This window comes from Microcoleus sp. (assembly GCF_041354475.1).
In the GTDB taxonomy this organism is placed as follows: domain Bacteria; phylum Cyanobacteriota; class Cyanobacteriia; order Cyanobacteriales; family Microcoleaceae; genus Microcoleus.
Genome location: NZ_JBGJZU010000046.1, coordinates 9,827 through 51,949, shown reverse-complemented (window position 1 = coordinate 51,949; position 42,123 = coordinate 9,827). Strand labels below are relative to the sequence as shown.

The following is a 42,123-nucleotide window of genomic DNA, read 5'->3' as shown; positions in this document are numbered from 1 at the left end:
ACAAACGTTGGTTACACTTCTTCATGTTGTTCGTACCTGTCACAGGCTTGTGGATGAGCTCTTTGGGTATCGTCGGTTTAGCATTAAACCTGCGGGCCTATGACTTTGTATCCCAAGAACTTCGTGCTGCAGAAGATCCTGAGTTTGAAACGTTCTACACTAAGAATATTCTGTTGAACGAAGGTATTCGTGCTTGGATGGCTCCAACTGACCAACCACACGAAAACTTCATCTTCCCAGAAGAAGTTCTGCCTCGTGGTAATGCTCTGTAAGCATCGCAACAGCTAGAAACAAATCAGCTATTTTAACAAGCTGCAAAAGCTCCTGTCTGCTGGCAGGAGCTTTTTGTGTGAAGGAATTAAAGTACGATCGAAAATATTGCCCTTAGCTGCAAAATTTTTCACTGAATCGGTTCACTTCTGATTCGTTGTGTTATCGTATTAATTGTGCATACCGGAATGACACTCAGAACGCAGGTTCTTCTAGTATTGCTACCAATGGGTAGCACACAAATCCTCATACTTAATCTCAGATTAAGATGAGGTGCGTTCACATAGTAAGCAATTTAGCTAAACTTGGAGGTGATGCCCATGATAGAAAGTAGTAAACGCATGGGTCATCAGATTGGAAACTACCGGCTGTGCGCCGGGGCCGCTCACTAGCAGTCAGCCGTCGTTCCCCCCAGGAAGCGACTTCCATCGGGAACCAGGCTTAGTTAGGGAATCTCCCGGCAGTCAGGTTCTAATCTGAAGACCCGCTAGACCGCTCTCACCCCAAATAGTGTTAAAGTTTAAGTGTCAAAACTTGGGCTTAAATACTACTGGTGAGAGCGGATAGCTTTTGGTAAAATTTTCCACAGGCGAGCAGCATCCCAAGGTAAAAAAAATGAATTCACTACTGAAAGATACTGAAATTCAAGCCCGCGCCAGTCAATTGTCAGGTTGGACAGTTGAAGGTGATAAACTCCGTTGTACCCGGAAATTTCAAGATTTTATAGCAGCGATCGATTTTGTGAATAAGTTGGTCGCACCCTCAGAAGCCGCAGCACATCATCCAGATATAGAAATTTCCTATAATAAAGTCACAGTTAACTTGACAACTCACGATGCAGGAGGCTTAACTGAGAAAGACTTTGCACTAGCTAAAGAGATTTCTTCACTAAAATAAAAGCTTTACCGCTCACCACAAAGGAGCCACAGCATCTAGTGATGGTCTCAAAAGCCGAAATTTCACCAATAAAACATCGACTCTGGGCTAGAATCAGAGGTGAGAAAGTCGAGATGCAAAAAGTCCCATGTATTCAAGGCTATTCGCCATCCTCCGACCATGATCGTATTTGAAAAGCCAGAGTTATTGAACGAATCTGCTGAAAGAACTGAGCTGATAGAACAACTTTTGGATATTGGTGCAGCTCTTTCGAGTGCCCAAGATTTAGGGGGTTTATTAAACTTAATTTTATCCAAAAGTAGGGAAATTACCTACAGTGATGCGGGCAGCGTTTACTTAGTAGATCACAGTGATGAAACATCTAAATTGCTGTTCAAGGTAGCTCAAAACGCTTCTAAACCGAGACTGTCGTTTAAGGAGTTTGCGCTCCCACTAACAGACAAAAGCTTGGCGGGCTACGTGGCAATTACAGGCGAAAGTTTGAACCTGTCTGATGCCTATGACTTGCCGGCGGGTGTGCCCTATCAGCTAGATACGAGTTTTGACAGGGATATTAACTATCGTACTTGCTCTGTGATGGTGCTGCCGATGCAAAACCGACAGGGGGAGACTATAGGTGTACTGCAACTGATCAACCGCAAAACCAAAGCAGAGACGGTACTGACAGCCGAAAATGCCTGGGAATCGACCCAGCGTTATTCGGAGTGGGAAGAAAGGATAGTTCGATCGCTCGCTTCTCAAGCAGCCATCTCGATCGAGCGCAACCAACTACAAGAAAGCATAGAACACTTGTTTGAGGGTTTCGTCAAGGCCTCGGTGCAAGTAATAGAAGCCAGAGACCCCTGTACCTACGGCCACTCAGAGCGAGTAGCAGCCCTGACGGTGCGCCTTTCAGAAGAAGTAAACAGCACTAGCAGAGGATGGCTGCGTCCTATTTACTTTAACCATCGCCAAATTCAAGAAATTCGCTACGCAGCCCTGCTGCACGACTTTGGCAAAATCGGAGTTCCAGAAGCAGTTTTAACCAAGCAGAAAAAGCTTTACCCCTCACAGCTAGAAATCATTCGCCACCGTTTTGCCTTAGCTCAGCGGACCATGGAAATGGAATGCGTGCAATCCAAGTATAAATACTTACTATCCCATTCAGCCTACCGCAAACATCCTAGTGAAGAACCAGGATGTCTTCAATGCCAAGAAATAGAACAGCTAGATACGAAGCTAGCAGAGGCAAAAACTAGATTGGCAGAATACTGGGAAGTGCTGCTAGAAGCTAACGAGCCTCACATTCTGGCCGCCGAACCTCTAGCTCAACTGCGAGAACTTGCTCGACAAACTTACAGAGATATAGACGGTGAAATTAAACCCCTGCTAGACCAAGATGAAATCTTACAATTGATGGTGTCCAGGGGCAACCTGACGGTGGTAGAACGAGCAGCCATAGAATCTCACGTAACTCACACCTATGAGTTTCTGAAACAAATTCCTTGGACAAAAGATTTAAAAAATGTTCCCGAAATTGCCTACGGACATCATGAAAAACTCGACGGTACAGGGTATCCTCTAGGTCTCAAACAGTCGGAAATTCCAATTCAAGCTCAACTGATGACGATCGCCGATATTTACGATGCCCTGACAGCCGGGGATCGCCCCTACAAGCGGGCGCTACGTACAGAAGCAGCCCTCAAAATTTTGCGACAAGAAGCAACTCACAATAAAATCAATAGCGATTTGTTACAACTGTTCGAGCACCGACAAGTATTCAGCGTCCTCGGACACAATTTGGATGTCGATCGCGTCGAATCACTCTAGACGATAGTGCCAAGGAGTGCTAAAAAGTAAATATACTAGCTGTTGCTTGCTCAACAGTTAATCGGATTTGAAATCTGAGATTTGAGATTGGAGATTGCACCAGTCCTGAGTCTGCGAAGGCATGAATCAGGCGCAAACATACCAAATCGTTTTCGGTCATTCCGAAAAAAATTAACAGAAAAAATCAAAATTTTGGTCTCGTTTTAAAGTATGCTATGGGGGCAACTACTGACCACATAGAACACTAGACAAGATTCCAAGATTCTTTGTAATCGGTGTGAGGAGGAGAGTAAATATGTCGAAATTTTTGTGGAGTTATCTACTGATCAGTCCAGCAGTCTTAGGAGCTACCCTAGTAGTTTCTTCGAGCGCGATCGCAGCAGACGCTCAACCCGCTGCTGACGCAACTGTGGCTCAAACTGCAAAAACTGCCATCGCTGAAATCTCCGAAGCCAAGCTCAATGCTTTAGCCGCCGTTCCTCAAGGAACAGCTATTGAGACAATTGAAGCAATTTCCCAAGTTCCTGGCGACGAAATTGAGTCCCCAAAGGTAGCCACTGATGCTCAGGCTGCTACTGACAATGCGATCGCAGCCAACACAGCCACAGAAACCGCAAACCCCAAAGCAGCATCAGAAGCGGTAAGTGCATCTTTAGCAGCAGTTGAACCCACAGTTGTTGAGCAACTAGCAACTTCGGCTGTAGAAGCAGCTCAACCAGAACAAATCAGCGCCACTCAACCAAAAACAACCATTCCCTCAGTGGTAGAGTCGGCACAACCCAGTTTGCCAAAACCCGCTGAAGCTGTAGCTCAAACCGCAGCACCAGCAACTTCAAACCCCAACGCTACACTAGAACAGCTCAGCCAATACAGCACCGAAGGTGCAGCAGAATCTGAAACTCAAGGTCAAGTGACCTCAGTCTCTCAGCTTTCCGACGTGCGCCCCACAGACTGGGCATTCCAAGCACTCCAATCCCTAGTCGAGCGCTACGGCTGTATCGCCGGCTACCCTGATGGCACTTTCCGTGGCAACCGGGCCATGACCCGCTACGAATTTGCCGCCGGTTTAAACGCTTGCTTAGATAAAGTTAACGAACTAATCCGAGCAGGTACGACCAACTTAGCAACCAAACAAGACTTGGCAGCCCTCCAACGGCTCCAAGAAGAATTTGCAGCGGAACTAGCAACCCTGCGCGGCCGAGTAGATGCCTTGGAAGCTCGGACATCCGAACTCGAAGCCAACCAATTCTCCACCACTACCAAACTGACTGGGGAAGCAATCTTCGCCCTCAGCGACGACTTTGGTGGTAGTGCAGGCTTTTTTGGCAGAGACCGCAAAAGAATCGGCAGCAACAACAACGAAGCTGTATTCCAACAACGGGTACGTCTCAATTTAAACACGAGCTTCACTGGCAGAGACTTGTTGCTGACCAGGCTGCAAGTCGGCAACGGTCGAAACTTTAACTTTGGGGCTACCAGCGAAGGGACTCAAACTTGGAACGTAGTCGGCGGAACCAGCAACGTTTTTGCCCTCGACAGCTTGCTGTACAAGTTTCCCGTCGGCGATCGTTTGAACGTTACCCTCTCAGCCAACGCAGGCGTTTGGGACGACATCATGCCCACTGTCAACCCATACTTTGAAGACTTTGACGGTGGTAACGGGGCATTAAGCGCCTTTGGACAACGGAACCCGATTTATCGCCTCGGTGGCGGTGCCGGTATCGGCTTTGATTATGCCTTCGGCGGCCGGGGATTGCTCGGTGGCGTGTTCGGCCCGACTTCTCTTTCTTTCGGCTACTTGGCATCCAATGCCGCCAATCCTAGCAAAGGTGCGGGTTTGTTCAACGGCGACTACGCAGCCATGGGGCAGTTGACTTTTACCCCCGGACGCAATTTGCAAGTTGCTCTCAACTATAACCACGGTTACTTTAGCAGAGGTAACTTTGGGTTTGACAATGGTTTGAGCAATGGCTCCGGTAATCTCGGCGGTTTCACCGGCACCGGTGTGGCTAACTCCCTGAACGGCTTGAGTGACGGTTTTACAGGCTTCCGCAGTCGCAAAGTTGTCAGCAACTCCTACGGCGCTCAGGCTTCGTTCCGACTCAGCCCCAGGTTTATCGTTGGGGGCTGGGGTGGTTTAACTAATGCTCGCATTCTCGGTATCGGTGATGCGAAAATTTGGAACTACGCTGTCACTTTGGCTTTCCCCGATTTAGGGAAAGAAGGCAACTTGCTGGGCTTTGTGCTTGGTCGCGAGCCTTATTTGGATAAACTTGAGGCTGCATCTAGTTTGCGGAACTTCAGAAATGATACTTCGTGGCACATTGAAGGCTTCTACAAGTACCAGCTTACAGATAATATTTCTGTGACTCCTGGGGTAGTTTGGATTACTAACCCTAATCAAGATAAGGGTAATGATGACATCATCATTGGTACTCTCAGAACTACTTTCACTTTCTAGGAACAGCTTCTAGAAGGCTGGATGGGTGATGCTCTTTCGCCCCAGAGGTCTCAAATTTTAAGTTAGCCCTGCCTGTGGCAGGGCTTCTTGTTGGGAGGAATCAGGAAGTCAATAAACTCTAGTGGAGAACCGGAGTATAATCAATAGTGGGAAGTTAGAATTTTGAACTCAAAATCAATACTTGCGATCGCTTCTGATACCAAATCCTCTCTTCATCGTCCTGTATTAAACTCTCTCTTCTCTTCCTTCGCGTCCTTCGCGCCTTCGCGGTTAAATCATTCCGATACAACCGGAATTGATATGACTTCGGAGTTGCAAATTATGGTATTTTAAAGTGAAATTATGGTGGAACTATCCTGTAAAAGCGAATATGCGATCTTGGCTTTGCTGGAGTTGGCCGATTGCTACGAGGAAGGTGAACCGCTGCAAATTCGCCAGATAGCGACTCAGCAAAATATCCCCGATCGATATTTAGAACAGTTACTCGCTACGATGAGACGCTGTGGTTTAATCCGCAGCCAGCGAGGCGCTAAGGGAGGTTATATTTTGGCAAGGGAACCCTGGAAAATTACCCTCCTAGAAATTGTCAACTGCCTCGAAGGTTCGGATTTTGAGCGATCGGAAAAAGACTCCCCTGCTCAAACCGTAGAAAGTGCCGTAATTTGGGAAGTTTGGCAAGAAGCTCGCTCCATTGCTAACTCCGTTTTACAAAAATATACCCTGCAAGACCTGTGCGAAAAACGCAATGGCAGACGACAGCTCAATATCATGTACTACATCTAATTACTAATAGTTGATAAAAGTTAATAGGGATTAACAATAATTATAAGTTAAGTAGGTAGCTCTAATTAAAGGTAAAATGCTCTGGTGTTAGAGTCCCAACTTATTAAACAAGTCTAGACTCTGGGTATTATGTTTTTTTAGGTGGGTTTACCTCAGAATTTACCATTAACCACAAACTGACAAAGATTATGCGTATTGCTCGTGACATTACAGAATTGGTCGGCCGCACACCTTTGGTGCAACTCAACCGCATTCCCCAAGCCGAAGGGTGCTTAGCTCGGATTGTGGTCAAACTCGAAGGCATGAATCCTGCTGCCTCTGTCAAGGACCGTATTGGCGTGAATATGGTGAATGCAGCCGAAGCAGAAGGGCTGATTACTCCAGGGACAACGGTGTTAGTGGAACCGACTTCTGGCAATACTGGCATTGCTTTGGCCATGGTGGCGGCGGCTAAGGGTTATAAGTTGATTTTGACAATGCCTGATACGATGAGCTCGGAACGTCGATCGATGTTACGAGCTTACGGGGCCCAATTAGAATTGACTCCAGGAATTGAGGGCATGAGTGGCTGCATCCGTCGCGCTCAAGACATTGTGGACAAAACACCGAATGCTTATATGTTGCAGCAGTTTCGGAATCCCGCTAACCCCCAGATTCACCGGGAAACCACAGCGGAGGAAGTTTGGGAAGATACTGATGGCGAGGTGGATTTCTTGATTTCTGGGGTGGGCACCGGCGGTACGATTACAGGTATTTCGGAGGTGATTAAGTCCCGAAAACCTGAATTTAAGACGATCGCCGTTGAGCCGGCTAACAGTCAGGTACTTTCCGGTGGTAAGCCTGGACCTCACAAAATTCAAGGTATCGGTGCTGGTTTTGTGCCACCGGTCTTGAATGTGGATACGATCGACGAGATTGTAGTTGTCAGCGATGACGAGGCGATCGCCTACGGGCGTCGCTTAGCCAGAGAAGAAGGACTGTTGTCTGGTATTTCTAGCGGTGCAGCCTTGTGTGCGGCCTTGAAAATTGGCAAGCGTCCTGAAAATGCAGGCAAATTGATCGTGATGATTCAGCCTAGCTTTGGCGAACGCTATCTGAGCACTCCTTTGTTTCAAGATCCAGAACTTAATCTGGCGGTGGCTGTCAACTAGAGCTATCCGCTAATCACTGGACAAAAGTGGACAAAGTAGCCAGTCTAAGCCTTTAACTAGGCTACGTTAGCAGGGTCACGACACCTACGGGTGCTTTGGAGCCTGGAGCTACTGTCGCCGGAGATTAAACATCTTTATTTAGCTAAGGAAGTGTCTCCGGCACGACAAGCCTCGCTAACATTGACGAGGAAAACATAACCTGAGTAATCAGAGGACTTTTATGTCTAACTTTGTGTTCGTTCTAGATACCAACAAACAACCGCTTGATCCGATCGCGCCTTAGAATCGCCACAACCAAGAGCAGGGATGAGTGCATCTCAAGGAGTGCAAATATATTCGTATGATGCTCTAGCATGACCGCTGTAAATCTCTGGTTATCACTAATAAATTGTCTGCGGTCATGCTTCGCCTATGCAAAGTCGGGATGCTCCCGCAGGGCATACTATAGGCTTCCTGCTTGCCAACTATAGCAGTCGCCTTAACCATTAGGGCGATTGCTATATCAATCGGCTCAAACTACAAATAAAAAACGTCCAAATGAAACGTAGCATCAGGATGGTAAAACTTGCCTTGTTCTGACGCAGAAAAATCATACTCAGATTTCATAATTTTCTATCTTGATAAGATTGTGTTTCAGTGAAAGTAGCTTTCCGAGCGGAAATAATCCGAATGATGCAGGAGGAGCTATCAGTTTGTTCAAAAGTATGAACAACAAGCCTGACAATGCCTGTTTCATCTAATCCTTATGAATTAATTTTTAACTTCCTGAAAAATTTTATAATATTCGCAAATTATTTCAATAAAAATATCCCCTTCTAACCGAAAATGACTCAAAGAAGATAAATCTAAATTAGCCGGGAAATTGAAAGGATAGGACAGGGAAGATAAGAAAGTTTCGGCATTTTCTTCAAGTTTTCTGAGTTTGACTTCTCCTACCCAAAAACAGTAATTTTCATCATCGGAATTGATGGGGCGAGAAATCACTAGGTGAAGAATGCGATCGAACTCGATCGCAACATCTCCGACTTCGGGGCCAAAGGTGAAGTCTAAACGCAAGCCAAGATTTTGAGGGCGAAGTGAAACCCCTACTAAATCGGCACTTTTTAAGTCTTCTAAAAAGGTTTTGAGGTTGAGTGCGATCGCGGTTGTCATAGAATCACTTTTTCTCCGGTATTATGTGTCTTAGCCCCTGGTTCAAATTTTATTTGAGTTCCATCTCGATTGTATCTACGACGGTAAATTTTGCCATCCGTCGCGCGTATTTTTGGCCCTGTACGGACTATTTCACCATTTGGTCTAATATTAATTATACTGCCATCTGGGTGTTCAAAGCTTTGATAGCCACCTTTTGTGCTGGTTTGAAATAGGAAGCCGTAACTCTCCAGTATGGCGATCGCTTCTGATAAGGTTTGTCCTGTCAAATCGGGAAGTTGTTGTGCGGCTGGATTCATTGGTTGTGAATGGGAAAGATTTTGAGCGATCGCCATGATTGATTATAAAACGGGCGATCGCCCTTCTGAATTATTAGAAAGGGCGATCGCTCTTTTTTTACCGCAGATGGACGCTGATGAACGCGGATGTAGGAAGGGATCTCGCTCGTTTGAATTATCTTGAGAAAGAGCGATCGTTCAAGGATTAATAGAAACCACATCCCCAGCATCATTAATCCGAACTGCGGAACCTGCTGGCAGCGACGATATCATAGTGCTAACTTGTCTCATTAAAGGTACAAGATGGTCGGGTCTCGTACTGCTAGAATCTAACACCAAAATTGTAATAGCACGACTTGCTAGATTTTGTTGATAGGGAAGATTTTTATCAGCGGTGATAAAAACATCAAAAGGATGATTCTCCGATCGATCCAGAATTTCCCTGTCTTTTAGCCCTCTCCACCCCATGTCATAAACATTGCTGACGGAATGACCCTCGTCTAAGAAAGGCTGCTTCAGTTTTTGACTCAAGAGATTTTCATCAAGCAATATAAGCATTGGAATCACTTTCTAGCGATAGCATCATCTTAGTTAGATTTTCTAGCACTTTAATTGCCTGACTTTCTAGGTAAGGAAAATCATTGATAAATTCTGCGAAACCGCTTTCACCTTCCAGGTAGTCGAAAAAAGTCTTTAATGGGACGCGGGTATCGACAAATATGGGGACACCGCTCATAATTTCTGGGTCGCGGTGAATAATTCCTTTTCTTTGCAATAATTCTTCTATTTTCACGGGCTTTACTCCTTTATATCAAAAGAAGTGGGCAAGTCTAGCTGTAACTGATGAGTAATTATATCATAAATTTAGCCGAAGCGAGATCCTTTCTGAATCGGGCTGAGAAAGGGCGATCGCTCTTCCCAATTTCTGATTACAAAATTACAGGTTGTGTGAGACTTGACAAAAAATGGCAAAATCTGCCATAATTAAGATAACGAGTTAACTGAGGTAAGTAATACCCGTGACAAGCATGAATATTTCTCTACCTGACTCAATGCGAACTTATATAGAAGCACAGGTAGCTCAAGGTGGTTATAGTACAGCTAGCGAGTATTTCCGCGAGTTAATTCGCCAAGACCAAAAACGCAAAGCTTCAGAACGTTTGGAAGCGATGTTATTAGAAGGTTTGGAATCAGGAAATCCAACCGCGATGACTGAGGAAAATTGGATGGAGATTCGTCAAGCTGTGCGATCGCGTATTTCCCAGAATCAGGGGTTGCAGGGAGAAAAATGACCTCGCTCCAAAAACGTCCGCAAGTTATCGGTGATTTAATTGAATTAGCAACTTACGTTAAAGTAAGTGCTATGTAGTCATTAAAAAAGTGAAAAATAATATGAGTATCGCCCAAAACCCTGAAACAAAGCTGATGGAAAAAATCCGTAGTTTACCGCCAGATAAAATCACGGTATTAGAAGATTTTATCGACTTTCTATTAACCAGAAGTGAAGATCGTCTTCTCGTTTATACTGCGACTAAACTCTCAGAAGCAGCTTTTGCTAAAATTTGGGATAACCCAGAGGACGCGGAGTATGACGAGTTATAATTTTGGTGATGTGGTTTTAGTTCCGTTTCCTTTTACCGATCAAACTACAAATAAAAAACGTCCAGCAGTTGTGATTAGTTCTGACGTTTATAATGCAGAATATCCCGATCGCATTCTTATGGCTATAACGAGTCAAGTTGGCAGTAGCCCGAAAGTTGGTGATATCATCATCGCAGATTGGCGATCGGCTGGGCTTTTAAAAGCTTCTCTGATTAAGCCTGTTATTACGACAGTTGAGAAACAACTGATCCTCAAAAAATTGGGAAGGCTTCAAGATGTAGATATCCAGTCTCTGAAAGAGGGATTGATTGGAATTATAGGTAATTGTTGAGCGATCGCCTTTCTGGATTATTAGAAAGGGCGATCGATCTTCCCCATTTTCTGAAGAATAGGGGTCATGCTGCTTCCAATTGTAACCGACGTTCTACTCGTTCGTATTCATCTTCTAACAGCCAGAGTTTAGCTTCTTGATAATCTGAACTGGAAAATACAATCTGATAATTTTGAGCAGGATCGTAGACACAGCTATTACCTGAACTGTCACCGAGTAAAATTAGGACGTAAGGTGGTGAGGCTGTCGGATCTACCCATAATTCTGTGAATTCCCAGTTATCGGCTAGGTTTAGTTCTGGGGATGACATGATAACTACTGACTGTTGAGATGTATTTGTAACCGTTTTTGTTTAACTTGTCGATGCTCTTCGTCTAATTTGGCAATAACTTCTTCTAATTTACAACCTAGTTCTTCCATTTCCAAACGACTGCGACGTAAGTTTGCAAGGAGTCGTAAATCGACATCTGGAGGTGGCATATATCCTGGTTCGTTCATCATAATCTCCACTCAATCTTAATTTCTTCAATGCTGCGTTCCCATGCTGGAAGTCTGGCTTGGGTATAAGTAATTACTTCTGTCATCAAGCTTAGCATATCAGAACTTGCTGTGGGTTGTGCATTAGCCAAGCGTCGTTGCAAAGCGTGAAAATTGGGAAAACCGCTCATCTGCTTGCTGTGCTACATTTTTTAGCTGATCTAAATAGTCAATTGTTCTGTCGGTTTCTCCAAATTGCTCAAAGAGAGTGTATTCAGCTTTTGTAGCATCATCGATAATATCCAATAATTGCCGTTTTAAGCGATCGATGGTTTCGGCAATTTCGATGGGCAGTTTTGCCATGTCTACTTGTGTGAGATGTACGCTATAGATTTTAGACTAATAGCGTACCAGAAATGACTAATATAGGTTGGATTTTGCGTATTTCTGTTTTTTGTTAGTTGAATGCAAAAATAAGAGCGATCGCCCTTCTGAATTATTAGAAAGGGCGATCGTTCTTTTTTAACCGCAGATGGACGCGGATTAACGCGGATGCAAGAAGGGCGATCGCTCGTTTGGTGAATTATGGGCGATCCGACCCTATTTGCTTTTGGAGAATTCTACCAATTTTGATTCCTGAAGACGTTGCGATAATAGGCAATCTTCAAAGCTGAAAGCTTCTGAGTCTAAAAAACTCGCAATCGCCATTTCGATCGCAGCTTCGAGAGAGCATTCTAGTTGCGTAGCTTTTTCTATCAGGGCGACTTTCACATAGTCCGGCAAATGGGTCATCAGCGAATGAATAGCGGATGGTGGCAAGTGTTGGATGTTGAGGGTATGATTCATTGTTCTCTGGGAATTTTAACGTTGTAGGGAGGATTTGTAGCTTGCAGGATGAGGGTTTCTAATTCATATAATAACCCTGGTTTTTGCCATTGGTTGAGGGTAACGAAGGCGATCCTCACATCATCAGGATCGTAGCGATCGAGCCAGCCCCAGAGAAAGGCTTTGTGACCACCTCGGAGTCGATCGCGGAGGTTTTTGTTTTTGGCTTTGCCGATGTAGAGTAATCCTTGAATGCGATGTCGAAAGGCGTATAAACCTACTCTAGCAGGAATTGTGTCGAAGTCGTGGCTGAGGGGATGGCACCGATCGAAGGGGGTAAAGGTGAGAGTGCCCTTGAATTTGGCGGGCTTCTTGCTGGATGGGGTTGGTCATGAAAATTGGGAGATGGAAGCGGTTATTCCATCCTACAAGTAGAAGCGATCGCCCTTTTGATGAACTCCAGAAAATGGCGATCGCGACTGCATTTCAAATCGAGGGAGATCGCTCTTTTCGGTACTTATTAACTGAGCGCTAAGGGTTGTCTGACCAATTGTTCGACAACTAGCGATCGACAAACAGCTTCAATTTTGTTGTTTCCCCCAATCTCAAATAACAAATGCAGCCACTCATGGGAAGAAAGAGATAGATTTTCTAACCAAGGAGAGGGAGCAATTTGCCCCCAGCCGACAATTGTACCGAGGTTCGCAGGCTTTTGATTTAACTCATTAGGATTTGGGTTGAGTTGTACGTCAAGTCGAATGCAGGTTTTGAGAATAATGTTTAAAAATTGGTCATTGGTAGCAACTTCAGAAGTAGAATTAGTGGGATTTAGTTGCCAATAGTAGTTGAGATTGAGGACATAATCATAGGGAAATTGCCACCCCATCGATAGCAATTCTGATTCGGTAAAATCGTATTGTTGCCAAATTTCTTCAAAGTTCATAATCTGACGAATAAATAGGTTTAAGGGAGCAGAATAAAGTGGGTGTCTCCACGACTTCCGGGTTTTCCTGATGCGTTTAGGGGTTGTTCTGCGGGTGCGCCGCCTCCTGGGCCATTGTAAACACGAGCATAGGATAAACCATCAGGTTGAGTCATAATTCTGACACTATATTGAGTGTTTGGGCTTGTCCAAATTGTACCCGCACCGCTTTTTGAGCCTCCTCTAGCTGGAGTGGATATCTAACCCGAAGTAGTAAGTTCTGTTTCAAGGGTGATTTTATCGATTCCACTGACAAGGAAATTGAGAACATCTGTGACAGCTAGGATGTTACCTGATGACATAGTTCAGGGAAGTTGGGTTTTGGATGGGGGTGTATGAGCATTGGTAGAGCGATCGCCATGATTGATGAATTATGGGCGAGATCCTTTCTGAATCTGAGAGAGAAAGGGCGATCGATCTTTATTTCTTGAAAGTTCATAGTTTCTCAAAGCAACCGAGTTTCTAACCTACTCAATACTTTGAATTAATTTAATGTTATTCCTCAGCCATTCATTGACCAAAACTTGAACATCAATATTTTTATGTTCAGCAATTTTAGTCACAAACTGCTCGACATCAGCTTCGAGATAAATCGGATAATGAAACGTAGCATCAGGATGGTAAAACTTGCCTTGTTCTGACGCAGAAAAATCATACTCTGATTTCATAATTTTCTCTCTTGATAAGTTTGTGTTTCAGTGAAAGTAGCTTTCCGAGCGGAAATAATCCGAATGATGCAGGAGGAGCTATCAGTTTGTTCAAAGGTATGAACAACAAGCCTGACAATGCCTGTTTCATCTAAACCTATGGTAATCCATCTGTCTTCATCTTGACTGTGTTCTTCATCATAGATTGTTAATTGATAAGAATCGCGGAAAATAGTTGAAGCCAAACGAAAACTTAATTGATGCTTGCGAATATTTTGCTTTTCTTTGGCTATATTCCAATCAAAGTTATAATCCAAGGGTATCGATCGTGAAATTAATGTATAAGCAAATTATAGCCTGACTTATGAGTTGATGCAATTCGGATAGTTGAAAAAGGGCGATCGCTATTCAAAAACAAAGGGCGATCGCTCTTCTGATTATAAAACGGGCGATCGCCCTTCTGAATTGTTAGAAAGGGCGATCGCTCTTTTTTTACCGCAGATGGACGCAGATTAACGCAGATGCAAGAAGGGCGATCGATGTTGTTGGGTAACGGATCTCGCTCTTTTACTTACTGAGCATTTTCTTGCTCTAAAAGTCGATCCAGTTTGTTTTCAATTGTGGTTAGCTTTCTCAGAACAGTTGGACGATCTTCATCTAGAGAAGTAAGTAAGTTAGCAATTCCTGACTGAATGTTAATCAATTGCACGACAGCATTTTGTAGTTGTACCATTCCTTCTCGAAGTTCCTGTCGTTCGAGTCTTGATTCTGCCATGTTATCTAACATAGCTTGAGTTGCCCTAGCGTTGCTTTCTATTAGTTGCTTCAGTTCTTCATCGCTCATGTCGATCGCTGTTTGTAAATCAGATACTACTTGAGATTGTAGCAGATGAAAAGGGCGATCGCTCTTCTGATTATAAAACGGGCGATCGCCCTTCTGAATTATTAGAAAGGGCGATCGCTCTTTTTTTACCGCAGATGGACGCAGATTAACGCAGATGTAGGAAGGGCGATCGCACTTTTGATGAATTATGGGCGATCGGCTTCCCGATCCTCTAAAACTGGTATCCTATAGCTTAGCATTCGGGTTAGATCGAATATTTTGCTGTTGCTGCATCTGCCTCTCTGATACATCTGTCACCCAAAAAAATCTTTGTTTTTCAAAATTATAAACTACCGGAATAGCAACAACTAATGCGAGCAAGAACCCGGCAGTGTGCAGAATTCGGTCATATTGTTCTTTGGTCATATTTTTTACCTATGAAATGATTATTCTAAGGCTATCGACATTGACTCAAACTATGCTACTACCTATAACAATCGGGGTGATGTTTACTATGACCAGGGGGAATACACTAAAGCTTTGAATGATTATTCTAAGGCGATCGAGCTGAATCCCAACTATGCTTCTGCTTACTACAATCGGGGATTTGTATACCGTGACCAGGGGGAAAAAACGAAGGCTATTAATGATTATTCTAAGGCGATTGACCTGAATCCAAACTATGCTACTGCCTACTACGGTCGGGCTAGTGTCTACTATAAGCATGGAGACAATACGAAGGCTATTAATGATTATTCTAAGGCGATTAACCTGAATCCCAATTATTCCAATGCCTACTACTATCGGGGTGTAATCTACCATCAACAACTGGGCGAAAAAATGAAGGCTTTGAATGACTATTCTAAGGCGATAGAGCTGAATCCCAACGCTAATGCCTACGCCGGTCGGGGTGATATCTACCGTGATCAGGGGGAAAAAATGAAGGCTATTAATGATTATTCTAAGGCGATCGATATTAGTCCTAACTATGCTGCTGTCTACGTCAGTCGGGGTAGTGTCTACTATGACAAAGGGGAAAAAACGAATGCTTTTAATGATTATTCTAAGGCGATCGATATTAATCCTAACTATGCTGATGCCTACTACAACCGGGGTGGTGTCAAATCTGCTATTGACGACAAACAAAGTGCAATCGAAGATTACCAAAAAGCCGCTGATTTGTATAAGCAACAAGGAAAGACAAGTGATGAGCAAAATGCTATTTACTACGTGAAAAAATTATCTGAACAGTAGCAACCAACTGAGAATAATCATACCTTCAGATGACTCACCAACTGCTGAAAAGTATCAATCGGAATCGCCCAACTCAAAGCCTCCATCTGCCGAAAAACAGCCTGAGAAGGCACACTCCCATCCGCCAACTTAAACACATCAATTCCCCCCAAAGGATATTTCGATTTGCCATTAATCCCCACCAACTTGCCAGAAATATCCAATACAGGCCCGCCACTCATCCCCTCGGCAATATCATTAGTGTAACCAAGTTGGTATCCACTCTCCAGGGATTGATCCGGCAACATTCCCACTTTCCCACTCGTTAACTTAAAAGCTTTTAGCCCCCAATTCCGAGTCTTCTCTATAGACTCTGAATTAATCCAATGCCAATTCGGAAAACCCGCAGCATAAACCCCATCTCCCACCGATAGCTTATTTGAATTTCCGATTTCCGCAACTCGATAGGATTGAGAAGTGGTAAACTGCACCAAAGCTAAATCTACTTTACCAAACTGAGTTGAACGCAGCCATTTAGCAATATGCGTCCGTCCGTCGGCTGTCAATACTTGATAAGTTTTGTCCTTATTATCAGCTACCACATGATTGTTAGTCAAAACAGTATAAGTTTGGCCTTGATGTTGAATAATTACGCCGGAACCGGAGACAGAATCAGATAAAATTCTGACAGTGACAAGATTTGCAATTTCTGAAACTTGCTGGTTAATTGGTTCGGAGATAGCAGGAGGTGTGGTTGACAAATGTTCGGGTGTTTCTCGCGCTAAACCGTTCAATATGCCGGTTAGTAGCAGTGAGATTGCTAATATTTGCCACAGCCCGTAGGGACACGGCAATGCCGTTTCCCTACATCCCCTAGGAGACGGCAATGCCGTTTCCCTACATCCCCTAGGAGACGGCAATGCCGTTTCCCTACACTTCGTAGGACACGGCAATGCCGTTTCCCTACATTTCATAAACCTGGAATAGGCTGTATCTTTGATTTTTCCAGTAAAGTGTGAAAATAGGCTCATAATTATACCTCATTCGCTGATACTAACAGTTTCATATACTGATATAATTATTACATTAAATGCTTCTACACCAACTACTCATCACCTTTAGCCAAAGTTGAACAATCTAGAAAAAGCCATCAAATTAGTAGAGGACAAAATCTCCGGGTGCGAAGAAATCATCCTCGACTTATTTGGCGGTTTAACTTCCCAAGTGACCGACGCTATCAATTATGATATAGGCGCAGAAGAAGGTATCCGGGGCGATGTTTCTCAACTCCTAGAATTTTTTCCACCCAACAGCGTCAGCGAGATTATCGCTAGCGGCCCTCAAGCCTTCTTTCTGGAACAAGCTGCTATAATATTAAAATCAGGTGGACGAATTTATATCAACGCTAACAGAAGCAATCCCTTTGCAAGATTGCCTGATGCAGATACTTTAACTCGCCTTCGCCTGCGCGTCATCCTAGAAAATGGCAATCTTGAACCTCGGTTTGCCAACCAACAATTTTTTCGACAAATACCTAGGCCTGATGGCAGTTATAATATCCCGCTACCGACTATCCGCACAACTATTTTGGAGAAGGAAGCATGACAATTATTCAAAATAATTTCGATCAACTTTATACGATCGCCACCGATTACGATCCGCCGATCGCCCTTGATGATAAAATGGTAATTCCGACACGCAATCTCGGCATTATTCCAGGACATCCGCTGAATTCCTCGCCACAGGAAACTATCTTTATCCCCAAATGCTGCTTAGTCTTCGAGGGAGTCAAAAAATCCGTTCGCGAACTCTGGCATTATGTTGCCGAACCCCCTGAATCCGGTCACTTCAAAGCTGTGGAACCTTCAATTTTGATTGTCGATGGCCCGTTTCCCGATATCACCGAACCAGTAGAGTCTTTTTTCATAGAAGGAGTAATGCTGGTTCCCCATGCTTGGGTGAGTTGGGAGATTGAAAGTGTGTCGTTTTATCTGGAATTGGATAGTACAAATTCAGATAATTTAATTGAAAAAGAGTTGATTCAGGTGAATTAGATTCAAGTTAAATTTTAGTGGTAAATTCCACATAAGATCCGACTCATTTCACTTCTTGCTTTTGCAACAACAATGCAGGCAGAGGTTCGCTATCAAAATCAAGCAACTCACCAGCCACAGGCAGCGATTCATCATTTAGTTCTTGGCAAGAAACGGCTATTACCCTATCAAAACTATCGTCGCAGGGGAGGATGACTTCATAAACAAAACCATCCTCAGCAGTCAAAAAAGCATCTCGCAGATCAATACTTCCAGACCGAACCCGTTTAAACCGACCTATAGACATGGGAACATAAAGCCATTTTCCCATTTCTTTTGTTTGGCTTGCCCAAACGGCAAGAAATATCTGTTCTGACGCATTTCGGCAAGCAAATAGGCACGGTACATCGTAATATTCGTACACTTCGATAATTTCCAATTTGCCTAGATGAGTAGACTCTGGAAGCAGGCTCATAGCTATACCTGGATCGCTCACGTTAACAGATGATATCGTTTCCGGCTGCATCGGAATGATTTAACCGCAGAGAACACAGAGGACACAGAGGGAGAGAATAGAGATCTGAATCATTCAGATGCTACCGGATTTGATATGACTCGGCGGTTGAAACCGCGTCTACAAAAACAAAGTCCGCCTGCGCGGACTAATAAATAAGTAATTTTGCCTAGTTGAGTAGAATTCCTACTTCCCCTTACCCTTCCCCAAAAACTCCCGCAGCCGCAACAAACTAGCCGTTTGTCCCAAATTCAGCGGCAGCAGCGACACTCCCTCCAACCGAGACTGCACCCAACCTTCGCCCCAATACCACTCGTGAAATCCGTCAATTCCCTGACTCAATAACAGGCGCAGACAATTCGGCTCAGCAATATCAACATGGTGCTCAACGGCCACCGGGCCCAGCCAACTTGTAAATGTCAAACCTTGAGTAAATTCTTCTGGTAAGCCTTTAGATAACTGTTGCGGCCACAGCCACTGCTGCAATTGAGCTGGACGCAGTAAGCTATCCCGAATCGCTGTTTCCGAAGCTTCAAGCTCAATCCGCAGGTTGCTTTGCTGAAAATTACCTAGCATAAGAAAAATTTTAGATATAAGTGCAAGTAATTTAAATGTAACTGATTGCATTGGTTCTCAGTTCCACCATTCGTGTGAAGTAGGGGCGGGTTTTACCAACCATCTCTAACTCTCACCAACAATTAAAATAAACCCGCCCCACCCCACTAAAAATCCCCAATTGACATTATTGGTGCAACATCTCAGCCGGGGCGGGTTTATGAGATTGTTAGTTTGAGGCGCTGATGGTTGGTAAAACCCGCCCCTACGACTTTTTGACAATAGCTCGATCGCACATCACAGTCCATTCCTCTTCCAAATCACTGAAAAATTTAATAAATTACCTCAAATATATCCCCCAAAACTTGATTTTCGTATCGAACTGTTAAGCTCTGTTGCATTTCGTTTAAATCTACCCTCCGTAACCCCACCGCATCGAAAGTCCGTGATACCATCACACATGAATAATGCCTATAGAAAAAAACTGGGGAGAAAAACTTTGACACTAAGGGTTGCAGTAGTAGGTTCAGGCCCTGCGGGTTCTTCCGCCGCCGAAACACTCGTAAAAGCAGGAATCGAAACATACCTATTCGAGCGCAAATTAGACTACGCCAAACCCTGTGGTGGGGCAATTCCCCTGTGCATGGTGCAGGAATTTGACTTGCCGCAAAGCATTATAGACCGTCAAGTCAGAAAAATGAAGATGATTTCCCCCTCCAATGTTGAGGTGGATATCAATATTGAAAACGCCCACGAATACATCGGTATGTGCCGCCGGGAAGTGCTCGATGGCTTCCTGCGCGATCGCGCCGCTTCCTTGGGTGCCAAACTGATTAATGGCACTGTTCATAAATTAGAGATTCCCGCCAACAATACAGACCCCTACACACTCCACTATGCCGACCACTCCAACGGCAGTGCCATGGGAGTTCAGAAAACTCTGAAGGTGGATTTGGTGATTGGGGCTGACGGTGCTAACTCCCGCGTAGCCAAGGCGATCGATGCTGGTGATTACAATTATGCGATCGCCTTCCAAGAACGCATCCGCCTGCCGGAAGATAAAATGGCTTACTACCACGACTTAGCCGAAATGTACGTTGGCGATGACGTCTCTACCGACTTCTACGCTTGGGTATTCCCCAAATACGACCACGTAGCCGTCGGTACCGGCACGATGAAAGTCAATCAAGCCAGCATCAAAAAGCTGCAAGCAGGAGTTCGCGCCCGCGCTGCCAAAAGACTCATGGGCGGTGAGATTATTAAAGTGGAAGCTCACCCCATCCCCGAACATCCGCGTCCCCGCCGGGTTGTCGGCCGAGTTGCTCTCGTCGGCGATGCCGCCGGTTATGTTACCAAATCTTCGGGTGAAGGTATCTATTTTGCTGCGAAGTCTGGCCGGATGTGCGCTGAAACTATTGTGGAAATTTCCAATAAAGGCGCGCGTATTCCTACGGAACAGGAAATCAAGCTTTATTTGAAGCGGTGGGATAAAGCTTACGGGATTACTTACAAGGTGCTTGACATTTTGCAACGGGTGTTCTACCGTTCTGATGCTACTCGCGAAGCTTTTGTGGAAATGTGTGCCGATCGCGATGTGCAGAAACTCACATTCGATAGCTACTTGTATAAGACTGTAGTGCCGGCAAATCCTTTCATCCAAATGAAGATTACTGCGAAAACTATTGGTAGTTTGTTGCGCGGTAATGCTTTGGCGCCTTAACTAATCTAACTCACTTTGTATAAAAAAGCGGGCAGTCACCAGGCTGTTCGCTTTTTTTTAGAGCGAAGATTAACGAACCGCGAAGGCGCGTTCGGCGAAGCCGTTCCCGTAGGGTAGGGCGCGAAGGAAGAGGAGTCGATCGTTACGTTAAGTAAGTCCACCTAATTAAATGCAAGATCCAAATCGCTCAAAAGCTTACTGGCTTGCTATTCTTCCTTCTTCATTCCCCCCTTGGGGGGGGCAGGGGGGGGTTCTTCTTCCTTCTTTCTTCTACTTAATATAGGCGAGTGTTTCAAGGGGGTCTAGCGGTATTGGCAGATTTTGCAAATTAGGAAAAATTTTTTACCAATTCTATTGAGAATTATTAGCATTTGCGTTATGCTCTAAAAAGACGCAGCTCAGAGTCCCGACTTCTGGGTGAGAGCGCCGATCCGCTACTGAATCAATCAGATTCCGTAGTCCGAAAACTGCCCTAAATGCTTCCTGAAAGAGCCGGAAATCTCCAGAAGGCAGAAAGAAAGCGGCTATGCTGACAGCGAAGTTTTTCAGGAAGGGCTTTGGACAATTCTTAATTTTTTGCTAAATCTAGCTTTTAACTTCTGTCTGATGTCACTCAGGGACGATGCTTAATGCAAAAAATTAGTGTTGTCTAAATTTAGGAATAGAGTTAACCATTGAGGAATAATCATGTATACGTCTTACAAGCAAGTTTCAGAGTTTAGCTTAGAGGGAGAAATACTGAATCTGATTATTGAAGATGGTGACAAATTAAAGTATTTGCGAATTGGTAGCGATCGCGGAGTAGAATTTCTGGTGAAACTTTGCAAGGAATTGCGGGCTTCTGTATCTATGGTTTTAAAGCCCGGATTGAGAGTTGAAGTGGCTGGACAGAAACAGCAAAACTTGAAAAATGGCAAAGTTAAGCTCAAAGCTTATAGCCTGAAACTTTCAGACAGCAAGCATCATCCCTCGCAGCCAGAGGTAGACACCAAGCATACATCTGTTGGGATTCTGATACCCGATCGCGCGATCGACTCTCCCACATCCTCTCCAACCACGCCAACTCCGGCAAAAATCTCAGGCAAAATATTAGTATGTCAAAAATCTGACTGCCAGAAGCGCGGCAGTGGTGCAGTATGTAAAGCTCTGGAAAATGCTTTGAATTGTAGCGGTTTAGCCGGAGAAGTTATTGTGCAAAAAACCGGATGTCTCAAACAGTGCAAAGCCGGACCGAATATAGTTGTGATGCCAGACAAAACTCGCTACAGTCGCATCAAACCTGCGGAAATTCCAGCCATCCTTGATAAACATTTTGCAGTTGTTAAAGATTAGAGCGATCGCAGATCGCAACAGGTGCATCTGTGTTTTGCAAATATATTCGTATGGGCTATAGCATCACCGCAGACAACTTATTAGTAATAACCAGAGATTTACAGCGGTCATGCGAAAGCCTATGCAAAATCGGGATGCTCCCCAGAGAATCTATTAAGGTTAACACTCCCCCACTTAAAGGTACGGGGATTCTTGAATCTACGACGTACCTTGATAAACTAGATGTGAGACTCTGTGAATATTGGGATAAAGCCATGTCAGAAGCTGATCTTCGAGCCAATCAGCAACAACCGCATTCTGCTGTCCAATCCGATGCCGAACCCTTAGAGCTAGATTCTTTAGCTGTGTGGGGTTTAGAGCCGATCGACCCCACTCCAAAAGATCCTGGGGCTGTAGTTGTAGACACGCCAGAAACAGACTGGGAAACAGTCGATTTTCCCAACGCCATCAGTGTAGATGCAATTCCCACAACATCTGAAGCCAAAAATTTGCCATCTCAGACAGAAGTTCCCTTGACTGATATACCTCCGATTTCCGATCATCTCAAAAATCTGCTGGCCAATAGCGAACATAAGGGCAAAGGATCGACTCCTGTCACCTTGATGCAAGCCCTGCATGAATGTAACCGCGATCTCTTAGGGCGAATCTCCCAGCTAGAAACAGCCCTCCAAGAGTCCCAAACAAAGTTGCAGGATCGCGAAGCCTTGCTCGAAAAGCAGAATGCCGAACTCCAAAACACTCAAGCACAATTGACCAGGCTGTTTGCTAAATTGGAAGTTTCTAATCAAACTTTGCAAAGTCAAGAAATTTTAGTCGAAAACTTAACTAACCAATTAGCAACTAGCCAAACTAGGCTAGCCACAGTGGAGCGAGAATCTGCTGCGACAGTGATGCGCTACAACGAACAACTTCACCAGCTAGTAACTACAGAAAATGTTTGCAAGGAATTGCGATCGCGCTTGCACCGTCAGCAGCGCCACACCCTGCAATTCAAAGCAGCTTTAGAAAAAAGTTTGGAGATGCCACACCCTAAGTCGATCGCCCCTACCGAGCCGGTGGAAAATCCACAGGATACAGCTAGCGCCCAATTGGAATCCTTACTCGCCGCCGTCAAAAGCCAAAACGTCCCGGTGCCACCCATATTTAACACTTCCCCTGTTCAACCTTGGTCCGATCCATGGGAAGCCCAGCCAGAGGTAGGGACTTCTGAAGCGCCCATCGGCCCGGAATCTACGGTAAGTCAGGAATCCAACACATTAGCCTCCGCATCCGGCATTGAGTTACACGAGAACGAAAACTTCTCGCAACCAGATGCAGCAACAGAGTCCAGCCCAAGCATTGTCGAGGCTCCAAAGTCGGTTGCTCAAACGGAAACAGAAAATGGTACTGCCAAATATAGCAGCCCGGAATTGGTGCGGGCTGCTAAAATTTTGAACTCTGTGGAAACCTTTGGCATTCAAGAAGTGCGATCGAGCGCAGCCCAACCTATAGCTGTTGCAGAACCCCACTGGTTGACTTCGATTACCAGTCCGCTGGGCCCTGCTAAAAAGCGTCGATCGCTGGCTGACATTGAATTACCCAGTTTTCGATAGTTTAACTAAAAACAGAGAATCCCTAGAGTCCCGACTCCTTGGAAAAGTTAGGACTCTCACTGGCTTCTGGCTTCTTGCTTTCTCCCTTTTCCCATACCGTAGGTGAGATCGTAGCTAGTAACCAACAGCCACAACCAAACAGCGGGATACCGTGGTTCCAGCCAAGGCTGTATCCTGCGGGCGAATTGGGGGAGCCATCCAAACAGCCAACTCGCCACAGCCAGCAAAGTGAAGTTGAAGTAGCTCCCCAGCCAACGCCAAATATCCCCGACACTGACAAAATCCAAAATCCACAGCAGCAGAGAAGGGTTTTTTCGAGCAGCTTTCAGGGCCAAACGATTGAAAGTTAACCAATCCGTCCGGTCTTTAATAAAAGTTTCGGCTACGGTGAGTTCTTCTTCGGTTAAAATACCGAAAAAGGTATTGAGAATGGAATTAATTCTTTGGGGTGGCAAACTGCGACCCGTGGGAACCATCATCCCTTTAGAAAACAGCCAAGTCACTGACACATTGCTCTGATAAGCACGAATTTGGTTTAAGTGCTTGGCACTCAATAAATTGTGTTTTAAAGCTGTATCTAATAGGTCTGTTAAGCGGAAAAGATTGCGAACCAGAGAGCCGAAACCAGTGAAAACCAGGGGAGATTGCAGGGAAGCTGCATCGCCGATCGAGATTAGTCGATCGAAGGCCACGGCGCGATCGCTACTGTTGGTACTAAAATGCCCAGGAATATAACCAAAAGTCGGTTTTTTCCACACCAATCGATCGAGATCGCAGCGACGATACTCAGGCAAAATTGTAAAAAAATCCTCGTACAATTCCAGCAAAGAACCTGGATTTTGTGGATTGACTTGGTGGTAGTGAAACAGATAAACAGTCAGTTCTCCGCCAGCACCGGGAAACAACTCCCAAATGAGCTGGCGGCCGCGGGAAATATCCCCGTGAGTGTAGAGCACATCCCCGTATTCGGAATCCCAAACGGCCTGGTCAAATCCTCCATCGATGGCTGCTCCCACCGTGGGACAAACACTGTCAAAAGCCCGCCCTTCGTTCAATTGCCAAGCTATGGGAGAAGCCGAACCCATCGCATCCACCAGTAGCCTTCCTTCGGCGGTGCGATCGGACTTTGTGGGCAAGTGGCAGCCCTGAACTACTACTTTTTCTCCTTCAACATCGGCTCTGATAAACTCAGTTTCGTCCCAGATTTCCCCGCCAGCTTCGGTCAATTTAACTCCTGCTAAATACAGCAATTTTTCGCCATCTAAAGCTACATTTAGTACCTTGGGAGTATGTAAAACTGGTGCTTGAGCAAAGGTCGGATTGTTAGCATCAAAAAACTTGTTATAGCCATCCTTATATTCTCTGGAAATCAAGGTTTCCACTTCCGCAGCAGTAAATAAACCCAAGTCAATTAAACTTTGAATTTCGTCCCGCGAAATATTCCACTCGCGATTCATCCGCCCAAAAGGCATTCGTTCCACCAACAGTACCCGGTAGCCCAATCTAGCCATGACGGCGGCGTGAATCACTCCCAAGGCCCCGCCGATATAAATTAAGTCATAAACAGAAGACTCAGAATCCTGCACTGGAATTGTCTCTTGTCCATTCTCCCCTGTTTTTACCCTGACCGAAGTAGAAGAGCCTTCTTCCTTCAAAAACACTACTTGTTTTGGCTGTTGAGGATTGCGAGTGCCTTCCCGCCAGCGCTGCTCCCACCAGTAGACGCGCTGGAGGTCGTATTCGCCTTTGGGCATTTTTTGGAAGTATTTAACGGTGAGGGGGTAATAGGGGGCAAGAGCTTCAAAAATTGACTGTTTGGAGAGGTCTATGACTGGGGGTTCTGGGTATAGATCGGGAAACTTTTTTCTCAAGCCCAAATTCAGCGATTCCAGGAATTTTTTTTCCCCAGGGGGTGCATCTTCCAAACGAAACACTTTTAAATAAGTGGTGCGTTGAACTGACCACACAAAGGTGGAAAGTTCTGTGGATTGATGATTTTGGCTGAGTGTTTTGGTGGTGGCAACGGTGGATTTTGGATTGGCAATTTGGGGGATGGAGTCTTTGGCCGCGGTGGCTGTTGAGGTCCAAAGCAGGCGAAAACCGTCAGGAGTAATCACTTTTTGTCCGATGCCGGGATCGAATTCCTGTTGCAACCAAGTGCATACGGCCGCCGTATCCGGTGTCGGGACTTCTAGATAAAGAATTTCTTGCATTTTCCGATCTCTATAAATTCATAAAGCAGGGGGAGTTGACAAGGGAGCAAAGTGCGCTATACTCCCGAATACTTATTTAGTTTTAAATAAGTTTACAGTGTTCTCAGATTTTTAGGTTTTCGATCGCTCTCGGTGTGGCCTGGGCATCGAATCAACTACTCCCTTCGGTATGCAATCTCATGAATTATCCCATTCCTACGAATCCTCAAGAAATGATTGCTTTGCGACAGCAGCCGCTGAATGAAGAATTAGTGGCAACGGCGATCGCGGGTGTGGTAAAAATAGCTCGATCGCGCTCTCAGTCTCTCGATGAGTTAAAGGCTGAGTTGTTGGCGGACGACCATCTCCTCGATTTGCCTCAAAGGCTATGGCTGAGCGATATTGTGGCTCAAGCTTGGGAAAATTTGCCTTAAACCAGATAAATCCACCTAATTCAACTTAACGCAATTCGACTTCTCGCTTCACTTGCGTTAAAACTCGATCGCCCCGCATTAAGCGATATTCACCCCGCCAAACTCCGGGAGTCAGAGGAGAATTAGGACTGTTTCTTTTGCCGACAAAACCCAACCAAGTGCGACTGGGGGCTTTGATTTCGTTGGTGGTGTTGACAATGGTTTGGCCATTGGGAGCAAATAATTGGTATTGTTCGCGATCGCCTTTTAGCACTCCATAACTATGCACCCAAAATAACAAAGCAGAGCTATTTAGAGGTAGTTTGGTTTCGGAAAATTGTCCTTGCCAAAGAGCGTTCTGGTCCGGTGGTTTGCCCGCAAAACCGGCGCGAATTAAACCTGTAGGAGTATAGTCCACAGCCCGATCCCAAATTGGATTTCTGGCAATATTGCAGCCCAATTTAGCATCGGGACCCACAAACGGATCTACAGCTTTACCTTGATAGCGAAAAGTGATGTGTACGTGGGGAAAAGACGCCATCCCAGAGTTTCCCACCATCCCCAGCACAGCGCCTTTGGCAACTTGCGCCCCTGGTTTGACGGCGACACTACCTTGGCGGAGATGGCAATATTGCGCTTCCCAACCGCCACCGTGATCGATTACCATGCCGTTGCCACATTCACTACCTGCAACGTTGGTTTTGTCTGTATCGTTCTCTAAACGTTTATCTACCACACCGTCTCGCACCCGCAAAACTTTGCCGGCGGCGGAGGCGATAACTGGGACTGATGTCTTTAATGTCAGGAAAAGTCTATGAAACTGCCGTTTAGTATCATCTCCTTTTGCCATTGCTTTGGCGTCGGGAATGCCGAAGTCCGTACCATCGTGGCCGTTGTAGGTTTGGCGTCCGCACCCAAAATCAACGGCGGCTGGGCTCGGATCGCGATCGAAATACTGCAAAATAAAGCAATCTTTGCCCAGGGTACAGTCGATGGGTTGACCAAATTGTGGGATGTTGGGCTTTTGGGCCACTGCCGTCGAGACTAGATTTTGGGCTATGCTGTTGGCTGTGACTAGGGATGTATTGACTGGGTTTTGAGAACCACAGCTAGAGATAGTTGTCAACCCCAAAGCCAGGAAAATTGCCGAAATCTGTTTGTTTGAGAGTAAAGTCATTGGTCAATGGTTGCTAAAAGCTGAGGTGGGTAGTCCCAAAAAATCAATTAATTTTTCAAAATATAGTGAATTGGGAATATAGACTGTAATATAGACGGTCGATCGGGTATTTTCGTTTCCTAGATTTGTTGTATTATTGTCTGTCTGGGATTAGTGATTTTTAATTAATTAAATGAATGCGCTCTAGAATTCGATCGCTCATTTCAATCATTCGGTTGGCCGGACTTGCTATCGCCACTTTGGCGCTGTGGGGATTTGCCACCCTCGCCAAGGAAGTTCTGGAAAAAGAAACTTATGCTTTCGATACCTCTATTTTACTCACTCTGAAGGAATTGCACACTCCACTGCGCGATCGAATAATGATCGGCTTTACATTTTTGGGGGAACCGAATTTGTTACTAGCGCTGTGTGTGAGTTTGGTGATTATTTTGTGGACTCAGAAACATCGCTCCGAAGCCACAACTATTGCGCTGGCTGGTGTGGGAGCGGTGGGTTTAAACCTAGTGTTAAAAAAAGTTTTTGCTCGCGCTCGGCCTCAACTTTGGGAGCGCGCAGTTGACGTTAGGTTTTACAGTTTTCCTAGCGGACACGCGATGGTTTCAATGGTTATTTATGGTTTGCTAGGATATTTTTTGGGTTCCCGCTTTCCGAAACAGCGCTGGTGGATTTACATTTTAACAATTTTATTAGTTGCGGTTATTGGTTTGAGTCGGCTTTATCTAGGAGTTCACTGGCCCACGGATATTATTGCGGGGTATACGGCTGGTTTGGTGTGGCTGATAGCCTGCATTATGAGTCTGGAAGTATGGAAACAATCTCGCTCATCATTTCCTGAGTCTCAAGAAGAATTTTTATCCCCCAATGCTTCTCCAGAAATGACCGATGAGCAATCACCTATAACTCATAACAAATAACTAATAACCAACCATTTGCTTTTGAGTTAAATACATCGCAATCCCTTTTTCATAGTAAGCAGCTTCGTTAATAAACACTGGATATACCGTCGATTTACCTTCGTATAAAATCTCATCGCCGTCAAAGGTCAAAAACATCGGCTCGCCTGGATGCAGCGGTTGATAATCTCTGAATTGCAGTCGAGGATGAATCATTGCCTGAATTTCTCCCAACTCATTTCTGGGATAGTCGATAGTCTGAATTTTTTGATAAAGGGCGAGGGGTTTTTTGGCGGGAGGGATTTTTCCCTGATTATATAGTTCTACATAGTCTAAAATTGTGCCAATAATCTCCTCAGTTTGCTGAAATAAACTGCCATCCAATATCCCTTGAGCCACCGGACCAACTTCCAGGGTAAATCCTAACGGGGAAATCGATCGCAACACAGAGCTATCTTGATTGTGCTTTCCCGAAACCAGTACCTTAATGTTGGGAGCAACAGATGTTAAATGAGCAGTTAACTCCAGATTAAATGGATGCTGGCTATCCAAAATAAATGTGATACCCATGTTGGCGGTGGTATTGTGCAAATCGATAATTAAATCAGGATTATCCGTATTGTTTGAGCCCAACATTTGGTAGATTTCTTTGGCTCGTAGTGCTTCGTAAGTCGAGAGATGATAATTTTCTAAATCCTGTCGTAAAAAACAACGATTGAGGTCGATATCGATGTAACGTTTGCCAATTTTGCACGCTTTGGGATTGGCTAGCATGGCAACAGTTTGGAAATTAGAGCGCGCTATTAAATTGGGCGATCGCTCAAATTTATTCACTAGGTAAATTCCTGTGAGTTCGTTGCCGTGGGTCCCTCCAATCACTGCAACACGGTTAATTTTTTTCATAAACAAGTAGCTTCCTTTCTCAACTGCCACTCTTGGGCTGCAAGTAATTTCGATTAAAATGAAGAAGGTCTTAATCTCTATATTAACTTACCTTGTAGTAGATGTCCAATATTTTGTTAATCACAGGGAGGTTATGGTGTGGGAGAACACAAAACCGTCTTTTCAATTTTACTTGATTAATGCTTCAATAACAAGCCGATTGGGTGCATCTCAATGAGTGCAAATATATTCCTAGGGGCGAAGCATGACCGCAGAAAATTTATTAGTGATAATGAGAGATTTACAGCGGTCATGCTTCACCTATGCAAAATCGGGATGCTCCCAGCCGATTTAGACCCTGTGAAGATTTTGCAGGAATCTAGGATGGTGGCATTACGCGAAAATCATCAGAAAATCCCTATAATATTTATATAGAGTTCGGTATTGTCATGCGTAAAATTATACTCTTCATTGCATCTAGTTTAGACGGTTATATTGCCAGACCCCAGGGGGAGATTGACTGGTTGTTTACAGACCAAAATTATGGTTATTCGGATTTTTTAAATAGCATCGATACAATTATCATGGGGCGAAAAACTTACGAGCAAGTTTTAACTTTTGGCGAGTATCCCTATCAGGAAAAAAAGAGTTATGTTTTAACTAAGAATATTAATTTTCAAGCAGAACATGATGTCACTGCTGTAGCAGATTTAGAGACTCTTGTCAAGGATTTGCGGCGGCTTGATGGCAAAAATATTTGGTTAGTTGGAGGCTCTCTAGTGATTCGCGATTTTCTGGAAAAAAAATTGATAAACGAGCTGATTCTTTCGGTTCATCCGATTGTTTTGGGCGAAGGCATTCCTTTGTTTGCCACTCCCACAACTGCTACAAATTTGCAGCTAACTGGATGTCAAACCTACAGTTCCGGTCTCGTACAGTTATTCTACGATGTTGTAGGATAGAGGTGATGCCCTAGCATAGAGACTAAATCGTGAAATGTGTTGCCTTTGTCCTTTTGTTAATATTATTTTTCTGGGTGGCGCTGCCAGCTAAGGCATCTGTATGCCGCAATTACGAGGGACAGCAGATTTGTATTGTGGATCTAAAACGCAGCGCCAAAAACTATTGGGAATACAGGGCTATTTTGAGTATTGATGGAGTGAAAAAGCCTAGGGAAATTTACAACTGTCGTAGTCGCAGCACTGTTAAAAAAGATGGTAAATTTGTGCCGTTTGGTAAAAACGACCCTGGTCAAATGATATGCAGTTTTTTTCACAACCAATAGACACCTATAACCCGAAAAACTGGTTTTTTTTAGATATGTCTCCTAGCTATTTGTGGCGTTCTAGTTTTTTAATAAAGCTCAGAACAAACAGCGATAGTAAAGCGCCAATTAAGGCAAGTTCCCACAAGCCACAGCCTGCCGCAGTCCCCAAAGCTGCGGACACCCAAATAGCGGCCGCAGAAGTGAGTCCGTGAACTTCTACTTCGCCTATTTCCTGTTTAGATTGTCGCAGGATTTCTCCCCCTCCCAAAAAGCCAACCCCGGCGGCAATACCTTGAATTACACGTTCTATGGCATCTCGTACATTTTCATTTTTACCAATTGCTAAGGGGATTAAAACAAACAGTGCAGAACCCATACTTACTAACATATGTGTTCTCAAACCTGCTGGTTTGTGTCGGAGTTGACGTTCCCACCCAATAATTCCACCCACTAATAAGGCTAGGCATAACCTGAATAGTATGCCTAGCCAACTTTCGGGAGATAATAAATTTGCGATCGACAATGTTTTACCACTAAAAACTGCTAGGATAACATCAATCTAAATTGCTTTTTTGGGCTGCCCAGAAGCCCACCCCACAATAAACTTAGAAAGACTTTGATTTTAGCGCAAGACGATATCCGATCGCAATCTGATGCCCAAATCTGTTTGCGGGCGAATCACAATCACATCCACACTGCGTCGCCCGAACAATACCCCCGCTAAAACACCGATCCCAGCACCACCCAATACTTCTTCAGTGGCGATGGCTTTGTCGCCGGTAATCCCAGCCAGGGCGGCGGCTGCGGCTGCGCCCAATGCTGCACCTTGGGCGAGGGAACCTCCGTTAGCACCTTTTTGAACTTTTTCGGTTCTGGTAATAATGCCAGAATTTCCATCAATCCGATAGCGTTGACGGCGGCTAACAATTAGTTCTGTAGCCACAAATTGAGTACCCTTTTGATTACCCCTTCTAGCAGGTTGCAGTTGACCGACAATTTCACTACCTGCGGGGATTAAAACTCTACCTTGAGCCGTGCGGATGTCTCGTGCTACTCTTAAAGTTAAAGGTGCGGTTTCATCGGGAGTAACAACAATTTTATCTTTTTCATAGCTCACTGGAATTATACTGCCGGCTGGAATTCTGATACTACTATCTAATTGGGAGTATCTTTGGGCTGTGGCGGGAGTAGCTACCACCAGTGGGACACTGGTTCCTAGGGTAATTCCTAGGGCGAGGATGGCTGCTGTTGTCGATCGCAATGTTTGAGAAGTAATCATATAAATTGTCTCCTTGCTTCGGTTTTGCTTTACTTGGTAATGCACAAATGCTAAAATTTTTCTGATTTTCCGTTCCTTTGATAGTTTAATGATGACAGGTGGGAATTCCTCAAGTTGGGAAGATAAGGTAGATAATCAAAAGTTTTAAAAATTCAAAAAATTGATCTACTCAGGAAATTTTAGAAGTTTGGGAAGATAAGGAAGATACACTCAACACTCCACATTCAATGCTTAAGAGTATTTAAGGCTAACAAGCCGGCACCGAAAGCTGGTTCGTGTCGGGGTGCAATTACTTGGGCGTTAGGGGCGATCGCACTTATAGCAGTTTCAAACCGACTCTGGCAATTTCCCACGCCACCCCACACACCTCCGATCAGCACAATTTCAAATTCTTCTGTTTGGTTAAACAGCCCTGAAATTGCTGTTTTTGTTGCTAAAACTAATTCCGCCACTGCACTATCCATAATGCCCTCAGCTATACGATCGCCCTCTGTGGCGGCGCGATCGACAATGGGTGCTAAAGCAGCAATTTCCTTCACTCCCCAACCGCGTCGGTAAACGACTTCTACCAAGTCTTCCAGATTTTTTAGACCTAAATGTATTTGAAAATTCTCTGCAAGTGTGGTATAAATTTGCCGTCCATCGTAGAATCTCAAAGCAGCTTGCAAACCCTGAATGGCGATGTTGTAGGCGCTACCTTCATCCCCTAAAATATATCCCCAACCCCCGACTCGTTTAGTTTTTCCCAGGCGGTTTTGTCCATAAACAATCGATCCTGTACCGGAAATAACGGCGAGGCCGACTGGATGGCCCGTACCGCCTACGAGTGCGATCGCGCTATCGCTGGAAATTATAATATTTCTCGGCCCGAAAGAGCGGGTAACGGGTAAATTAGGAGTCAACTGCAAGTTCTGTACTAAAAATTGCAGGATTTCCAGGTCTTTCGGACGTCCGACTCCTGCTAATCCCAGACAAATTGCTTCTATGTTGAGACGGCTATCGGGGTTGATATTAGCGGAAATTACAGCTTGTTCGATCGCCAATTGAATCGATTGTTTGGCTGACTCTATTCCCAGTGTTTGATAATTTGATGGCCCTGCTTCACCGCGTCCCAAAACCACCTGATTTTCATCCATCAACAGACAAATAGTCTTAGTACCACCGCCATCTATGCCAAATACGTAACTCATGCCAAAATTCTCCCTCAAGCGGGCAAAACAACACCCGAATTTGAATGCCAACTTAATATTATAACATTCTTTTTAGTGGCTCTTAAAATACATAATTCAAATTTGCTAATTGTATAATTTCTGGTGTACAGTTAATTTGGAAAAAATTGCTAAATATTCCCATAATTTCGGGCAAAAATCATGAAAGTCGGCGTATTCAGTACCAAATCCTACGATCGCACATTTCTGGAAGCAGCCAATGTCGATGACCAACACGACTTAGTTTTTTTTGAACCGCGCCTCACTATGGAAACAAGCGTTTTGGCGACAGGATTACCCGCTATCTGCGCCTTCGTCAACGACCAATTAGATGCCAAAACACTAAGTGCGATCGCCCAAACAGGTGTCCGCTTAATCGCCCTGAGATCCGCCGGCTTCAATCACGTCGATTTAGCAGCAGCCCGCGACTTAGAATTTACTCTCCTGAGAGTACCCGCCTATTCTCCCTTTTCCGTCGCCGAACACGCCGTCGCCCTGATTTTATCCCTCAACCGCAAAATCCACCGCGCCTACAACCGCGTCCGGGAAAACAATTTCGCCCTAGAAGGGCTGTTGGGCTTCGATCTTCACGGACGAACTGTCGGAATCGTTGGTACTGGGAAAATTGGCGCACTTACCGCCAAAATTCTGCACGGATTTGGATGTCGCCTCACAGGATACGATGTTTCCCAAAACCCGGATTGTCTAGGGATGGGGATGGAATATCTCTCGCTTCCAGAACTATTTGCTACTTCCGATATCGTCAGTCTCCATTGTCCCCTGCTACCAGAAACCTACCACCTGATCGACGCAGCAGCAGTCAATCAGATGAAAGAAGGGGTGATGCTGGTTAATACCAGTCGCGGTCAGTTGATTGACACCAAAGCCGTAACTCATGGACTGAAATCTGGTAAAATCGGATACCTGGGCTTAGATGTTTACGAACAAGAGACCGACTTGTTTTTTGATGATTTGTCAAATCAAGTAATTCAAGACGACATATTCCAGCGTCTGTTAACTTTCCCCAACGTCTTAATTACCGGTCATCAAGCTTTTTTCACGGAGGAAGCTTTGAGAAATATTGCGACGACAACAATCAGCAACATCACTGATTTTGAACAAGGACGCCCTTGTCCCAATCAAATCAGCCTCGATCGGGTAAAAAAATAAGATCCCCATTGCTTACAATCAGATTAACTCGTTACTTTCAGCCGTACAGGATGGACTTCTCCCACAGAAACCGAGTTGCTGTGTCAGTCCTTTTTACTTGCAATTTGTGAAACTTTGCTGTACTAATTACCGGATAATTAGACGACAGCAATTCTCAGGTTGCAATACAACTTAACAAGTGAGGAAAGTATCAAATGACACAAGATAATTTTGCCGAGGAAACAAAAACAATCACTGAAGTCACCAAAATCGACATGGTAATTGAGAAACCAGGTGCGATCGCGAAAATCGAAACCCCAGAGACCACCGCAGGACAGTTCCAAGATATTAAAGACCAAGTTTTGACTATTTTGTCAGAACTGCCAGTCTATGTATCCAATTTTTTCGCCGAATATCAAAAGCCGATCGTCACCGTGGGTTTAATTTTGACAGGTGCCGTAAGTGTCAAAGTAACCCTGGCTGTACTCAATGCTTTGAATGAGCTGCCTTTGGTAGCCCCAACTTTTGAATTGATCGGCATTGGATATGCAGGTTGGTTTGTTTACCGCTATTTGCTCAAAGCTTCCGATCGCCAAGAATTGCTAGCAGAAATAGAATCTTTAAAAGAACAAGTTATCGGCAAAGATTCTTAAAGGGAGTAGTTATTGGTTAGTGGTTAGTGGTTAGTTGTAACAACAAATAACCAATAACCAATGACAAATAACCAACAACAAATAACCAATAACTATTGTCAATTTGGATGGCAAATTTGTTGCAAAGTAGCGGTAAAACCTGGGTAGGAAATAGCCGCAGCTTCGGCTCGATGAATATTAGTAGTACCCCTGGCATTCAGGGCTGCGATCGCTAAACTCATCGCGATTCTATGGTCTGTGTAACTATCAACATCAGCGCCGGTTAAAGAAGTTCCTCCGGTAATTTCCAAACCGTCGGGTAACTCGGTAATTTGAGCACCCATGCGGTTGAGTTCCGCAGCAGTCACAGCTAGCCGATCGCTCTCTTTGACTCGCAACTCGGCCGCATCCCGAATGATGGTTGTACCAGATGCAAAAGTCGCCGCTACTGCCAAAATCGGAATTTCGTCAATCAGTCGGGGAATTAAGTCACCAGCAATGGTGCATCCCCGCAACTGGGCGGAACTCTTCACCAAAATATCGGCTACCGGTTCCCCAGCCGCCACCCGCTGATTTTGCAGTTCAATGTGAGCTCCCATCATTTCTAAAGCTTCCAAAATGCCTGTACGAGTTGGGTTGACACCGACATTTTCCACTACTAACTCGGAACCAGGGACGATCGCCCCAGCAACTAACCAAAAAGCCGCCGAACTGATATCTCCTGGTACAATTACTTTCTGCCCTTGGAGTTGGGCAGAACCTGTTACTGTAACGCTGCAAGTTTCAGGATCTACCGTTAATTTCGCTCCAAAAGCTTGCAACATCCGTTCGCTATGATCTCGTGACAAAGCCGGTTCAGTAACAGTAGTTTCTCCCTCCGCCATCAAACCGGCCAGTAGAATACAAGATTTAACTTGAGCCGAGGCGATGGGGGAATGGTAGTGAATCCCTTTTAATTGCTGTCCAAGTACCGCTAAAGGTGCTAGAGAATTATTTCGTCGCCCCCAAATTTGTGCTCCCATTTGTTGCAGCGGTTTAATGACACGGGACATGGGGCGCGATCGCAGAGAACTATCCCCCGTCACCGCAAAAAAACGCCCTGGATGAGAGGCTAAAATCCCCAACATCAACCGCATCGTCGTGCCAGAATTACCCGCATCCAAGACTTCCACAGGCTCCTCTAATGCGCCAATTCCCACACCCTCGACTGTGACCAACTCCGTGTTTAGTTCCGAAACTTTCGCTCCCAGGAGTGAGAAACATTTAGCTGTGCTCCGGGGGTCTTCTCCCAGCAGCAGGCCCTCAATAGTTGTTTCACCGTGGGCGATCGCACCCAACATCAAAGCTCGGTGAGAAATTGATTTATCGCCAGGAATCCGAATCCGACCTTGTAGCGACCAGCCAGAGGCGGGTTTTTGAATGCTTAAAGTTTGACTTTCACCGGTTTGGGTAGTGGTTATAATGGCAGCTTGCATTGAGATAAACTGTGATGAGATGGCGTTAGTTATCCTAGCGTTTTCCTAGTCAATAGTCAGTAATGTACACAAAAAAACCAAATATTACGAAAAGTTTACAATTTCTATCCGTGTATTTACGTAAACTTACAAACTGTTAACTTTTGAACGACGATCGACAACAATTGGAGATTTGCGATCGGCCATGTTACATTTTTGATGTATGAGACAAAATCTTCTGGCTTCTATCCTTTGATCTTCCATCACAAATTCTAGATTTTTTATTATTATGCTGACGCATCACCGCAAGCCTGTAAGTCTATCACTGATCTCCACAGATTTACCCCTATGGTCAGTCGTTGAAACTGCTGGTACACTGTATCAAAAAGACACCGATCGCTTTCACTTGTTGTTGCACGAACCAGCCATAGTCGATCGCACATTTGCCGATGGCTCGAACGAACCAGTCTCTATCTTACCAACTACTACAAAACCCCGGTTGCTGTGGCTAGAAGTTTCCCCCTATCGAGTAGTGATGACTATGCAAGGAAACGGCAAATACAGTTACCGTCACTGCTGGGAGCGAGGGATGTACGGCCTGAGTCGTTATTGGCTTCAGGGAGAATCCCTAGTAACTCCTGAACAGTTACGGCTTCGCAACTTCACCCGCCAATTAATTCTCACAGGAAAGCCGGAACCGGAACACCTGAGATTAGAATACGAACTCTGGTCGGAAAAAGTGCAACTAGGTCGATATATTTTGAATTTAGAAATCCATCATTGAGTTTTGCTCTTACAGTAATTAATCAGTTTCTGAGTCACAGCATCTTGAGCGGCTGCGGCATCATTCGCCTGCTGTCCAGCTTTGATAATATCTGCTTGAGCTTTTCGGATTTGCTCTCGACCTTCTATACTTGTAGAAGCACGATTTCCTGCCTCAAGAGCTTTGCCTATGTCTCCAATTGCTTGACCCATTTGCCGGAACGATTTAACTGACTGACTCTGAAATTCTTTGAGGTTGGTGTCTGTCAGTGACACAGACTCTAATTCTTTCGATGTCTGGTTTAAGTCTTTAGCTAAGTTCTTGGTAGTCCCTGTATCGTTGCTGTCTTTTTTAGTTTCAATCAGTGCGTTGCCTTTAGTGACAATTTCTGTCAATTTAGTACATTCGACAACTCGGTTGTCTTTTTGGCAACTAACAGTTAACAAACAGCAAGCAGCAACGAGCGGAATGATGGCAATTTGTTTTGGTAAAAAGTACATTAATCCTCACTACGTCCCTATTTAGGAACTATGGTAAAAAACAGCAATAACCTACAGAAAGGTAACATTTGGGGATATCTTACCCTACTTTTGCCTATTTCCTTAACGGCGGTTGCCAGTTTTGAGTCGGGAGGGATGTTTTGGACGATCGCCACCGCCGCGGGTATGGGCTGGGCTTACAAGCTCTACCAGCAGCAACAAAAACATAAACTCGCTCATTTAGACTCAGTTTTCTACCGATTAATCAAGGAAAATCAAGGGCGAGTCACTGCTTTGGATTTGGCGATGAATGCCAAACTCCCTGGAGCCAAAGTTCAAGAGTATCTAGACGAGCGCGCCTCTGAGTTTGGAGCAGATTTTGAAGTGACTGAGCAAGGCGGAATCTTGTATTATTTCCAAATAGCTCCTACTGGGAATCTAGCCGAAACAATTCCTGGGGAAATCGGAGAAATTCCTGTCAAAGCAGCAGAAACAAATCCGCAAAAAGTCTCAATTAAAAGTCCTGATTTATTCCCAATTTCCCCCAAAAAAGCCACTACCAATCCCAAAATATCTTTTACCCAGACGGAACTATCCCGCAGATTCAAAGTTCACGCTAGCACCATCGGTAAGTGGAAACTTAAGCCAGAGTTTCCCCAGTGGAGCAGCGAAAAAGACCCAGAGGCGATCGCCTGGGAATATTCTATCAAAAATAAGCGCTTTTCTCCCAAAGATTAAGACCAGAAGGTATCATATTATTTGTACTTCTCTTTTTTCCTAGCTCCTATGTCACAACCAACCTTGCGAGTAGTCGCACGCCTCGTCGCCTTTCCCGAAAAAGTAGCCGAACTTAAATCCCTGTTACTGAGCATTATGGAGCCAACTCGCCAAGAACCGGGCTGCATCAAATACGAACTGCTGCAAAATCAGGCAGACCCCACCGATTTTACCTTTGTTGAAGAGTGGGAAAGCTCCGATTTACTGGAACTACATCTGGCTTCAAATCACATTCAAGAGGCTGTCATGAAATTAGAAGGTTTAGCAGTTGCACCGCCAGATATCCGTCGCTATGAATTGCTAGCTTGAGCGACTGTTGAAATCTAATTTATTCCTGTTAGTAACCCATTTTTTTCCTCCTACTTCCCCTGGAGCCGGGGAAGAGTATAGTTGAATTTACCTGGTCTTAAAAAGATGACAACACCAACCATAAAACAATTATTTACTTACCCCATTAAAGGTCTGACACCGCAACCAATGTCAGAGTTTGACTTAACATCAGGACACGGCATTAAGGGCGATCGAGCTTTTGCCTTAATCTTTGCAGATTATATTGAAACTGAAAAAAACCTCACCGAAAATTTGCCGTGGATGAGTAAAAAACATTTTGCTGTCCAAAACGATTGGCCGGCTTTAGCAGCCCTATCCTGTGAGTATGAACCCGAAACAGCAGTTTTAACAGTTAAGCATCAAGGAGTTGAAGTATTAACAGCAGCTACAAATACAGCAACGGGGCGCGATCGCATTAGCAGCTTTTTTACCGAATATCTAGCCACCATTGAACCCACAAAGGAAGCCAGACACCCGCAACGCTCACCTTTGTATTTAGCAGGAAATAGCAGTGGCGAAACTCGCTATCCTGACAGAGAACCCGTACATATTTCTTTACTCAGTCAAGCAACACTAGACCAATTAACAGCAAGGGCAGGTAGCCACATTGATGTAGGCCGATTTCGCCCGAATATTGTCTTAGAAGGTATGGCACCTTGGTCAGAATTTGAGTTAATCGGTCAACAGTTTCAACTAGGTAACGCACTAATTGAAGTTACAGCACGAATCGGTCGCTGTGTCAATATAGAAGTGAATCCAGAAACGGGCGATCGGGATATAGCGTTACTCAGTTTACTGCAACAAGAATTCGGTCACGCACAAACTGGTGTGTTAGCCAAAGTGATTAACAGCGGTCATGTTAAACTCGCCGATATTTTGACTGCTGTTTAGTGAATGTGGTGCTATGAAATTACCTTCAGAATTGTTGAGTTTGAATTCTTGCTGGAGGGTGTGCATGAGTATTGATTCAACATTCTAAACGACTCGATTGACGATCGTCCAAACATCGCCGTCCGATCGCACATAAGGAACAGAAATACTTTTAAAACCTGTAATAAAAGGCTTGTAATATACCTGCCAATAAGTAGGGCTGATTTGGTCGGCGATCGCCTTAAGCCCTTTCACCTCCTGCGCCAATTCCGCAGCCAATTCATTAATGCGTTCAGCATGAGTGCGAGCGAGATTTCTACCCTCTGCCACTTGCTGTTCCATCGGACTTAATTTTCGCACCTGAACCGAGTGGTTTTCCATGTGACTCAATTGAGAAGACAAAGCGGCGATCGCATCATCTATCCCCTTGATTTCTGCCGACACTTGTGCTGTTTCCCTCGCGTGACGGCGGTAAGCATCGGCGATAGCTTGAGGGGAATCACCTACTGGGGCGATCGCGGCAATACTAATCTGCTGGCGCTCCCGTCGTAGCGTTTCAATTTGAGAGCAAATTGCCTCTATGTCTGCCTGAAGTTTATCCACCTAACTACCATATTTTTTGAGTATTTTAGCATTTTAACCTAAGCCAGAGCAAGACTGGATATCAGGTACCAGATTGATTGAAGCAGTCCGATACCTAGATATTTTCTGGTTTTACGTTGGCGCTCAAAAAGACGAGGGAGGGTGGAGGTAAAAACTAAAAATTACCCAACAGCAACAATACTTCTGTGCAAAATACGTTCGATCGCATCCTCCACCACCTTATCCGGTGTCGAAGCACCAGAAGTCACACCCACCACAATCTTACCCTCCGGCAACCAGCCTTCAGCGATCGCTAAATCAGCCCCCAAAGGCTTGTGTTCGATCCGATTGCCTGGTAGAATGCGTTCTGCAGAATCAATGTGATAAGACGGAATAGTGCGATCGACCGCAATTTCCTGCAAGTGAGTCGTATTAGAAGAATTAAAACCCCCAATGACCACCATCAAATCCAACTTTTCCTCAACCAAACTCAACATAGCATCTTGGCGTTCTTGAGTAGCATCACAAATAGTATTAAAACTCAAAAAATGGTCGTTCAACTTATCCGGCCCAAACTTACGCATCATAGTCTTTTCAAACAACTTACCAATCTGCTCCGTCTCTGTTTTGAGCATAGTAGTTTGGTTAGCAATACCAACCCGTTCTAAATCCACATCCGGGTCAAAACCAGCCGAATAAGCCTTGCTAAACTTCGCCAAAAACTCATGGCGATCGCCACCATTAATGATATAATCGCTGACATATTCAGCTTGCTCCAAATTCAGCACAATCAAATATTTATCAGCAAAAGAACTCGTAGCCACAGTTTCTTCATGCTTGTACTGACCGTGAATAATCGAAGTATAATCCTTCTTTTTGTGCTTTTCAACAGTATTCCAAACCTTAGAAACCCAAGGACAAGTTGTATCAACAATCTTGCAGCCCTTATCATTGAGCAACTGCATTTCTTGAACGCTAGCCCCAAAAGCCGGTAAAATTACCACATCACCACTATCCACCACCGAAAAATCCTTTTCACCTGAATTAACAGCAATAAAACCAACTGCCATATCCCGCAAATGTTGATTCACAGAAGGATTATGAATAATCTCATTAGTAATCCAAATCCGTTCTGTAGGGAAATGTTGACGAGTTTCGTAAGCAATAGCTACAGCGCGTTCCACACCCCAGCAAAAACCAAAAGCCTCAGCCAACCGAATAGTGACATCGCCGCGTTCCAGCCTGTAATTATTGTCCCGAATTTCCTGAATCAGACTGCTTTGATAAGCCGTTTGCATCACCTGCGTAACCTCAGCTTCATGACCAAAACCCTTACGGTGGTAATTTTCCGACTGTTGTAGCGATCGCTTAAAAGCTTTAGTATCCATGGTGTGTCTATTTCAAATTAAGGTTAATTACCTTTAATTTTAGAACGGGTGGGGTGCGATCGGGACGATCGGCCAATCAAAGCGAAGAAGCGATATGATATTTGTGCGATCGACACATTGAGAGGAAAGAACGAATGAACCACGAAGACGCGAAGGACGCGAAGGAAGAAGAAAGAAGAATTAGACAACTGGGCGAACAGGTAGAACAGTTAGCCTATAGAGCGATTGGAGCGGCGATTGAGGTGCATCGGCTGACGGGGCCAGGATTTTTAGAGTCAGTGTACCAGGAATCCTTAGAAATTGAATTTCGGATACGGGGGATACCTTGTCAACCTAAAAAGCCAGTAGCAATAACCTACAAAGGTTATCCAGTAGGCAAAGGTCAATTAGACTTTCTGGTTGGGGATATCCTAATTGTCGAATTAAAAGCTGTCGAAAAGCTAACTCCCATCCATGAAGCCCAAGTTATCTCCTATCTTAAAATGACCAAAAACAGCCTAGGCCTTCTGATCAACTTCAACGTTCCGATCCTCAAAGAAGGCATCAAACGAATAATTCTCACATCTTAACCCTTCCTCCTCTTCCTTCTTCGCGCTCTTCGCGTCTTCGTGGTTCGTTAAAAAAAACTTAAAAAAAAGCGCCAAAAGAGGGAAGAACGACTGAACCGCGAAGACGCGAAGGACACGAAGGAAGAAGAAAGAGACACTTGGGCGAACAAGTAGAACAGCAACGCATCATTCTCTCCTTTCAACCTTCTTCCTCCTCTTCCTTCTTCGCGCTCTTCGCGTCTTCGCGGTTCGTTAAAAAAAACTTAAAAAAAAGCGCCAAAAGAGGGAAGAACGACTGAACCGCGAAGACGCGAAGGACACGAAGGAAGAAGAAAGAGACACTTGGGCGAACAAGTAGAACAGCAACGCATCA

General features: G+C 44.7%; 57 protein-coding genes and 2 pseudogenes. 30 read left to right on the top strand and 29 right to left on the bottom strand.

What is annotated here, in order from left to right; all coding sequences use genetic code 11:
- The 6 genes and pseudogenes from ACBR23_RS17670 to cysK all read left to right on the top strand — a co-directional run.
- Positions 1–272 (top strand): annotated as a pseudogene (locus ACBR23_RS17670) (photosystem II D2 protein (photosystem q(a) protein)); the annotation flags it as partial.
- A gap of 613 nt (positions 273–885) precedes the next feature.
- On the top strand, positions 886–1,167 hold the full coding sequence (locus ACBR23_RS17665; protein ID WP_341734911.1) for a 4a-hydroxytetrahydrobiopterin dehydratase: 282 nt from the start codon (positions 886–888) through the stop codon (positions 1,165–1,167).
- A 159-nt stretch (positions 1,168–1,326) separates the two neighbouring features.
- Positions 1,327–2,976: an HD domain-containing phosphohydrolase gene (locus tag ACBR23_RS17660; protein WP_371114430.1), complete on the top strand. Its 1,650-nt coding sequence runs from the start codon at positions 1,327–1,329 to the stop codon at positions 2,974–2,976.
- A 295-nt stretch (positions 2,977–3,271) separates the two neighbouring features.
- The gene (locus ACBR23_RS17655; protein ID WP_371120072.1) at positions 3,272–5,437 is read left to right on the top strand and encodes an iron uptake porin; all 2,166 of its coding nucleotides are present in this window, start codon (positions 3,272–3,274) and stop codon (positions 5,435–5,437) included.
- A gap of 342 nt (positions 5,438–5,779) precedes the next feature.
- Positions 5,780–6,220 carry an Rrf2 family transcriptional regulator gene (locus ACBR23_RS17650; RefSeq protein WP_340525700.1) on the top strand — a complete coding sequence of 147 codons (441 nt, stop codon included), beginning with the start codon at positions 5,780–5,782 and terminating at the stop codon, positions 6,218–6,220.
- Positions 6,221–6,408: 188 nt separating this feature from the next.
- Complete coding sequence (cysK, locus tag ACBR23_RS17645; protein ID WP_371120071.1) at positions 6,409–7,371, top strand: cysteine synthase A; 963 nt, start codon at positions 6,409–6,411, stop codon at positions 7,369–7,371.
- 750 nt (positions 7,372–8,121) lie between these two features.
- Here the strand turns inward: cysK and ACBR23_RS17640 are convergent.
- Together ACBR23_RS17640 and ACBR23_RS17635 are read right to left on the bottom strand one after the other, a co-directional pair.
- A complete protein-coding gene (locus tag ACBR23_RS17640) occupies positions 8,122–8,523 on the bottom strand; it encodes a hypothetical protein (protein ID WP_340524389.1) in 402 nt (133 codons plus the stop codon).
- Positions 8,520–8,822 carry a PASTA domain-containing protein gene (locus ACBR23_RS17635; RefSeq protein WP_371114427.1) on the bottom strand — a complete coding sequence of 101 codons (303 nt, stop codon included), beginning with the start codon at positions 8,820–8,822 and terminating at the stop codon, positions 8,520–8,522. Before ACBR23_RS17635 ends, ACBR23_RS17640 begins: the two co-directional genes overlap by 4 nt.
- Before the next feature lie 34 nt (positions 8,823–8,856).
- Between ACBR23_RS17635 and ACBR23_RS17630 the strand changes: the two genes are divergently transcribed.
- Positions 8,857–8,985, top strand: a complete 129-nt coding sequence (locus ACBR23_RS17630; RefSeq protein ID WP_371114426.1) for a hypothetical protein — start codon at positions 8,857–8,859, stop codon at positions 8,983–8,985.
- 14 nt (positions 8,986–8,999) lie between these two features.
- Here ACBR23_RS17630 and ACBR23_RS17625 read toward each other — a convergent pair whose 3' ends face one another.
- Positions 9,000–9,359: a DUF5615 family PIN-like protein gene (locus tag ACBR23_RS17625; protein WP_371114425.1), complete on the bottom strand. Its 360-nt coding sequence runs from the start codon at positions 9,357–9,359 to the stop codon at positions 9,000–9,002.
- Positions 9,343–9,594, bottom strand: a complete 252-nt coding sequence (locus tag ACBR23_RS17620) for a DUF433 domain-containing protein (RefSeq protein ID WP_371114424.1) — start codon at positions 9,592–9,594, stop codon at positions 9,343–9,345. The genes ACBR23_RS17625 and ACBR23_RS17620 overlap by 17 nt, the downstream gene beginning before the upstream one ends.
- 235 nt (positions 9,595–9,829) lie before the next feature.
- Between ACBR23_RS17620 and ACBR23_RS17615 the strand changes: the two genes are divergently transcribed.
- The 3 genes from ACBR23_RS17615 (at position 9,830) to ACBR23_RS17605 (ending at position 10,734) form a co-directional block, all read left to right on the top strand.
- Positions 9,830–10,093, top strand: coding sequence for a type II toxin-antitoxin system ParD family antitoxin (locus ACBR23_RS17615; protein ID WP_293178653.1), 264 nt, complete (start codon positions 9,830–9,832; stop codon positions 10,091–10,093).
- Between the two features lie 100 nt (positions 10,094–10,193).
- On the top strand, positions 10,194–10,403 hold the full coding sequence (locus tag ACBR23_RS17610; RefSeq protein WP_333223953.1) for a toxin-antitoxin system, antitoxin component, Xre family protein: 210 nt from the start codon (positions 10,194–10,196) through the stop codon (positions 10,401–10,403).
- Positions 10,390–10,734, top strand: a complete 345-nt coding sequence (locus ACBR23_RS17605; protein ID WP_371120069.1) for a type II toxin-antitoxin system PemK/MazF family toxin — start codon at positions 10,390–10,392, stop codon at positions 10,732–10,734. Before ACBR23_RS17610 ends, ACBR23_RS17605 begins: the two co-directional genes overlap by 14 nt.
- Positions 10,735–10,798: 64 nt before the next feature.
- On the opposite strand, the gene ACBR23_RS17600 is transcribed toward ACBR23_RS17605, so the two are convergent.
- From ACBR23_RS17600 to ACBR23_RS17575, 6 genes are all read right to left on the bottom strand, one after another.
- The gene (locus ACBR23_RS17600) at positions 10,799–11,044 is read right to left on the bottom strand and encodes a hypothetical protein (RefSeq protein ID WP_371120068.1); all 246 of its coding nucleotides are present in this window, start codon (positions 11,042–11,044) and stop codon (positions 10,799–10,801) included.
- 5 nt (positions 11,045–11,049) lie between these two features.
- Entirely contained in the window at positions 11,050–11,235 is a 186-nt protein-coding gene (locus ACBR23_RS17595; RefSeq protein ID WP_371114418.1) for a hypothetical protein, read from the bottom strand.
- Positions 11,232–11,363, bottom strand: coding sequence for a hypothetical protein (locus ACBR23_RS17590; protein WP_371114417.1), 132 nt, complete (start codon positions 11,361–11,363; stop codon positions 11,232–11,234). The genes ACBR23_RS17595 and ACBR23_RS17590 overlap by 4 nt, the downstream gene beginning before the upstream one ends.
- Entirely contained in the window at positions 11,356–11,574 is a 219-nt protein-coding gene (locus ACBR23_RS17585; protein WP_371114416.1) for a hypothetical protein, read from the bottom strand. Before ACBR23_RS17585 ends, ACBR23_RS17590 begins: the two co-directional genes overlap by 8 nt.
- 237 nt (positions 11,575–11,811) lie before the next feature.
- Entirely contained in the window at positions 11,812–12,057 is a 246-nt protein-coding gene (locus ACBR23_RS17580) for a hypothetical protein (RefSeq protein ID WP_371120067.1), read from the bottom strand.
- Positions 12,054–12,272: a hypothetical protein gene (locus ACBR23_RS17575; protein WP_371120075.1), complete on the bottom strand. Its 219-nt coding sequence runs from the start codon at positions 12,270–12,272 to the stop codon at positions 12,054–12,056. The genes ACBR23_RS17580 and ACBR23_RS17575 overlap by 4 nt, the downstream gene beginning before the upstream one ends.
- 155 nt (positions 12,273–12,427) lie before the next feature.
- Here ACBR23_RS17575 and ACBR23_RS17570 point away from each other — a divergent pair, with 155 nt between their 5' ends.
- On the top strand, positions 12,428–12,571 hold the full coding sequence (locus tag ACBR23_RS17570) for a hypothetical protein (protein WP_371120066.1): 144 nt from the start codon (positions 12,428–12,430) through the stop codon (positions 12,569–12,571).
- On the opposite strand, the gene ACBR23_RS17565 is transcribed toward ACBR23_RS17570, so the two are convergent.
- From ACBR23_RS17565 to ACBR23_RS17550, 4 genes are all read right to left on the bottom strand, one after another.
- Positions 12,557–12,979 (bottom strand): hypothetical protein, encoded by a 423-nt coding sequence (locus ACBR23_RS17565; RefSeq protein ID WP_371120065.1) that lies wholly within the window; start codon positions 12,977–12,979, stop codon positions 12,557–12,559. The genes ACBR23_RS17570 and ACBR23_RS17565 overlap by 15 nt on opposite strands.
- Positions 12,980–12,999: 20 nt before the next feature.
- Positions 13,000–13,134, bottom strand: a complete 135-nt coding sequence (locus ACBR23_RS17560) for a hypothetical protein (RefSeq protein WP_371120064.1) — start codon at positions 13,132–13,134, stop codon at positions 13,000–13,002.
- Positions 13,135–13,485: 351 nt separating this feature from the next.
- Positions 13,486–13,686 (bottom strand): hypothetical protein, encoded by a 201-nt coding sequence (locus ACBR23_RS17555; RefSeq protein WP_096829431.1) that lies wholly within the window; start codon positions 13,684–13,686, stop codon positions 13,486–13,488.
- On the bottom strand, positions 13,683–13,982 hold the full coding sequence (locus ACBR23_RS17550) for a BrnT family toxin (protein WP_371120063.1): 300 nt from the start codon (positions 13,980–13,982) through the stop codon (positions 13,683–13,685). Before ACBR23_RS17550 ends, ACBR23_RS17555 begins: the two co-directional genes overlap by 4 nt.
- A 70-nt stretch (positions 13,983–14,052) precedes the next feature.
- Here ACBR23_RS17550 and ACBR23_RS17545 point away from each other — a divergent pair, with 70 nt between their 5' ends.
- Positions 14,053–14,181 (top strand): hypothetical protein, encoded by a 129-nt coding sequence (locus tag ACBR23_RS17545; protein ID WP_371120062.1) that lies wholly within the window; start codon positions 14,053–14,055, stop codon positions 14,179–14,181.
- Positions 14,182–14,236: 55 nt separating this feature from the next.
- Here the strand turns inward: ACBR23_RS17545 and ACBR23_RS17540 are convergent, their stop codons facing one another.
- Positions 14,237–14,509: a hypothetical protein gene (locus tag ACBR23_RS17540; RefSeq protein WP_371114410.1), complete on the bottom strand. Its 273-nt coding sequence runs from the start codon at positions 14,507–14,509 to the stop codon at positions 14,237–14,239.
- 225 nt (positions 14,510–14,734) lie between these two features.
- Positions 14,735–14,914 (bottom strand): hypothetical protein, encoded by a 180-nt coding sequence (locus tag ACBR23_RS17535; RefSeq protein WP_371114409.1) that lies wholly within the window; start codon positions 14,912–14,914, stop codon positions 14,735–14,737.
- 27 nt (positions 14,915–14,941) lie between these two features.
- Between ACBR23_RS17535 and ACBR23_RS17530 the strand changes: the two are divergent.
- Both ACBR23_RS17530 and ACBR23_RS17525 read left to right on the top strand, forming a co-directional pair.
- Positions 14,942–15,592, top strand: a pseudogene (locus ACBR23_RS17530) (tetratricopeptide repeat protein); the annotation flags it as partial.
- A complete protein-coding gene (locus ACBR23_RS17525; protein ID WP_371120074.1) occupies positions 15,566–15,742 on the top strand; it encodes a hypothetical protein in 177 nt (58 codons plus the stop codon). The pseudogene ACBR23_RS17530 and the gene ACBR23_RS17525, both read left to right, overlap by 27 nt.
- Positions 15,743–15,759: 17 nt before the next feature.
- On the opposite strand, the gene ACBR23_RS17520 is transcribed toward ACBR23_RS17525, so the two are convergent.
- Entirely contained in the window at positions 15,760–16,752 is a 993-nt protein-coding gene (locus ACBR23_RS17520; RefSeq protein WP_371120061.1) for a serine protease, read from the bottom strand.
- Positions 16,753–16,849: 97 nt separating this feature from the next.
- Here ACBR23_RS17520 and ACBR23_RS17515 point away from each other — a divergent pair, with 97 nt between their 5' ends.
- Entirely contained in the window at positions 16,850–17,326 is a 477-nt protein-coding gene (locus tag ACBR23_RS17515) for a hypothetical protein (protein WP_371120060.1), read from the top strand.
- Positions 17,323–17,775, top strand: coding sequence for a hypothetical protein (locus ACBR23_RS17510; protein WP_371120059.1), 453 nt, complete (start codon positions 17,323–17,325; stop codon positions 17,773–17,775). The genes ACBR23_RS17515 and ACBR23_RS17510 overlap by 4 nt, the downstream gene beginning before the upstream one ends.
- A 43-nt stretch (positions 17,776–17,818) precedes the next feature.
- On the opposite strand, the gene ACBR23_RS17505 is transcribed toward ACBR23_RS17510, so the two are convergent.
- Together ACBR23_RS17505 and ACBR23_RS17500 are read right to left on the bottom strand one after the other, a co-directional pair.
- A complete protein-coding gene (locus ACBR23_RS17505; protein ID WP_371120058.1) occupies positions 17,819–18,280 on the bottom strand; it encodes a DUF6575 domain-containing protein in 462 nt (153 codons plus the stop codon).
- Between the two features lie 174 nt (positions 18,281–18,454).
- Positions 18,455–18,844, bottom strand: coding sequence for a hypothetical protein (locus ACBR23_RS17500; protein ID WP_371120057.1), 390 nt, complete (start codon positions 18,842–18,844; stop codon positions 18,455–18,457).
- A 478-nt stretch (positions 18,845–19,322) separates the two neighbouring features.
- On the opposite strand from ACBR23_RS17500, the gene chlP reads away from it, so the two are divergent.
- The 3 genes from chlP to ACBR23_RS17485 all read left to right on the top strand — a co-directional run bounded on the left by chlP (position 19,323) and on the right by ACBR23_RS17485 (position 23,467).
- Positions 19,323–20,543 (top strand): geranylgeranyl reductase, encoded by a 1,221-nt coding sequence (gene chlP / locus ACBR23_RS17495; protein ID WP_341736468.1) that lies wholly within the window; start codon positions 19,323–19,325, stop codon positions 20,541–20,543.
- A 687-nt stretch (positions 20,544–21,230) separates the two neighbouring features.
- A complete protein-coding gene (locus ACBR23_RS17490) occupies positions 21,231–21,875 on the top strand; it encodes a (2Fe-2S) ferredoxin domain-containing protein (RefSeq protein WP_341736469.1) in 645 nt (214 codons plus the stop codon).
- A 254-nt stretch (positions 21,876–22,129) separates the two neighbouring features.
- Positions 22,130–23,467, top strand: a complete 1,338-nt coding sequence (locus tag ACBR23_RS17485) for a hypothetical protein (RefSeq protein ID WP_341736470.1) — start codon at positions 22,130–22,132, stop codon at positions 23,465–23,467.
- Positions 23,468–23,523: 56 nt separating this feature from the next.
- Here the strand turns inward: ACBR23_RS17485 and ACBR23_RS17480 are convergent, their stop codons facing one another.
- Positions 23,524–25,680, bottom strand: coding sequence for a flavin-dependent dehydrogenase (locus ACBR23_RS17480; RefSeq protein WP_371120056.1), 2,157 nt, complete (start codon positions 25,678–25,680; stop codon positions 23,524–23,526).
- A 179-nt stretch (positions 25,681–25,859) separates the two neighbouring features.
- Between ACBR23_RS17480 and ACBR23_RS17475 the strand changes: the two genes are divergently transcribed.
- On the top strand, positions 25,860–26,093 hold the full coding sequence (locus tag ACBR23_RS17475) for a hypothetical protein (protein ID WP_341736472.1): 234 nt from the start codon (positions 25,860–25,862) through the stop codon (positions 26,091–26,093).
- Positions 26,094–26,118: 25 nt separating this feature from the next.
- Here ACBR23_RS17475 and ACBR23_RS17470 read toward each other — a convergent pair whose 3' ends face one another.
- Positions 26,119–27,249, bottom strand: a complete 1,131-nt coding sequence (locus tag ACBR23_RS17470; RefSeq protein ID WP_371120055.1) for a M23 family metallopeptidase — start codon at positions 27,247–27,249, stop codon at positions 26,119–26,121.
- A gap of 176 nt (positions 27,250–27,425) precedes the next feature.
- Here ACBR23_RS17470 and ACBR23_RS17465 point away from each other — a divergent pair, with 176 nt between their 5' ends.
- Entirely contained in the window at positions 27,426–28,163 is a 738-nt protein-coding gene (locus ACBR23_RS17465) for a phosphatase PAP2 family protein (protein ID WP_371114397.1), read from the top strand.
- Here the strand turns inward: ACBR23_RS17465 and ACBR23_RS17460 are convergent, their stop codons facing one another.
- Complete coding sequence (locus ACBR23_RS17460) at positions 28,164–29,045, bottom strand: aspartoacylase (protein WP_371120054.1); 882 nt, start codon at positions 29,043–29,045, stop codon at positions 28,164–28,166.
- Between the two features lie 428 nt (positions 29,046–29,473).
- On the opposite strand from ACBR23_RS17460, the gene ACBR23_RS17455 reads away from it, so the two are divergent.
- On the top strand, positions 29,474–29,986 hold the full coding sequence (locus ACBR23_RS17455) for a dihydrofolate reductase family protein (RefSeq protein ID WP_371120053.1): 513 nt from the start codon (positions 29,474–29,476) through the stop codon (positions 29,984–29,986).
- 134 nt (positions 29,987–30,120) lie between these two features.
- Positions 30,121–30,309 (top strand): hypothetical protein, encoded by a 189-nt coding sequence (locus ACBR23_RS17450; RefSeq protein ID WP_371120971.1) that lies wholly within the window; start codon positions 30,121–30,123, stop codon positions 30,307–30,309.
- A 46-nt stretch (positions 30,310–30,355) separates the two neighbouring features.
- Here ACBR23_RS17450 and ACBR23_RS17445 read toward each other — a convergent pair whose 3' ends face one another.
- The 3 genes from ACBR23_RS17445 to ACBR23_RS17435 form a co-directional block, all read right to left on the bottom strand.
- Positions 30,356–30,814 carry an MgtC/SapB family protein gene (locus tag ACBR23_RS17445; protein ID WP_371120051.1) on the bottom strand — a complete coding sequence of 153 codons (459 nt, stop codon included), beginning with the start codon at positions 30,812–30,814 and terminating at the stop codon, positions 30,356–30,358.
- 99 nt (positions 30,815–30,913) lie between these two features.
- Positions 30,914–31,570: a hypothetical protein gene (locus ACBR23_RS17440; RefSeq protein ID WP_371120050.1), complete on the bottom strand. Its 657-nt coding sequence runs from the start codon at positions 31,568–31,570 to the stop codon at positions 30,914–30,916.
- A 224-nt stretch (positions 31,571–31,794) separates the two neighbouring features.
- Complete coding sequence (locus ACBR23_RS17435) at positions 31,795–32,760, bottom strand: N-acetylglucosamine kinase (RefSeq protein WP_371120049.1); 966 nt, start codon at positions 32,758–32,760, stop codon at positions 31,795–31,797.
- 180 nt (positions 32,761–32,940) lie between these two features.
- On the opposite strand from ACBR23_RS17435, the gene ACBR23_RS17430 reads away from it, so the two are divergent.
- Complete coding sequence (locus tag ACBR23_RS17430) at positions 32,941–33,948, top strand: 2-hydroxyacid dehydrogenase (protein WP_371120048.1); 1,008 nt, start codon at positions 32,941–32,943, stop codon at positions 33,946–33,948.
- A gap of 194 nt (positions 33,949–34,142) precedes the next feature.
- Positions 34,143–34,580 (top strand): CAAD domain-containing protein, encoded by a 438-nt coding sequence (locus ACBR23_RS17425; RefSeq protein ID WP_371120047.1) that lies wholly within the window; start codon positions 34,143–34,145, stop codon positions 34,578–34,580.
- A 98-nt stretch (positions 34,581–34,678) separates the two neighbouring features.
- Here the strand turns inward: ACBR23_RS17425 and aroA are convergent, their stop codons facing one another.
- Positions 34,679–36,034, bottom strand: a complete 1,356-nt coding sequence (gene aroA / locus ACBR23_RS17420) for a 3-phosphoshikimate 1-carboxyvinyltransferase (protein ID WP_371120046.1) — start codon at positions 36,032–36,034, stop codon at positions 34,679–34,681.
- A 268-nt stretch (positions 36,035–36,302) separates the two neighbouring features.
- Between aroA and ACBR23_RS17415 the strand changes: the two genes are divergently transcribed.
- Positions 36,303–36,797 carry a hypothetical protein gene (locus tag ACBR23_RS17415; RefSeq protein ID WP_341736482.1) on the top strand — a complete coding sequence of 165 codons (495 nt, stop codon included), beginning with the start codon at positions 36,303–36,305 and terminating at the stop codon, positions 36,795–36,797.
- Here ACBR23_RS17415 and ACBR23_RS17410 read toward each other — a convergent pair.
- Positions 36,791–37,276 carry a hypothetical protein gene (locus ACBR23_RS17410; protein ID WP_371120045.1) on the bottom strand — a complete coding sequence of 162 codons (486 nt, stop codon included), beginning with the start codon at positions 37,274–37,276 and terminating at the stop codon, positions 36,791–36,793. The genes ACBR23_RS17415 and ACBR23_RS17410 overlap by 7 nt on opposite strands.
- A gap of 30 nt (positions 37,277–37,306) precedes the next feature.
- Here ACBR23_RS17410 and ACBR23_RS17405 point away from each other — a divergent pair, with 30 nt between their 5' ends.
- The 3 genes from ACBR23_RS17405 (at position 37,307) to ACBR23_RS17395 (ending at position 39,253) form a co-directional block, all read left to right on the top strand.
- Entirely contained in the window at positions 37,307–37,993 is a 687-nt protein-coding gene (locus tag ACBR23_RS17405; protein WP_371120044.1) for a hypothetical protein, read from the top strand.
- Positions 37,994–38,041: 48 nt separating this feature from the next.
- Positions 38,042–38,341, top strand: coding sequence for a putative quinol monooxygenase (locus ACBR23_RS17400; protein WP_341736485.1), 300 nt, complete (start codon positions 38,042–38,044; stop codon positions 38,339–38,341).
- Between the two features lie 105 nt (positions 38,342–38,446).
- Positions 38,447–39,253 (top strand): MOSC domain-containing protein, encoded by an 807-nt coding sequence (locus ACBR23_RS17395; protein WP_371114389.1) that lies wholly within the window; start codon positions 38,447–38,449, stop codon positions 39,251–39,253.
- An 84-nt stretch (positions 39,254–39,337) separates the two neighbouring features.
- Here the strand turns inward: ACBR23_RS17395 and ACBR23_RS17390 are convergent, their stop codons facing one another.
- A complete protein-coding gene (locus ACBR23_RS17390; protein ID WP_371114388.1) occupies positions 39,338–39,835 on the bottom strand; it encodes a hypothetical protein in 498 nt (165 codons plus the stop codon).
- A gap of 161 nt (positions 39,836–39,996) precedes the next feature.
- Complete coding sequence (locus ACBR23_RS17385; RefSeq protein ID WP_371120043.1) at positions 39,997–41,202, bottom strand: 4-hydroxy-3-methylbut-2-enyl diphosphate reductase; 1,206 nt, start codon at positions 41,200–41,202, stop codon at positions 39,997–39,999.
- A 134-nt stretch (positions 41,203–41,336) separates the two neighbouring features.
- On the opposite strand from ACBR23_RS17385, the gene ACBR23_RS17380 reads away from it, so the two are divergent.
- Positions 41,337–41,771 carry a GxxExxY protein gene (locus ACBR23_RS17380; protein WP_371114386.1) on the top strand — a complete coding sequence of 145 codons (435 nt, stop codon included), beginning with the start codon at positions 41,337–41,339 and terminating at the stop codon, positions 41,769–41,771.
- Positions 41,772–42,123: the final 352 nt, after the last annotated feature.

What these genes read in the sequence shown, in the direction of transcription:
- ACBR23_RS17665 (WP_341734911.1), top strand. Translation starts at nt 886, where the DNA reads ATGAATTCACTACTGAAAGATACTGAAATTCAAGCCCGCGCCAGTCAA.
- ACBR23_RS17660 (WP_371114430.1), top strand. Translation starts at nt 1,327, where the DNA reads ATGATCGTATTTGAAAAGCCAGAGTTATTGAACGAATCTGCTGAAAGA.
- ACBR23_RS17655 (WP_371120072.1), top strand. Translation starts at nt 3,272, where the DNA reads ATGTCGAAATTTTTGTGGAGTTATCTACTGATCAGTCCAGCAGTCTTA.
- ACBR23_RS17650 (WP_340525700.1), top strand. Translation starts at nt 5,780, where the DNA reads ATGGTGGAACTATCCTGTAAAAGCGAATATGCGATCTTGGCTTTGCTG.
- cysK (WP_371120071.1), top strand. Translation starts at nt 6,409, where the DNA reads ATGCGTATTGCTCGTGACATTACAGAATTGGTCGGCCGCACACCTTTG.
- ACBR23_RS17640 (WP_340524389.1), bottom strand. Translation starts at nt 8,523, where the DNA reads ATGACAACCGCGATCGCACTCAACCTCAAAACCTTTTTAGAAGACTTA.
- ACBR23_RS17635 (WP_371114427.1), bottom strand. Translation starts at nt 8,822, where the DNA reads ATGAATCCAGCCGCACAACAACTTCCCGATTTGACAGGACAAACCTTA.
- ACBR23_RS17630 (WP_371114426.1), top strand. Translation starts at nt 8,857, where the DNA reads ATGATTGATTATAAAACGGGCGATCGCCCTTCTGAATTATTAGAAAGG.
- ACBR23_RS17625 (WP_371114425.1), bottom strand. Translation starts at nt 9,359, where the DNA reads ATGCTTATATTGCTTGATGAAAATCTCTTGAGTCAAAAACTGAAGCAG.
- ACBR23_RS17615 (WP_293178653.1), top strand. Translation starts at nt 9,830, where the DNA reads ATGAATATTTCTCTACCTGACTCAATGCGAACTTATATAGAAGCACAG.
- ACBR23_RS17610 (WP_333223953.1), top strand. Translation starts at nt 10,194, where the DNA reads ATGAGTATCGCCCAAAACCCTGAAACAAAGCTGATGGAAAAAATCCGT.
- ACBR23_RS17605 (WP_371120069.1), top strand. Translation starts at nt 10,390, where the DNA reads ATGACGAGTTATAATTTTGGTGATGTGGTTTTAGTTCCGTTTCCTTTT.
- ACBR23_RS17600 (WP_371120068.1), bottom strand. Translation starts at nt 11,044, where the DNA reads ATGTCATCCCCAGAACTAAACCTAGCCGATAACTGGGAATTCACAGAA.
- ACBR23_RS17595 (WP_371114418.1), bottom strand. Translation starts at nt 11,235, where the DNA reads ATGATGAACGAACCAGGATATATGCCACCTCCAGATGTCGATTTACGA.
- ACBR23_RS17585 (WP_371114416.1), bottom strand. Translation starts at nt 11,574, where the DNA reads ATGGCAAAACTGCCCATCGAAATTGCCGAAACCATCGATCGCTTAAAA.
- ACBR23_RS17580 (WP_371120067.1), bottom strand. Translation starts at nt 12,057, where the DNA reads ATGAATCATACCCTCAACATCCAACACTTGCCACCATCCGCTATTCAT.
- ACBR23_RS17570 (WP_371120066.1), top strand. Translation starts at nt 12,428, where the DNA reads ATGAAAATTGGGAGATGGAAGCGGTTATTCCATCCTACAAGTAGAAGC.
- ACBR23_RS17565 (WP_371120065.1), bottom strand. Translation starts at nt 12,979, where the DNA reads ATGAACTTTGAAGAAATTTGGCAACAATACGATTTTACCGAATCAGAA.
- ACBR23_RS17560 (WP_371120064.1), bottom strand. Translation starts at nt 13,134, where the DNA reads ATGACTCAACCTGATGGTTTATCCTATGCTCGTGTTTACAATGGCCCA.
- ACBR23_RS17555 (WP_096829431.1), bottom strand. Translation starts at nt 13,686, where the DNA reads ATGAAATCAGAGTATGATTTTTCTGCGTCAGAACAAGGCAAGTTTTAC.
- ACBR23_RS17540 (WP_371114410.1), bottom strand. Translation starts at nt 14,509, where the DNA reads ATGAGCGATGAAGAACTGAAGCAACTAATAGAAAGCAACGCTAGGGCA.
- ACBR23_RS17535 (WP_371114409.1), bottom strand. Translation starts at nt 14,914, where the DNA reads ATGACCAAAGAACAATATGACCGAATTCTGCACACTGCCGGGTTCTTG.
- ACBR23_RS17520 (WP_371120061.1), bottom strand. Translation starts at nt 16,752, where the DNA reads ATGAGCCTATTTTCACACTTTACTGGAAAAATCAAAGATACAGCCTAT.
- ACBR23_RS17510 (WP_371120059.1), top strand. Translation starts at nt 17,323, where the DNA reads ATGACAATTATTCAAAATAATTTCGATCAACTTTATACGATCGCCACC.
- ACBR23_RS17505 (WP_371120058.1), bottom strand. Translation starts at nt 18,280, where the DNA reads ATGCAGCCGGAAACGATATCATCTGTTAACGTGAGCGATCCAGGTATA.
- ACBR23_RS17500 (WP_371120057.1), bottom strand. Translation starts at nt 18,844, where the DNA reads ATGCTAGGTAATTTTCAGCAAAGCAACCTGCGGATTGAGCTTGAAGCT.
- ACBR23_RS17490 (WP_341736469.1), top strand. Translation starts at nt 21,231, where the DNA reads ATGTATACGTCTTACAAGCAAGTTTCAGAGTTTAGCTTAGAGGGAGAA.
- ACBR23_RS17485 (WP_341736470.1), top strand. Translation starts at nt 22,130, where the DNA reads ATGTCAGAAGCTGATCTTCGAGCCAATCAGCAACAACCGCATTCTGCT.
- ACBR23_RS17480 (WP_371120056.1), bottom strand. Translation starts at nt 25,680, where the DNA reads ATGCAAGAAATTCTTTATCTAGAAGTCCCGACACCGGATACGGCGGCC.
- ACBR23_RS17475 (WP_341736472.1), top strand. Translation starts at nt 25,860, where the DNA reads ATGAATTATCCCATTCCTACGAATCCTCAAGAAATGATTGCTTTGCGA.
- ACBR23_RS17470 (WP_371120055.1), bottom strand. Translation starts at nt 27,249, where the DNA reads ATGACTTTACTCTCAAACAAACAGATTTCGGCAATTTTCCTGGCTTTG.
- ACBR23_RS17465 (WP_371114397.1), top strand. Translation starts at nt 27,426, where the DNA reads ATGCGCTCTAGAATTCGATCGCTCATTTCAATCATTCGGTTGGCCGGA.
- ACBR23_RS17460 (WP_371120054.1), bottom strand. Translation starts at nt 29,045, where the DNA reads ATGAAAAAAATTAACCGTGTTGCAGTGATTGGAGGGACCCACGGCAAC.
- ACBR23_RS17455 (WP_371120053.1), top strand. Translation starts at nt 29,474, where the DNA reads ATGCGTAAAATTATACTCTTCATTGCATCTAGTTTAGACGGTTATATT.
- ACBR23_RS17440 (WP_371120050.1), bottom strand. Translation starts at nt 31,570, where the DNA reads ATGATTACTTCTCAAACATTGCGATCGACAACAGCAGCCATCCTCGCC.
- ACBR23_RS17435 (WP_371120049.1), bottom strand. Translation starts at nt 32,760, where the DNA reads ATGAGTTACGTATTTGGCATAGATGGCGGTGGTACTAAGACTATTTGT.
- ACBR23_RS17430 (WP_371120048.1), top strand. Translation starts at nt 32,941, where the DNA reads ATGAAAGTCGGCGTATTCAGTACCAAATCCTACGATCGCACATTTCTG.
- ACBR23_RS17425 (WP_371120047.1), top strand. Translation starts at nt 34,143, where the DNA reads ATGACACAAGATAATTTTGCCGAGGAAACAAAAACAATCACTGAAGTC.
- aroA (WP_371120046.1), bottom strand. Translation starts at nt 36,034, where the DNA reads ATGCAAGCTGCCATTATAACCACTACCCAAACCGGTGAAAGTCAAACT.
- ACBR23_RS17415 (WP_341736482.1), top strand. Translation starts at nt 36,303, where the DNA reads ATGCTGACGCATCACCGCAAGCCTGTAAGTCTATCACTGATCTCCACA.
- ACBR23_RS17410 (WP_371120045.1), bottom strand. Translation starts at nt 37,276, where the DNA reads ATGTACTTTTTACCAAAACAAATTGCCATCATTCCGCTCGTTGCTGCT.
- ACBR23_RS17405 (WP_371120044.1), top strand. Translation starts at nt 37,307, where the DNA reads ATGGTAAAAAACAGCAATAACCTACAGAAAGGTAACATTTGGGGATAT.
- ACBR23_RS17400 (WP_341736485.1), top strand. Translation starts at nt 38,042, where the DNA reads ATGTCACAACCAACCTTGCGAGTAGTCGCACGCCTCGTCGCCTTTCCC.
- ACBR23_RS17395 (WP_371114389.1), top strand. Translation starts at nt 38,447, where the DNA reads ATGACAACACCAACCATAAAACAATTATTTACTTACCCCATTAAAGGT.
- ACBR23_RS17385 (WP_371120043.1), bottom strand. Translation starts at nt 41,202, where the DNA reads ATGGATACTAAAGCTTTTAAGCGATCGCTACAACAGTCGGAAAATTAC.
- ACBR23_RS17380 (WP_371114386.1), top strand. Translation starts at nt 41,337, where the DNA reads ATGAACCACGAAGACGCGAAGGACGCGAAGGAAGAAGAAAGAAGAATT.